Here is a 55,945-nt window from a genome sequence, read left to right as displayed (position 1 = left end):
ACTACGCGCTGCCGGCTCAGGGCCGGGCGTGGATCCTCATCCTTCATCGCCATTGTGGACATTGGCACTCCCCTGTTCTGTCGACAGTCAAAGATACCTTTGACCCAACCTGTGTACATTGTACGCGGTAACAGATACGTTGTACGCATGGCGTGGCGACGTCCGCGTTCACCACTCGAAAGGAACGTCATGAAATCTCCAAACGGAATATTTTTCGAGCAGCCCCCGGAGGTCGCGCCCGCCTCACCCCAGCGGTTGGCAAGGGTCGCGGCATCTTCTACCTCGTCGTGGGTATCACAGGAGGCTTCTCTGAGGGCTTTGTCGATCCCTCCCTGTATGTCGCCGGTGACGCGGCCGCCACATCCGCGAACGTCGTGGCCAACGAGGGGCTCATGCGCTTTGGCGTCATCGCCCACCTCACGGATGCTGTGTTCTTCCTGCTCACCGCCGTGACGCTCTACCTGCTGCTCAAGCACGTTGGCAAGCACGCGGCCCGCCTCATGGTGGTGCCGGTGTTTATCGCCGCCGGCATCATCTCCATCAGCGCCGTCTTCACGTTCGTGGCGATGCAGGTCGCGACGGACAGCTCCTACGAAACCGCGTTCGGGCCCTTAGGGTCCAGTGCGCTCGTGCTGCTCCTGCTGGAAATCCAGCACTTCACCGTTCTCGCCGCCCAGGTCTTCTTCGGACTGTGGCTGGCCCCGTTGGGGTATCTCGCGTCCAAGTCCCGGCTGTTTCCCAAGGCACTCGGCATCATGCTGATACTGGCCACGGTCAGCTACCTGGTTGACGTCGTCGCGGCGTTCCTGCTCCCTGGGCTCGCTGAGCAGATCCACGTCTACCTGGGCATCGTTCCGGCCATCGCAGAAATCTGGATGGTCCTGTACCTGCTCATCGTGGGCGTACGCTCTCCGCGCCCGACAGATCGGACGCCTGCCGTGGAAGCGGCGCCGGTCCCCGTCTCGAGTCAAAGCGCCATGACCTGGCAGTCGACTGCACTGTAGTTCCCGCTGACGATCGACAGGACATGTCCTGTCCGTCGATCCAGGTCCCCGAGTCGTTCCGGCACCTTCGCCCGGGAATCGACCGCCACACACCCCAAGACCCAGGAGAACAGCATGCAGGCAATCACCAGCCGCACCTACGGCGATCCATCGGTCATCCGCATCGAAGAACTCCCGGCCCCCGTACCGGAAAGCCAGGACCTACTGATCCGCAACCATGCAACGGTCGTCTCGGGGGCGGAATCCACCGCACGCAGCGGCGAGGACTTCTTCGCACGGCTCTACTTCGGCCTGATGCGGCCGCGCTTTCCCATCCTGGGGACCAGCTTCGCCGGTGAAGTCCAGGCGGTGGGCAGCGCCGTGACCAAGTACCGTGTGGGCGATCAGGTCATGGGATCAGTTGGACCCACCCTCGGCGCCCATGCCGAGTACGTCACGACATCAGGCGACGGCGTCGTCTCGTTGAAGCCCGCCGGCCTGTTGTGGACGGACGCCGTCGCAATCCTTGATGGTTCCCTCACAGCGCTGCCCTTCCTCAGAGATGCCGCCGACCTGAAGGCCGGACAGTCCATTCTGATCAACGGCGCCTCCGGCGCGGTCGGTACGGCGGCCGTCCAGCTCGCCAGGCATTTCGGGGCGGTTGTCACCGCCGTCTGCAGCACCGCAAACGTTGAACTGGTGAAATCCCTTGGTGCCGACCACGTCATCGACCACACAGCGGAGGACTTCACACAGACCGGTCTGGATTACGACGTGATCTTTGATGCGGTCGGGAAGAGTTCCTACACACGCTGCCGGAAGATCCTGAGGGCCGGCGGCATCTACATGTCCACGGTGCCCTCCCTACCGATCCTGACTTGGATGCTGTGGACTGCCGTATTCGGTAAGACAAGGGCAGGAATCATGTTCACCGGGCTTCGGAAGCCCGCCTCCATGGCCGCTGATGTGAAGTTCATGGGCAACCTGACGACAGCGGGACACTATCGCCCGGTCATCGACAAAACCTACAGCCTGACCGAAGCCCCATCCGCGCACGCCCACGTCGAAACGGGGCACAAAAAGGGCAGCGTCGTCATCTCAATGCCGAACGCATCATCTGGACGGCAGGGACCATAGCGCGCATGATGACACTCTGGCGGGCGGGCGGCCGGCTGGATTCATCAATCGTCAGTCCAGAATCCTCAACATCCGTATCGCACCACGCCTGGCCCACCGAGATTTGCTGAACGCCAGTATCCAGCGACATGAAAGAGGAAGACCCGATGACTCCGCCCAACGAAAAACCGAAGCACACCGGCAGCTGGGAGGAATGTCGTCCTCCTCGGCGCAACCGGATTCATTGGACGCTGGACAACCAAGAACTGCTGGACCAAGGCGCAGTCGTTACGGCTGGGCTGCGGAACGCCACCGTGGCCGGCGAACTCATCGGCTGGCTCCGGAACCGGGGAACCAGTACCCATAACTTCAGGTTCGCGCCGGTTGACTTCCAGACCCGCGGGCTGGGAATCCGCAGCAGCTCCCTTGCCGCCATTCGGGAAAATGACACCAATGACGTCATTAACGTTGCCGGGGCATATGCCTTCGGGATGAGCACCGCCGAAGCGGTTCGAGCAAATGTGGAGTCAGCTCAAGCGGTCGCGGAGTTCGCCGCCACTTTGCCTAACCTGAGGAGACTCGTCCATCTTTCCGGTTACCGGGTCGGTGGCCAGGAACCGGCAACCGAACCCTGGTCGCAGTCGAAGCGCCGCAATCTCTACAAAAGGCTGGGGGCCTTGTCGACTACCTGGCCCGGTTCCTGGCCCTCGTGCCAACGGACAACAGCACGCAGGGAAAGTCCTATTGGGTCCTGGACGACAACACACCGACACTGACAAACCTGCTGACGTTGATTGGAAACCACTATCAAGTCCCTGTTCCCCGGCTGCGGGTTCCGGTAGGAACAGTGAAAATGCTGCCCCCGGCCTAAGCGGCGTTGAACCGGAGACACTGAGCTTTCTTGCCACGGACCGATACCCAACCCACGCCGCCCAAGCACTCGCCCAGCAACACGGGCTTATCCTTCCGGACGCCATCTCCGCACTGAAACGGTGGGCGGATTACCTCGCCCGGCACCACTTCGGCAGCGGCACGAGAACTAGATCCAATGGAAGTCGCGAAAAGGTTCGTGCTCGCCGGCGAGGGTCTTCCGACGATCTACATCAGCGGCGACAACTCCTCCCGGGAGCTCGTCGAAGAGATCACGGCAAAAGTCCTAACCCTCACCAACGAGGCCGTCCTCCATGCACCAGCTCCGCGAGGCGTTCAAGGCGGCAGACATCGGCCACAGACTTGTGGCATCGAACCCGGCGCCTCAGCAGAGCTGAATTTTCTGGCCAACGGCGCAGGTCACGTCACGTCACGAACTGACGTCTCCGTCTCTGTGCCGGGCCGCCGTGGCGGCGGTCAGCGGATGCGCCTCGAAATGGTTTTCAACACCCTGATCCCCTTGGGCGCCGGACCGTTCGAAACTCTGTCCACGACAGCATTGAACAGGTCATCGGCGTCTTCGACGCGCCCCGGATATACGACCACCGAGGCCGGGGCGACCGGCTCCCGCAACAGTCTCGGTCGCTCCATCAGGCTGAGCCCGGATTCGGGTTCCGTGGCTATGCCCTCGTGCCCTGCCGTCTTCGTCGCATCCGATGCACTGCTGAAGGGCTCCGGTGAGAGGATCCACACCTTCGCCTGGGCGTCGTAGCTTTCGCGATTCGTCACCGTGAACGCGGTGAGCGTCCGGATGAACGTGACTTCGTCATCCTGCTGTGCCATCGATGTGTGGTTTTCCGGAGAAGAGACGACTGCGTCATCGAACCAAACCTCGACGACACCGTCGATGGACGCGGCCGGGTCACCGTTCGTCCAGAAAGAGTGAACGGGATTTTGCACATACTCTTTCAATCCGGGAAGGGTTGAAATGATCTCGGCGTGCCCTGTGGCCCAGTGCTGGTCGAAATGCTGGAACGGCACATCGGACCGGCGTTGAAGGAGTGCGATGCGCTTTCTCAGCATGATGTTTGTCCTTCCTTGGCGGCAGCCACAACCAGTCGTTGTGCCGTGTTGGCGCGTGCCTGAGTAACGAACCGGGCCGCAGTGCTGCCGGCGATGGTACCGGTAATGTGGGCGGGAGCGAGCCCGCCCGCGTAGCCGTAATTGGAGAACCCGCCGACGTCTGCACCCACGGCGTAAACCCCTTCGATCCTCTCGCCGACGGTACTCAGCACCGCTGTGCTGTCGTCAATGGCGATTCCCCCGAGCGTGAACGTAATGGCAGGCTGAACCTCCAGAGCGTAGAACGGTTGCTTTCGCAACTTTTCCAGTTGCCGTGCGCTCGGCGGTTCACTGCGCGAGACGCGACGTGCCAGTGACGACACCTCGACGTCGCCGGAGAGCGTCTTCGTGAGCTGCGCCGCGTCGACGCCGAGTTCACCTAGCTGTTGCACGAGTTCCTCGAGGGTCTCCGCCTGGGCGTGCCGGGCCCCGCCCTTCACCGCGAATGCGAACCGGTCGACTCGCCCGAAGTTGGCGAACGGTTCAGACACCCCAAATGTTGACCGCACTTCCTCGTCGAAGATGAGGAACGCGGTCATCCCGTCGACTTCGGCGAGGTCCTGGTTGAGGATCTCGTCCCCGCGGGATTCCTCGCAGATCCGACGGCCGTCGGCGGCAACGAGGATGCCGTGGTTGGAGTAGTACTGGGAGAAAAGCATGAAGCGGTCCGGAGTGAAGCCGGCGACCGGGTGGGGCACAAGATGACCGTAGAAGGTAGCTAGGTCACCGGCAAGGGCCGCACCCAGGGACACCGCGAGGTTCAGCCCGTCGCCTTCGCTGCCTTCGTTCGCCCGGAGCAGGAGGTCAGCCCCAGCCTCCGGCATGTGGGCAGCCCGATGTTCAGGTGATGCTTGAAATCCGCCGGTGGCGAGGATGATGGCGTCGGTGTGGATCTCGTGGCGGCCGTCTGCCGATTCGGTCTCCAGACAGAATCGGCGAGTGCCCGATGGTGTAACCGAGCGGATTCGAACGCTGGTATGTACCTCCCCATGCGACTGAAGCAGCCGGTTTTCGAGAACCCGCAAATAAGACTTGACGTCGAACGAATATCCCCGCCCAAACCCCATGACGCCCAGCGTTGCCTCGGCGTCGACGTAAACACCGCTCGCGCGAATAGCGGCCAGATCGGCCTCATACCCCGCGAGTATACGGGTGGCCAGAACCTGGTCACCGTGTGGAATCCGCTGGCGGTACGAAGCCAGGTCCGGCGCGGTCCAGTACATGCCAGCGGACAGCGCCGACGACCCGCCGATTTGATCCTGTTTCTCCAGAAGTGTGACACTGGCGCCTTGTACGGCCGCCTCGGACGCAGCCCGCAGACCCGACAGCCCTCCGCCGAGAACGACAATGTCCCTGGACCAGCTTCTTATCATGCGGACTTCTCACTCCTTCTTATCTGGCTTCCGGACCAAAATGCTCCGCCTCGTCACAGCGACGCTAGACGATCAGCTAAACGTCTCGCACACCGTTTTCCAGATAACAGAACTTCACCTCTTTGGACTTGGTCCTGCTTCCGCTTAGAACACACGGACACGCCTGATAGGCGCCGCTGAGAACTGCATCCTTTTCCACATGACAGAAATAGTGTTGGCGATGCTTGGAACTGTGACTAGGTTCATACCGGTCCCAAAGACGTGACGTGCGGGGGCTAGTACCTGCCCACGAAGTGAAAGGCTTGAAAATATGACCCGGGAAACCCTATCCCCCACCATTCCTCCCCTCGGCGGTAATTCGACCGCCACGTCCGCCCAGCGCTCACAAAAGCGGAAGGCGGTCACGAGTGGTGCACTCGGCTCAGCCCTCGAGTGGTTCGACTTCGCGGTCTACGGCGCGCTGTCGGCCACTATTTTCCCGGTGCTCTTTTTCTCCGGTCTCGGTGAGGCGGGCGCCCTGATCGCGTCCTTCGCCACGTTCGGAGTCGGGTTCCTCGCGCGGCCGTTCGGGGCGGTCATCTGCGGTCATCTTGGAGACAAGTACGGCCGCCGGCCCGTGCTGCTCGCCACGTTCATCCTCATGGGCGTGAGCTCTCTGGCCATAGGCCTCCTCCCGGCAAACCAAGGGGTCTCGATCGCCGTCGTTCTGGTTTCGCTGCGGTTCCTTCAGGGCTTCTCACTCGGCGGCGAGGCGACCGGCGCTCAACTCATGACCCTCGAGCATGCGAACGCCAACCAGCGAGGATTCCTGGGCGCGTTTATCAACATCGGGTCCCCGCTAAGCCAGGTCCTGGCCAATGTCACTCTGGTCATTCTGAGTACCTCTCTGAGCGAAGCCGCCTTCCAGAGCTGGGGCTGGCGTGTGCCATTCTTCATGAGCATTCTGCTGGTCATCGTGGGCATCTACATCCGCCTGCGTCTGGAAGAAACCCCCGTCTTCCGCGAACAGAAGGCCAGCGGGGCCGAATCCGTCAACGGCCTTCAGGTGCTCAAGACCCAGCCGTGGACGATCATCAAGCTCATGCTGGTGCGCGCCGGCTCGAACGTAACCTTCTACACTATTTCGGTCTTTGGCCTGAATTACCTCACTGTCAAGGCCGGCTTCAGCCAGGGAACCGCTTTCACTATGATCCTCGTGGCCAACGGCATCTCCGTCGGCATCGGCCTGCTGGGCGGATTCGTTAGCGACCGGATAGGCCGCAAGCCCGTCCTCGTCATCGCCATCGTCGCCCAGCTCATCGCTGTGGCCTCGTTCTTCCCCGCCGCAGAATCGGGCAACATCTTCCTGGTCGTCCTCGCCGTGACGGTTGCGATCAGCGGCGTACAGTTCGAATTCGGCGCGCAGCCGGCACTCTACGCGGAGCAGTTCCCCACCAACATGCGCTTCTCGGGATCGGCACTGTCACTCTCCTTCTCCCAGGTGCTCTTTTCCGCGCCCGCCCCGATAGTGGCTGCCGCCCTCGCCAGCACCGGCAACGTCTGGGCCATCGCCGCCATCAATGTCGGTGTACTTCTCATGTCGCTGCTGTTCGTCCGGTGGTTGCACGAGAACCACAAGGCCGAGCTGGGCGAAATCCGCTAGCTACCCCGCCAGTATGAATGGGGCGTTCGTGACGTACCTGATGGGCTCCGAAGGCCCCATTCATGGATTCGATGCAGCACCACCTGGATGCAGTGGGCACATCAGCGGAAAAGACAAAAGTCAACCCGGGCGAATCCGTCCATCAAGAAAGTTGTATTGTCTATGTCCATAATGGGCAATCAAAAGGATGTATATCAGCGGCCCCGCTACGCCCTGAGTTCGGTTGATAACGCGCTGCGTTTGATTCAGATTCTGCGTGACACCGGCGGCGCCCGGCTCTCCGACGTCGCCCGTGAACTGGACATCTCGCCGTCGGCGGCTCACCGGCTATTGACGATGCTCGTTTACCGAGACTTCGCTGCTCAGGACGAAACCCGCGCCTACGTTCCAGGACCGTCGATGGGCGCCCCTCCATCGCCCACCCCTTGGACCCGCAAACTAAAGAACCTCCTCCATTCGCACCTGGAACTTCTGGCAGGACGGCTCGACGAGAGCGTCAGCCTGATGTTCCGCACCGGCGCGCGGACCCGAGTTATCACGACTCTCGAGGGCGGGCAGCTCCTGCGGGTGGGGGACCGTACGGGACTGGTCCAGGACGCCCGGCTGGCCGCCGGCGGAAAAGCCATCCTCGCCAGGCACGATCAGGCGTTTCTCGAGCGGCTCTACAGAAGTCACTCCGCGAAACTTGCGGGCAGCTATTTGAGCGAGGCCGAGTTCGGGCGACTGACGCGCACCCTGGAGGAGACCAGGCGGCTCGGATACGCGCTCAACCAGGAGGAGACAGAGTCGGGGCTGCACGCGCTGGGCATGGCCCTCCATGGCGCCGGAGGCGGCGTACTCGCGTCCTTCTCCGTCCTCGTGCCCTCCTCGCGCGCCGACGTGCTCCGGCGCCCCACAACCCGCGCCCTGATGACAGAGGCCCAAACGGAAATGGACCTTGAGATCCAGACGGCGCGGCTCAGCCTCCAGGCCTGACGGGGATAAGCATGCCGACGAACACGACGAAGACCCGGAGTCCTTCCGCCGGCATCGGTCGAACGAGCTGCGGCTACTGTCACGCCGGTCACGGCAGTTCCATTTTCTCCGCATTTCATGTCGGCGGCCCGCGATTTCCCGAAGGGGCCGCCCAGTTATGAAGTCGGGGAAGCCGGCGACCTTGACGAGGTCCGCGCTGCGCGAGTAGCGCCGCATCGTATTTTGGTCCGGACCACGGGAATACCAGCGGGCTGGCTGAGAACTCAGACGCATCTGCTCTGTTTCACGCTCCATACGGCTGTCCGTAAGTCAACGAAAAAACCCCGCCGTTCCCATATAAACACTGGGAACTGCGGGGTTCTAGCTGGTGGCTCCGACCGGCGTCGATCCGGTGACCTTTCGATTTTCAGTCGAACGCTCTACCAACTGAGCTACAGAGCCTAGGTGACATGTCACCATGAGAGCCGGAATTTCTTCCGGCAATCAGAGCGACCCTGACGGGACTTGAACCCGCGACCTCCGCCGTGACAGGGCGGCGCGCTAACCAACTGCGCTACAGGGCCTTGCTAATTTCTTGCTTTTCTGCAGTATCGCTACCGCAATTTTTCAAGGCCTTTAGCCTACCAGACTTTCACACCCGGTTTGACCAGTTCCTTGCGTACCCCCAACGGGATTCGAACCCGTGCCGCCGCCGTGAAAGGGCGGTGTCCTAGGCCGCTAGACGATGGGGGCCAGAACGCCATCCGGCTAAACCCACTGAAACAAGGACAAAAATTAAGGGCCGAAGCCGTTCTTTTTTGTCCTTTCGGGTTCCTCCGAACTGGACTATAAAACTATAAGGGCAGACCCCCGGATTATCCAAAATCGGCGGTCGCCAGCCGTCGGGGCGCTCAGGACCGCCGGACCGGGTCCTGCTGCGCCCGTTCGACGTCGTCAGCCGAATCCAGCTCGCCTTTGCCGCGCAAACCCGCGATGACGCCATCAATGTCGGCGTCCGGCCGGTTCTGGCTGAGCTTCCGTTTCGCTTCCACCCTCGTGATGAGAAGTTCGACGCCGACAATCGCCCGGAGCTGTCCGGCGATGAATCGCGCGGGTGCATGATCCACGGTCCAGGGCTGTTCTGACGTTGCTTCGTGCAGCGTGGTCAGCCGCCTGACCAGGTCTTCAACCCATGCCGGGTCGTCATGGATGACGAGCCTGCCATAGACGTGCGCGGTGGTGTAGTTCCAGGTGGGGACAACCCGGCCGTGTTCAGCTTTGGAGGGGTACCAGGAAGGGGAAATGTACGCGTCGGACCGCTGGATAATAACGAGGGATTCGCCCAGGGCCGGCAGCAGCCACTGCTCGTTGTTGCGGGCCACGTGGCCCAGCAGCGCCCCGTGGTCGCCCGCCTCCGGGTCATAGACGAACGGCAGCAGCGTAGCGAGCAGGCCGCGCTCCGTCGATGTCACCAGGTTGGCCGCTCCATGGTTCGACAGCAGCTCCGTGACGGCGTCCTGGTCTGCGGCGAAATGCGAGGGGACATACATGGTCGGTTCCTTTTCGGGCAGTGGCGGGGTGAACGGCTACATGATCAGGCTACGAGCATGACGGCCAGCGTGACCATAACCACGGCGATGCCGCCGTCGAGCACGCGCCAGCTGCCCGGCCGGGCGAAGAGCGGCGCAAGGTACCGGGCCCCGGCGCCGAGTGCGGCGAACCACATGACGCTGCCGAGCCCGGCGCCGGCAGCAAACCACCACCGTCCCTCTTCCCCGTGGGTGCCGGCGAGGGACCCCAGCAACAGGACGGTGTCCAGGTAGACGTGCGGATTGAGCCAGGTCAGCGCCAGGCAGGTGCCCAGGGCGGCCGCCCAGGTCCCCTGCTGCCCGGCTGCCGGCTGGGCCAGCTGCGCTCCGCGGATGGCCCGCAAGGCAGCCTTGCCGCCGTACGCCAGCAGGAAGGCAGCCCCCGCCCAGCGCACAAGCTCGAGCACCGCCGGCGCCTGCTCAATGATGACGCCGATCCCGGCAACGCCCAGCACAATCAGCACCAGGTCGGAAACGGCGCACACCGCAACTACCAGCGCCACGTGCGCACGCTGAACACCCTGCCGGAGCACGAAGGCGTTCTGGGCGCCGATGGCCACGATAAGGGAAAGCCCGCTTGTCAGGCCCGAGACGAGAGAGAGGATCACAACATCCACGCTAGGGGGCATCACTGCATGAATCCAGTTAACAATTCTGAATCAACATAAGATGGGCTAATGATCGACGTGACTCCGGAGCAGGCCCGGACCCTGGCTGCCATCGTTGCGACCGGAAGTTTCGAGGCCGCCGCTACCCACCTCCTGGTCACGGCGTCGGCGGTGAGCCAGCGCGTCCGCGCCCTCGAGGTGGCCGTCGGCCGGCCCGTGCTGACACGCACCCGCCCGCTGGAACTCACCGCGTCGGGCCAGGCGGTGGTGCGCTTCGCCCGGCTGCTCGAGATGCTCTCCGCCGACCTGGCCGAAGAACTGCAGCCGGACGCGCGGCCCGGCGGCGTCCGGCTGACCCTGGTCATCAACAGCGATTCGCTGCACACCTGGGCGCTGCCCGGCCTGGCGGCAGTGGCGGACAAGGTCCAATTGGAGATCCTGCGCGAGGATCAGGACTACTCGCTGGAGCTTCTCCGCAGCGGCGCCGCAGCGGCCGCCATCACTACCACGGCAAAGGCCGCCCCGGGCTGCTCCTCCCGGCGTCTGGGTGTTATGCGCTATCTGCCGGTCTGCACCCCGGACTTCGCCGCCCGGTGGTTTCCCCAACGGGCGTCGGCGGAAACGCTCGCGGCCGCACCCGTCATCACCTTCGACCGCAAGGACGACCTGCAGGACCGCTACCTCCGGGGCGTCAGCCGCAAGGATCTCCAGCCGCCGCGGCATTACGTGCCGGCCGCCCACGAGTTCGGCGAGGCCATCCGCTGGGGAATGGGCTGGGGGCTGCTCCCGGAAATCGAAGTCTCGGATGAACTGCGGCGCCACACACTGCTCGTACTGGACCCGGCAGCGCACGTTGATGTGCCGCTCCACTGGCAGCAATGGCGGCACGGATCGGCCGCGCTCAATGAGGTCGCAGCGGCAATCCAGGCCGCCGCCCGCCCGCTCCGGTGACCCCGCCGGGGCGGGCGCGGTGACTTTGGCAGGAACTCGACTAGAGGTGACCGATTTCCGCCAGTCCTGGGGACGCGGCACGGACTAGATTGGCAGAATGGCTACAACCGCACCGACAGGCTCCCCCCAACCGGACAGCAAGCATCCGGGCAGCCCGTGTCCGGACGGCACCCACGAAGTGCCGCCGCACACCCCCGCCGGCCGGCCCGCCAAACAGTCCCTGCAGCCGGGCCAGATCAGCAGGCTCGGGATCGCCGCGGTCGTGGTCACCGTCGTGCTGTGGGCCTCCGCCTTTGTGGGCATCCGGGCCGTTGGGCCCAGCTTCTCCCCCGGCTCCCTGACCCTGGGCCGGCTGGCGATTGCCGCCGTCGTACTGGGCGTGGTGGTGCTGCCCAGGCTCCTCAGGAGCGGCAATCTCCCCCGGGGCCGCGAGTGGTGGCCGATTGTGGCGTACGGTGTCATGTGGTTCGGCGGCTACAACGTCGCGCTGAACGCCGCCGAACATCTTCTCGACGCCGGCACGGCCGCCCTGCTGATCAACGTCAACCCGATCCTGGTCGCGATCATGGCCGGCGTGCTCCTCAAGGAGGGCTTCCCGCGCTGGCTGATCATCGGCAGCCTCGTCGCATTCAGCGGCGTCGCGGTGATCGCGCTCGGTTCCGGGCAGCGCTCGACGGCGGACGTCGCGGGGGTGCTGCTGTGCCTGCTGGCGGCGGCCCTCGCCGCGGTCAGTGTCATTGTCCAGAAACCGGTGCTGCGGAAGTTCCCAGCTGCCCAGGCCACCTGGTTCGGCATCATGGTCGGAACTGTCTGCTGCCTGCCCTTCAGCGGCCAGCTGGTCAGCGAACTGCAGGCGGCCCCGCTGCCGGCCACCCTGGGGCTGGCGTACCTCGGCGTCTTCCCCACCGCGATCGCGTTCACCACCTGGGCCTATGCGCTCTCGCTGATCGACGCCGGCCGGCTCGCCGCCACCACCTATCTGGTGCCGGGCACCACGATCCTGATCTCGTGGCTGGTGCTTGGCGAAATGCCCACCGTTTGGGGCCTGGTCGGCGGCGTCATCTGCCTCGTGGGCGTAGGACTGACCCGGCGCCGGTCCCGCTGATTCGACGCTAGAGTTTCAGCTATGCCCGCCACCCTGCCGCCAGGCCTGCCCATCATTCCGGACGGACCCGACGACGGCGGGAACGGCCACGACCACGCGCCGTTCCCGATGTCCGAAGACGACTTCGAAGCCGCCGTGAACGATGCCCTGGACCGGATCCCGCCGGAACTCGCCAAGACCATGAACAACGTGGCCATCTTCATCGAAGACGACTACACGCCGCAGCCTGGCGAGGACCCGGACACCGTGCTGCTCGGCCTCTACGAGGGCGTGCCGCTGACCGAGCGGGACTCCTGGTGGGACGCTGGCTCACTGCCGGACCGCATCACCATCTACCGCCAGCCGATCCTGGACATCTGCGAATCCCGCGAGGACGTGATCGAGGAAGTGACGGTCACCGTGGTCCACGAGATCGCGCACCACTTCGGCATCAGCGACGACCGCCTGCACGAGCTCGGCTGGGGCTAGCCTTGTAGGCATGGGACACGACCACAGCCACTCACACGGCATCACGGCCACGGGCACTGCCAAGCACCGCAAGCGCCTGGTCGCCGTGCTGGCCATCACCCTCGCCGTCGTCCTGATCCAGATCATCGGCGCAATGGTTTCCGGGTCGCTGGCACTGCTGGCCGACGCCGGCCACATGCTTTCCGACGCGGCCGGGGTGTTCATCGCCCTGCTTGCCGCCTGGATCGCCTCCCGGCCGGCCAGCGACCAGCGAACCTATGGTTACCAGCGCGCGGAGGTCCTGGCCGCCCTGGCCAATGCCCTGGTGCTGATCGTGATCTCGGTGGTCATCTTTACGGAGGCCATCCGCCGCTTGGGCTCCGCCCCCGAAGTGCAGACCGACGTCATGCTGTACGCGGCCGTCCTCGGCGCCCTCGCCAACCTCGTGTCCCTGCTGATCCTCCGCGGCGCCCAGAAGGAAAGCCTGAACGTCCGCGGCGCCTACCTCGAGGTTTTGGGCGACCTGCTCGGCTCCTTCGCCGTGATCGCCGCCGCGGTGGTCATCATGGTCACCGGCTACCAGGCGGCCGACACGCTCGCCTCGATCGTGATTGCGCTGATGATCCTGCCGCGGGCCTGGCACCTGCTGCGCGATGTCGTGGATGTGCTGCTCGAGGCGACCCCCAAGGGCGTGGAAGTGCAGCTGATCCGCGAGCACATCCTGGCTGTGGAGGGTGTGGTGTCCGTGCACGACATCCACATCTGGACCATCACCTCCGGCGTGCCCGTGTTTTCAGCCCACGTCGTGGTCGAGGATGCGGCCCTGGGCGCCCGCGGCGCCGACCAGGTCCTGGACAAACTGGTCAGCTGCCTGGGCTCGCACTTCGACACCGAGCACTGCACCTTCCAGCTGGAACCTGTCTCGCATGCGGAGCACGAATCACACCAGCATGCCTGACCGGCGCGCTAGGAGAGCACGTCCTTGGTGATGAACCGGCCGTAGGCGAGCGCACCGAAAACGGCGACGTAGCCGCCCTGCAGCAGCGAGTTCGTGAGGAAGGAATCCCAGGCCACCGGCTGGCGGAGCAGGTCCGCGAAGTCCAGCCAGTAGTGGCTGAACAGCCAGGGGTGCAGCCACTCCAGTTGCGGCAGCGCGTCGAGGACCTGGGCGACCACCGAGAGTACGACCGTGGATGCCATCGCGCCCACGGGCACGTCCGTGAGCGTCGACATAAAGAGTCCGATCGCCGACAGGCCCATCAGTGAGACGGCAAGGTACGCGGCAATCAGCAGCAGCCGCAGCAGTGCCTCGGCTGCTCCGATCGAATCACCGGAGAGCAGCGTGACCGGCCCCACCGGGAAGAGCGCCGCACCGATCCCGGCCCCGACCAGCGCCACCAGCAGCGGCGCCGCGACCGCGAAGACCACCGCCCCGGCGAATTTTACGAGCAGCAGCCGGACCCGGCCCGCCGGCGCCACCAGCAGGTACCGCAGGGTTCCCAGCCCGGCCTCGCCGGCCACAGTGTCCCCCGCCACCACCCCCACGGTCAGCGGCAGGAACAGCGGGACGGACACCAGCATGGCCGTCACGCCGACGAACAAACCGTTCTGGGAAATCCGGTCCAGAAATGCCGGACCCCGGCCGGCCGGCACCGCGGAGGACAGCCGGACGGCCACGGCAATCAGGATGGGAATGGCAGCCAGCGCACACAGCATGGCCCAGGTCCTGCGGCGGCGGAAAAGCACGCCAAGTTCGGACGCAAGCAGGCCGCGCCCCCGCTGGCCCTGCCGGAAGGCCGCTGCCGCGGAGCCGCCGGGTCCGGAGACGGAGCTTTCAGCGGCAACGGGCCCGTCCGTTGTGCCGGTTTTGCTACTGGACAATGTCGAAGCCCTCCCCCGTCAGTGCCACGAAGCGCTCTTCCAGGCTGACCTGTTCCGTCGCGAAGCCCCGGACCCTGACACCGGCCGCCACCAGGGCGGCCACGACCGCCTCCGGCGCCACGGCTTCCCCGCCCGCTGCCGCGGGAAGCGGCGCGTAGAGCACTTCACCGTCGGAATCTGCGCTGCCGGAGTTTGGGTTGCCGGCCATTGCCCCGCCGGGCGCCCCGGCGGCGGCCGGGCCGTCCACGGCCGCGCTCAGTCCCAGCCGGGCCAGCACCTGGGTCGCTGTCCCGGCGTCGGGCGTCAGCACCCGGATCCTTGCCTGCCCTGCCTTCCGCAGCTCCGCAAGGGTCCCCTGCGCCACCAGCCGGCCCGCACTCATGATGGCCGCGTGCGTACAGATCTGTTCCACTTCGGCCAGCAGATGGCTGGAGACAAATACCGTGGCGCCGTCGGCCGCGAGCGAGCGCACCAGGTTGCGGACCTCCCGGGTGCCCTGCGGATCGAGTCCGTTGGTCGGTTCGTCCAGGACCAGGAGTTCGCGGGGCGCCAGCAGGGCGTTGGCGATGCCCAGCCGCTGTTTCATGCCCAGCGAATAGGCCCTGACTTTCTTGTCCGCGGCATGCGAGAGCCCCACCTGTTCCAGCGCCGACTGCACCCGGGCTTTCCGGGTCGCGGCGGGAACATGCTGGTCGGCGGCGTCGAAGCGGTGCAGGTTGGCCGCGCCGGAGAGGAAAGGGTAGAACGCCGGCCCCTCCACCAGGGCACCCACGCGGGGCAGCACACCGTGCAGCTGCCGGGGCATCTCCTGGCCAAGGAGCCGGACGGATCCGCTCGTGGCCGCGGCGAGGCCAAGCAGAAGCCGGATGGTGGTGGTTTTGCCTGAGCCGTTGGGGCCAAGGAAGCCGAAGACCGCGCCTTTCGGCACGGCCAGATCGACGCCGTCGACGGCCAGCTGCTGGCCGAAACGCTTGCTGAGACCGGAGGTCTCGATGCTGAGTTCCGTCGCCGGCCCGACGGCGGTCACGCGGCAGTCACCGGGCGGTTCACCGCGGCGTGGCGGCGGCCTGCAGCCGCTCCAACGGCACGGAACCGGCGAGGACACGACCGTCGTCGAGAATCAGCACGTTCACCAGCGACGTGGAGACAAGCCGGCCGCCCGGGACGGCGACGGCGGCCTGCTCCAGCAGCGCGGCGGCGCCGGAACGGCTCCCGCCCTGGTCGGCGGGGCCAGGCCGCAGCGGGTTGGCGGTCGAGGGGTCCGGCGTCTGCGGTGCGGTCGCGCCCGAAAGCGGAACGGTCCCGGCGGGGAATTCCAGCACAGCTTCCCATCCGGTCCCGGTAACCGTGGGCCGCTTCGCGGCATTCCCGGTGGCGGAGTCCGACCGCGGTGTGGCGGCGCCGGACTTGTGCTCCGGCAGCGGGATTTCCTTCACGGTGGCCCCGGGCGGCGGAGTGAAGTTGAAAATGGAGGAATCCGGGGCCTCAAGCGTGAGGCTCGTGAAGGCGACACTGAAGGCCGGCTCGGACTGACCCCGGGCCTTCAGTTCGACGCCGAGCGGCAGTCCGCTTTCGCCGTCGACCGCGATGGCGATCGATTCCAGCAGCGTGACGCCGGACTTCGGGGTGAGCACAAGATTGTAGGCAGCCCGTCCGGCCACCTGGGCATCCGGACCGACCGTCACGTCAGTGCTCGCGTCGAGCTTGGCGAGCAGCTTGTCAGCCAGCTCCTCGGGGGTTGGTGTTCCGGGACGGATCGTGTGGCTGTCAGCAGCACCGGCAGGAAGCTGGGCGTGCGCGGCCGTGTTGTCCTTGGAGTTGTAGAACCAGAGATCGTTGCCGTTCCGGACCGCGTTCCGTTCCGCCATCCGGTCCATGACCTGCACCCGGGCTTTTTCGTGCCCGTCCAGATAAACGCGGGCGGTGTGGGGTCCGGTCAGCAGTTCGAGCCAGGCGGTCTCCGGGGAACCCGCGCCGGCCCCGGACTTGGGCAGGTCCGGCAATCCGATCTCGGAGCGCTGTTCCAGTGTCCCGGACAGTGATTTCTCGCCATGCTGGGCGATCATCAGCAGCACCTGCTGCGGGGTCTTGTCCGGCAGCGGATCTCCGGCGCTGGCCGGAAGGGATCCGGCCAGGACGCCGGCCGCGATCACGGCGGGCACCGCCGCAGCGGGGACCCAACGCAGCCATTTGCGGGTCATTGCGACCGCGCTCCAACCTTGCAGCTCATGATTCAACAGTACGCCCGGCGATGGCCCGTTTCACCCTGCGCCAGCCAATTGGATCACGCCGGCAGCCGCGGCCGCGGCCGGCATTGCGGCTAGGTGAAAACACTGAGCGTCACCTCCACCGCCCCGAGCAGGAGCGCGAGGACCGAGGTCCCGAGACCGGCAACGAGCAACAGCCCCGGATGGGCGAGCCCCACGGCGACCCGCCTGAGCCGGGGCCTCCCGCGCAGGAACTTCCTGGGCAGTCCGCCCGGCGCGGGTACCTGTCTCCAGCCGCGGAGCCGCCGGAGGAACCACGCGCAGCGGATGATGAACGCCAGCCAGAGCACGGACACCACAAGGGGAACCGCGGCCACCAGGAGATTGAATCCCAAGGCCGTGACCTCACGCTCGGAGGCGCCGACGAGGGACTGGATGGTGGTGGAGATCGAGGCGCTCATGACCACTGAGACACCCCACACGAGGAAGGCCGCGGTGAGGGCGAGGAAGCGGATGAAGAAGTGCCCCAGCACGGAGTCTTTCCGCGGCTTGAGATAGCGGCGTGGAGTGGCCTGGAGCACGGCGATAGTCGCCAGCAGGGTCGGGAGGGCGGCCATGCCGACCATCACGTACCAGGACCAGCCGGCGAAATCGAAGAAGTCGTCCGCCACGATCAGCACCGCCCAGAATCCCGCCCAGACCCAGCCGGCAGTGAGGGGCCGGCGGACCAGCCAGTCCGGCAGCCAGGGATCGTCGTCGCCGTGCTCCCCCGCCGGCAGCACCTCCGGCGGGGTTTCCGGCCCGGACTTATCCCTTACCTGCGGCGGGGCTCCCTGCGCGTCGCTCATGTCCACACTGTAGCTACGAGCCCGCGGGACGGGGGCCGGGAACAACGGTGCCGGCGGCGCCGTCGACGGTGATACTGTGCCCGGAGACGATCAGCGAGGTGGCGTCCGGGACGCCGACCACCGCGGGAATCCCGTATTCGCGGGCGACCACGGCTCCGTGCGAATTGGGTCCGCCCATCTCCATCACCAATCCGCCGGCGGTCAGGAACAGCGGCGTCCAGCCCGGGTCGGTGGATGGTGCCACGAGGATTTCACCCGGTTCCAGCCGCGCACCCTGCGGTTCCAGGATGACGCGGGCCGTGGCGGTCACCGTGCCGGCCGATGCCGGGGTGCCCGTCAGCATCCCCGCGGTTCCGGGATCCGCCCCGGCAACAGCCGTCTGCAACGCCTCCGGTTCCGTTCCGTCCGAGAGCAGCACGCGCGGGATGTGCCGGCGGCCCACCTCCCGGGCGTAGGCGTCGCGCCGCAGCGCCACCACGTTGTGCAGCGGCGTCCCGGCGAGGCCCTCGCGGGTCTCGACCAGGTCCAGGAAGAAGACGTCGTCCGCCGCATCGATGCGGCCGGACGCGGCCAGCTCCTGCCCGATGGCCTGCAACTGCGCGCGCACCACGGCCAGCGCTTCGATGATGTGGTACTTCGGCAGTTCGCGCAGCCCGGCAAACATTCGGGTGCGTTTCAGTGCCGCCCGCACCAGGGCTGCCCGCAGCCTGCTGCGCTCCCCCGCGGCGGCGGCCAGCCGTTCTATCTGCACCTCCGCGTCGCGCGCGGCCCTGCTGAACTGCCGGTCCGGGGCCTGGTCGGGGTCATCGAGCCGCAGGTAGTTGGCCAGGACTCCGAGGATATGGGCCGGGTCGTCGGACCAGCGGGGCATCCCCACGTCGATTTCCGCGACCGCCCGGTGCCCGTAGCGGCCCAGGAAGCCGGCGAGCCCCGACTGCATGACGGCTGGAAGTTCGCGGGCGCGGTAGCGGCGGACCAGCTCCGGCACTGCCACGCCGTCGAACACCGCAGCGGATCCGGCGTCGGCCCGGATGACGGAAGCGAGCTGCCAGAGTGCCAGGTCCATTTCGGTGGTCACGTTGTTGGGCAGCCCCCGTAGGACCTGCTGCAGCGCACCGGGACCGGCGTCCTGCCCCAGCAGCCTTCCGGCGGCTGCCAGCAGGCCGAAGCCCAGGGCCGGCAGCGGCAGGATGTTGGGGACCACCGGGAAGAGCTCCTGTCCCAGGATGCGCTCGGCGTGGTCCAGCCGCTGCACCGGGGAGGCCCCGGCCGGCACAACGAGGGCGGTACGGAACCGTTCACCGAATCGTTCCGCCCGGCGCAGCGCGGCCTCGGGCCGGAACAGGGCGCGGAGCAGCGACTCCGGGACCCGGGCGTGCACCGCCACGGGGCCGACGTGCCGCAGCACCCGCCACGGGGATCTGCTGGTGACGGAAAAGCGGGGGTCCGCGAAAAGCCGGCGCAACACTGTCGCGGAGCGGGCCTCCATCACGTCGAACACCCGCGGGACAATCGCCCGCCCAACGGAGCTCCGCAACACCGGCGTCAGGTCGAAGAAGATGCGCTGACCGGCCTGGACGTACGGTGGCGGCCCGTCGTGCGGGACGGGGACGTCAAACCGCGCCGCGCGCGCCACGGAGGAAGCAATCAGCCGGAAGCCTGCCAGCCCCATCGGGGTCAGCGGGCGGGTCAGTCCCTGGGCCAGGCTGAAGCACAGGTAGACGCGGGTTCCGTCCCGGACGCGCCGCTGCTCCGGCAACGGGTAGAGGGTGGTGATCGGCCGTGACTGCGTCAGCCACACCACTGCTCCGCTGTCGATGGCCCATTCGAGGTCCTGCGGTGCACCGAAGTGCACTTCCGCGCGGCGGCCCAGGCGCTCCAGCGCCGCGAGCTGGGCATCGTGCACGCAGGGCTGCGACCCGGCGCCGGACAGCTCGATCCGTTCGGTCCCCCCGCCCGGCAGTGCCCGGATCACCACCTGTTTGCTGCCGATCCGGCGCTCGAGAATCTCTTGCGTGGCACTGTCGAGAACGAAGTGGTCCGGGTTGACGGCCCCGGACACCACCGCCTCACCGAGCCCGGGGCTGGCATCAATGACTGCCTCGTGCCGTCGCCCGGTCACCGGATTTGCGGTGAACAGGACCCCGGCCACCGCTGCGTCCACCATCTCCTGGACCACCACGGCCAGTGCCACCGTCGAGGGGTTGATGCCGTGGGTGGCCCGATAGCTCACGGCGCGGTCCGTCCAGAGCGAAGCCCAGCACTGCCGGACGGCAGCCAGCACGGCGTCCAGGCCCACAACGTTCAGGAACGTGTCCTGCTGGCCGGCGAAACTGGCGAACGGCAGGTCCTCGGCGGTCGCGGAGGACCGCACGGCCACCGGCGTGTCCGTTCCAAGCGCGGCGTAGGCGTCCCGGACGGCCTCGGCAATGTCCGGCGGAACGTCCGCGGCCAGGACCAGGCGCCGGGCGGCGGCGGCCAGCCCGGCGAGCCGTGGAAGGTCATCCGGGGCGGTCGCGGCCAGGTCAGCGTGGACCCCGTCCAGGCCGGCCGGCGAGGTGGCACGCCGGTAGGCCTGTGTGGTCAGGCAGAAACCGGCCGGCACCGGCAGCCCGGCCCGCATCAGTTCGCCCAGGTTGGCCGCCTTGCCCCCGACGTCCGGAAGCAGCTCAGCACCGACCAGCTCCAGTGCGGGCACCAGTTTCTGCCGCGGTTCCTGCCCCAGCGTATCGGTGCCTGGGAGTTGCTCCACCCGCCGGTCCTCCCTTCAACGCGCTTTCGGGTCGCTCGGGGCTACGAATCCCCGAGAATGGGTCCGAAGTTCACCCGGTCCGCCAGCCTGGGATCGTCCCGGTCCGGGACCACCATGACGGGGCCCTTGGCGTGGTGCAGGATGCCGTCCGAGGTGGACCCAAGCAGCATCCCGGCGAAGCCGCCGCGGCCGCGGGTGCCGACGACCACCAGTTCCACGTGCCGGCTGGCCTCGACGAGGATCTCCACAGGCGAGCCATCCACCAGCTGCGTCTCCACCGTGAGGCGGGGAAAGTGACTGCTGATCCAGGCCTTCCCGGCGTCGAGCTGGGTCCTGATGTCGGCGAAGAGCGCGTCCCGGTCCATCGGTGCCGGAACCCAGGCGAGCGACCCGCTGTACTGCGGCACCGCGCACACCACCCGCAGCGGCGCCGAAAACCGCTCGGCCTGGGCCGCCGCCTCCAGCACTGCCACCCGGGCCTGTTCGGAGCCGTCAACCCCCACCACCACAACGTTTCCGACCGGGACACGCCCGGACCTGGCCCGCTCGGCAAGGACATGCTTGTCGTCAGTGGTTTCACCCAGCCGGTCCGCGCAGATCAGGGGCACGGTGACCGTGGGGCATTTGGCATGCGCGGGGAGGGCACTGCTGACAGAGCCGAGCAGCCGCCCGACGAAGCCGCCCCGGCCCCGGGTGCCGAAGACCAGCAGCTCGGCGGTTTCGGACATTTCCAGCAGCACGCCGGAGGCGTCGCCGTTCTCGACGGCGGCGTCGAGGTCGATGCTGTACCCGGCGACCTTGTTCACGGCCTGCTGCAGGATGGCCTCCGCGCCCTCGCGGATCACCGAATCGTCGACCGTGGCGTAGCCCCCGTCGAGTCCCGACGCGGCGAAAATCGGAACGGAATAGGCGGTCACAATGTGCAACGGACGACGGCGGCGCTCAGCCTCGCGCGCGGCCCACACCAGGGCGCACTTGCTGTGGTCTGAACCGTCAACGCCGACTACGATCCCCCGGGGAGCCGCGGACCTACCGGGGGCATCCCCGGCCGGATCCGGATGCACCTGTTCTCGGCCCATGGGGTCTGCCTCCTTGCGATTCCTGCCTGATGTTGCGGCTATTCTGCCAGACGTGTCCGCGTGCAGCGTCCACCGGCGACGCGCGCGAAGAATCCGCGGGCAAGAACCCCTGGTTTTCCCCACTATTCTCGGTTTGCCGGGAACAAGCAAGCAGGCGGCAGGGCGGCATGAGCGGCAAAAGTCACCCAAGTTTTACCCAGTGTTTACACGGCCTCCGGTGACCCCGGATGACGGCGGGTTGGGTCCTCCGCACCGCCCGCAGAGCCCGGACGGCTGCGGAACAGCCAATGTTTCAACGGCTCTATCCAAGGGTGCAAATGTTAGGTATTCTTCGAGGCGTTGCTGAACCGAGACTCGTGTTTCAGAACACAGTTCCTGAGTGCGCTGGGTTTGAGCGGGCAACGCGTCCGGGGCATCAGCCCCGCAACTGGCACCATTCGAGGAAGGACCTGCAGTGTCGAGCATGCCTATGTCCGGGGGTATCGAACGGACCGCCGCCGTCGTAATCGGCACCGGTCTGTCCGGGCTGGCGGTCGCCAGCGAGCTGCAACGCCGGGGCGTGGACGCCATCATCGTGGACGGCCTGGATCTGCTCGGCGCCGGGAATCCGGCCAACACGTCCTCCCTGCAACGCTGCGACGCGGCAGACGCCGGCAGCCTGCGGGAGCGCAATGAGATCCTCCGGCATCTGAGGAACTACGCCGCCAGCCACAAGCTAGACGTGCGCAACAACATCCGGGCCCTGCAGCTGGACCGCCTCGATCCCGGCGCCACCGGCGCCAGCCGGCAGTGGGCCGTCCGCACGCCTGGTGGCGTGCTGCTGGCGGACCATCTCGTCCTGACCCGCTGCGCCCACAGCCAGCTGCGCCGGATGCTTTCGGAACTCGGCATGGCAGCGGGCCAAAACCTAATGGCGGCCATGCACGCCCTGGGAATGTACCTCGTGGGCGTGGGCGAACTCATCACGCCCACCCCGAAGGAAGTGCTGCGCCAGGCCAAAGTGGTGGGCCAGGCGATCTCCGCCAAGGTCTACCCCGACGGCTTTCCCGCCGCGCTGCCCGAGGGTTATGCCCTCGCCGCGCTGGCCTAGCCGGAACCCGCCGCCCCGGACGGGCCGTATCCGACCCCGCGTTGCTTCTTGTTCAGCTTTTGGTGTCGCTGCCGGAGTCCGATTTGAGCCGGCTCTTCGCCATCAGGCCCAGGACGACCAGGATGCCGATCGCGGTCCCGACGAAGATCACGATGCTCCACGGGAACGGCTCCGCTGAGCTGGCCGGCTGTTCCGGGGACGGCGTGATGCCCGGCTGCGCGGTTCCCATCGTGGGAACCGCCGCAGCCGCCGTCGAGCCGGTGGCTCCGGCGGTCGCGGCGGCGGTCGCGGCGGCGGTCGCAGTGAACGTAAAGCTGCCCTCGATTGGGTGACCGTCCGAGCTGGCCACCCGCCACGCGACAGTGAAAAGCCCGGCGGGGGCGCCCGGCCTGAGCCGCTCGGAGGCGACGTTATCCACAATTTCCACCGGGCCGTCGGCCCAGTTTGCCCCCGCAGCGTCAGTCACCGCGATCTGCGCGCCGATCGCCAGCGGGTTCTTGTTGAAGGTGATGGAAACGGTCTCCGGCGGCGTCGCCACCACGGCGCCGGAGACCGGGCTGGTGGACTCGGCGGCATCGTGGGCCGAGGCCGGAGCCGCCGCACCCAGCAGGGCGGCGGAGAGAAGGGCGGCGCCCAGCAGGGCACCGCGAAGCTGTCGGATGAGGCGCATGGGGAAAAGCTGCTCCTAGTGTTGGCTTCCTTACAGACTAGGCGAAAACGCGGGGTCGGCCAGTGGGCGCCAAATAGGATTTAGGCAACACACATCACACCCGGAGGACTAATGCAAGATCTCATGCTCAAGCAAGGCTCCGCACTCGACCGGTATTTCAAGATATCCGAGCGGGGGTCGAACGTCTCCCGCGAGATCCGCGGAGGCTTCGCCACGTTCTTCGCGATGAGCTACATCGTGGTGCTGAACCCGCTGATCCTCTCCGGGCCGGACTCCACCGGCGCAACGCTCGGCTTCCCCGCCGTCGCCGCCACCACCGCCTTCGTGGCCGGCATCCTGACGATCCTGATGGGCGCGTGGGCCAGGCACCCCTTCGCACTGGCAACGGGCCTCGGCGTCAATGCCTTCGTCGCCGTTACGGTGGCCACCAACCCCGGCCTGACCTGGCCGGACATGATGGGCCTTGTGGTGCTCTCGGGCGTCACCATGCTGATCCTGGTCCTCACCGGTTTCCGCACCGCCGTGTTCAAGGCGGTCCCGGAAGGGCTGAAAACCGCGATTGTAGTGGGCATCGGCCTGTTCATCGCCCTGATCGGCCTGGTCAACGCGGGCTTCGTGCGCCGCATCCCGGATATCGCCGGCACCACCGTTCCGGTCGGTCTGGGCTTCGACGGCAAGCTTGTGGGCTGGCCCACCCTGGTCTTTGTCCTTGGCCTGATCCTGACCATTGCCCTCGTGGTCCGGAACGTCAAGGGTGCCATCCTGATCGGCATTGTCGCCTCGACAATCCTGTCCGTGATCCTGGAATTCACCCTGAATATCGGCCCCAGCTTCGACGGCACGACCTACAATCCGCAGGGCTGGTCCCTCGTGGCCCCGGCGTTCTCCGAATGGGCGGCCCCGGACCTGTCGCTGATCGGCCAGGCCAACCCGTTCGGCGCCTTCGAACACCTGGGCTTTGTCGCCGCATCCCTGCTGGCGTTTGTGATCCTGCTGAGCATCTTCTTTGATGCCATGGGCACCATGGTGGGCCTGGCCACCGAGGCGGGCAGCATCGACAAGGAGGGCAACATCCCCAACGTTGACCGCGTGCTCCAGATTGACGCGCTCGGCGCGATCGTGGGCGGCGGCGCGTCGGTTTCCTCCAACCAGATCTTCGTCGAGTCCGGCGCCGGCATCGGCGAAGGCGCACGGACCGGCCTGGCCTCGATCGTCACGGGCCTGCTGTTCCTCGTGGCCATGTTCTTCACGCCGCTGATCAACCTCGTGCCGTTCGAGGCCGTGGCGCCGGCGCTCGTCGTCGTCGGCTTCATGATGGTCTCCCAGGTCGGCAAGATCGACTGGCAGGACCTGGGCATCGCGATCCCGGCCTTCCTGACCTTCACGCTGATGCCGTTCACCTACTCGATCGCCAATGGCCTGGGTGTGGGCTTCATCACCTTCGTCCTGATCCGCACCTTCCAGGGCCGCGCGCGCGAGGTCCACCCGCTGATGTGGGCCGTGGCCGCGGCCTTCCTGCTGTTCTTCGCGATCGGCCCGATCGAAGCGGCTCTGGGGATGCACTAGGGTTTCCGCCTCCCTCGGCCCACCCCGCCGTCCCGCCCGCCGAGATGGCACTTCGCGGCAGTGTTTCCCGAAAATATTGCCGCGAAGTGCGCACTCGGCGGTGTTTAAACGGGGATTCCGGGATTTCGGACGGTCCGACGGCGGCACGGCTGGTTTTCCGGCCCGGGCTGGGGTGAGCTAGGGGCATGGTTTCTTCCGCGCCCGCCGTCGATGTCCCGCCGCAGCCCTGGACCGGACGGTTCGACGGCGACGGCGCCGAGCACCGCCGCTGGTGGCAGTCCGTCACCCCGTACGCCCCGCGCCGCGCCCAACCCGGGCACCCGTCCGCCCGGCCCGCAGTCATTCTCGGTTTCGGCAGCGACGCCGGAGTGCGCCGCAACCAGGGCCGCGCCGGTGCCGCCACCGCCCCCGCCGCGATCCGGTCGGCCCTCGGTCCGCTCGCTTTCCACCTCGGCCGGGAAGTGCACGACGCCGGCGACGTGACCGTGGCCGGGGATGCCCTGGAAGCCGGGCAGGTCCGGGCCGGACTGGCCATCACCAGCCTGCTCGACGCCGGGCAGCTTCCCGTGGTGCTGGGCGGCGGACACGAGACCGCGTTCGCGAGCTACCTGGGCGTGGCCGGGTCCGAGGCAGTGCTCGCCGGCAAACGCCTGGGGGTGCTGAACCTTGACGCCCACTTCGACCTGCGCGACGAGCCCGTGCCCAGTTCCGGCACCCCGTTCCTGCAGATGGCCCGCGCGGAAGCCGCCGCCGGCCGCGAACTGAGATACGCCGTCGTCGGCATCTCCGAGCCGAACAACACGCGCGCACTCTTCGACACCGCCGCCCGGTTGGGCGTGAAGTACCTGCTGGACGAGGACTGCTCGGCCGCTGCCGTGGCGGAATTCATTGCCGCCTTCCTGGCGGACATCGACGTGCTGTACCTGACGATCGACCTCGACGTGCTCCCGGCGGCCGTGGCCCCGGGCGTGAGTGCCCCCGCCGCCTACGGTGTGCCGCTGCCGGTCATCAGCGGGGTGTGCCGCCAAGTGGCAGCGAGCGGGAAGCTCCTGCACCTGGACGTTGCCGAGCTGAACCCGGAGTTCGACATCGACTCGCGCACCGCCAAGGTGGCCGCCCGGCTCGTCACCACAGTGCTGGCCTAGGGCGCGCGCAGTGTCCGGGGCGCCGCTCCGGCGTCGCCGAGGGCCACCCGGGGCAGCGATGCTCAATGCGGGGCAACCCGGCGAAAAGGATGGACTGGCCGACCCGCGACAGCCATGATGAAAGCAGGCGCGAGGTTTCGGCGACCGCAGCAACACGGCTTCTCCTTGCGCGATGGAGGCGAGGCGCATTGTCCCCAACATCCGGCCCTGCAGATCATGTCCTGGCGGACGCTTCCGCCGACGCCCCGGACACGTTCCTGACGGACTACTACGAGCATGTGGCCGACGACGACATCCGGAACTACACTGCCGAATCGCTCCGGAACCGTGCGGCATACCATCGTTCGCTGGCGGCAACCCGCGGCCCGGGCCAGGCCGTCATCGGTGTGCTGAATGAGACGGACACCAGCATAGTGGCAATCGTGGCTGAGGACATGCCGTATTTACTTCCCTCCATCACGGCGGCACTCGCGCGTGACAATGCCGCCATAAGCTTGCTGGTCCACCCCACCTTCACCGTTGGCAGGAACCCTGTGACGAACAAGCTGGTGGACATCCAGCCGATACCACTGCGCACTGCTTTGCCGGTGGGCAACGAACCTCCCGGGATGCCGTCGCCGCTTGAATCCAATGGAAATGTGACCTGCACTGAGGCTTGGATTGCCGTCGAAACCGCCAGGCTTCCGGATCAGGCCAGCGCCGATCGGCTCATTCGTGATCTCCAGGCGGTGCTGGCCGATGTTCGGGCGGCCGCCGAGGATTCCGCAGCAATCCATCGGCACGTGGCCGCGGAAGTTGCCAGCCTGGAGGCCAAAGCCTCCGCAACCACGGATGCAACCGTGAGGGCGGCCAGGGACTTGCTGCCCTGGCTGGACGACGGCAACTTCGTGTTTCTCGGGTACCGCGCATATGACGTAGCCGCCGCTGACGGACTGCCGGTCCTCGCGGCAGGGCCGGGGCCCGGGCTCGGGCTCCTCCGGCACCGCGAGCAGAGCCGGCCGCTGCAACGTTCCGCCCTGCCGGAGTCCCGGGGTCCGGCACCGGTCCTGACGCTGGCCCTCACGAAATCAGGCATCCGTTCCACGGTCCTGCGGGACGCTTACCTGGACGAAGTCAGCCTCCTGAGGTTTGACATGGCCGGCAACCCCACCGGGGAAGTGTGCTTTGTTGGACTTTTCGCCCCCGGCGCTGCAAGCCGGTCCGTGCAACAGATCCCGGTCATCCGGGACAAGGTGGCCTCGGTACTGGACCGCTTCGGATTCCCGCCTAAGTCCCATTCCGGCAAGGAACTGCTGGCGGCCATCGAGGCCTATCCGCGTGACGAGCTCTTCCACATCGACGCAGACGATCTGGCCAGCCATGCACGGGAAATCCTGCGCCTCCAGGAACGCCACAGCACCCGGCTGTTCCTCAGGCCAGATTCCTATGGACGCTTCATGTCCGCCTTGGTTTTCCTTCCCCGCCGCCGCTACAGCACGGCGGTGAGGCTTAACATCGAGCGGGAACTGCGGGAGACTTTCAACTCGCAAGCCGTCGAGTTCGAACTTCGTCTCAGCGAGTCGGCCATGGCCCGCGTGTTTTTCCGGATCCTGCTACCGGGAGGAGGACGGTCCGCCGTCGATGCCTCGGCACTCGAGCTGCGCATCATTGCTGCCACGAGGTCATGGGCCGAGGGCTTGGACGAGGCGCTCCAGCAACGATTCCCCGCGGGCGACGCAGCCCGGCTGTCCGTACAGTGGGCGCAGGCGTTTCCGGCCAGCTACAAGGCTGACTACGAGTCGGAGGATGCCGTCGAGGACATTATCAAGTTCGAAAGCCTTGACGGGCCGGACGGCAGGAACCGCGGTGACCCGCTGCTTTCTGTCTACACACGGCCGGGGACTCCGGTGCTGGCCGAGGACGCCCGGATCCGGCTCTATCTGACACGGCCCCAGAGCCTGACACAGATTCTGCCGTTCTTCCACAATCTGGGGCTCGAGGTGCTCGACCAACGGCCCTTCGACGTCCGGCGCGCCGATGGCCACACCTTCTTCCTGTACGACCTGGGGCTGAAGTACCCCGCCGGCGTTGACCCCCTGGGCACCAGCGAACTTCTTGCCGACTCGTTTTGCGCCGCCATGAGAGGAGACATCGAGTCCGACACCTTTGATGCACTGGTCATCAGGGAAGGAATCGGATGGCGGCAGACAACCATCCTGCGCGGCTACGCGAAATACCTGCAGCAGCTTGGAACCACCAACTCCTACGGGTTCATGGCGGACACGCTGCGGGCGAATGTCCGGGCCACGCGCGCACTCCTGGCACTGTTCGAGGCAAAGTTTGACCCGGACCTCGACCAGCCAACCCGCCTCAGTGACATGGACTCCGCCCGGACTGAGCTGACGGCCGCCATCGACGCCGTCCCGGTCCTGGACGCCGACCGTCTGCTGCGTTCCTTCGCGAGTCTTGTCGAGGCGACCCTGCGCACCAATTACTTCCTGAACAAGCCCTACCTCAGCTTCAAGCTCGACCTGTCCGGCGTCCCCGCCGTACCTGCGCCCCGGCCAAAATACGAAATCTGGGTCTATTCGCCCCGGGTTGAAGGGGTGCATCTGCGCTTTGGCGCCCTTGCCCGCGGCGGGCTTCGCTGGTCCGACCGCCGGGAGGACTTCCGGACGGAGATCCTGGGACTCGTCAAAGCGCAGACCGTCAAGAACGCCGTGATCGTGCCAACAGGTGCCAAGGGGGGTTTCTATCCGAAGCGGCTGCCCGACCCCGCCACAGACCGGACGGCCTGGTTGGCGGAGGGTCAGGAGAGCTACCGGACCTTCATCCGCGGCATGCTGGACGTCACCGACAATCTGCTCACATCCCTGGACGGCGGCCACGGGTCCACCGAGCTGGTTGTGCCGCCCGAGCGGGTGGTCCGGCACGATGGCGATGACTACTACCTGGTCGTTGCCGCCGACAAGGGCACGGCCGCTTTCTCGGACATCGCCAATGCCTTGGCCCTCGACTACGGATTCTGGCTCGGCGATGCCTTCGCCTCGGGCGGCTCGGTGGGCTATGACCACAAACAGATGGGCATCACGGCACGCGGGGCGTGGGAGTCGGTCCGGCACCATTTCCGCGAGCTGCTCATCGACTCCACGGCCGAGGACTTCACGGTAGTGGGCATTGGCGACATGAGCGGTGACGTGTTCGGCAATGGAATGCTGCTGTCCCGCCACATCCTGCTGGTGGCGGCGTTCGACCACCGGCACATCTTCCTCGATCCAACCCCCGATCCGGCCGCCTCCTATGCGGAGCGGCAGCGGCTGTTCGGGCTTCCCCGTTCCTCCTGGGCCGACTACGACGTCTCGAAAATCAGCACGGGCGGCGGCGTCTTCTCCCGGCTGGAGAAGTCGATCGAGATCACCGAAGCGGTGCGCCTGGCACTGGGACTGGAGCCGGGAACGACGGCGATGAGCCCACCGGAGCTGCTCAAGGCCGTCCTTCTGGCACCTGTGGACCTGCTCTACAACGGCGGCATCGGCACGTACATCAAGGCCACCACCGAGACCCACGCGGACGTGGGAGACAAGGCCAACGATCCCATCCGCGTCAACGCCAATCAGCTGAGGACGAGGATCATCGCCGAGGGCGGCAACCTGGGCATCACCCAGCGAGGCCGGGTCGAGGCGGCGCTGGGCGGGGTCCTGCTGAACACCGATGCGATCGACAACTCCGCGGGCGTGGACTGCTCGGACCATGAAGTGAACATCAAGATCTTCCTCGACCGGATGATCGCCGCGGGAAGGATGTCCCCGGAGGAAAGGACAGGCTTCCTGCACTCCCTGCAGGAGGAAGTCGGACGCCTGGTCTTGAAAACCAATGTGGACCAGAACGAGCTCCTCCTCAACGACCGCCAGCTGGTCCGTCGATGGAGCCCGAGCTTTGAGCGGACCATGGACTGGCTGGAGGCCGTGACGGACCTGGACAGGGACCTTGAATGCCTGCCCAGCACAAAGCAGCTGCACGCCCGCCTGCAGACCGGCGCAGGCCTGACGTCTCCGGAGCTTTCCGTACTGGCGGCGTATGCCAAGATCGAGCTGGCAAGGGAACTCACACTCAGCGGGCTCGCCGATGACCCTTGGTTCTCCCGGACGGTGCGCGGCTACTTTCCTGGCCAGCTATCGGAGCGGTTCGGGGAGGAGCTGTCCACGCATCCGCTGCGGCGGCAGATCGTGGCCACTGTTATTGCCAACGACATGATCAATCTGGGGGGCGTTGCCTTCGCCTTCAGGGCAATGGAGGAGACCACGGTATCGGCGGCCGCCGTGGCCCGCGGGTTCGTGGTCATGCGCAAGATCTGGGACTTTGACTCAATCACCCAAGTCCTCGCCCAGCTGCCGGCACGCATCCCCAGCGAGCACGCGTGTGCGGTGGCACTCGACATGCGCCGCCTGCTGGACCGCTCGACACGGTGGTATGTCACCCACGATTTCCGGGACAAGCCAATCGCCGATGCATTGGCCCGGCTCGAGCCCCCCATGTCGCTTCTGCGCCCAAAGTTCGGCAGCTTCCTTCACGGCGTGAATCTGCAGCATGCGCTGATCCGACTGGCCCACACCGACGCCGTCGGCCTGCCCCATGAATTGGGCGTGCGTGCCTCCGAGATCCTGGTCAGCTACGGTCTTCTGGACATCTCCGCCATATCGGAAGAGCTCCAGGAGCCCGTGGACGCCGTGGCTGAAGTGTACTTTGCCGTCTTCGAGCGGATCTCGGCGGTCCCCATTCTTGAACACATCACGGCGTTGCCGCGGGAAACGCATTGGGAGGCCCTCGCGCGGGCGGCCCTTCGGGACGACATGTATTTGGTCCTTGCCGGCATGACGAAGGCTGTTGTGCGGAGTACTCCACGCCCCTCCACACCCGGAGGCGATCCGGTCGAGCGCATCGTCGACTGGGAACGCGAAAACATCGAACAACTCGGCAGGATCCAGGAAACCATCAAGGAGGCCATCAAGCCGGGCCCGGTGGACATCGCAGCATTGTCCGTCGCGGTCAAGCTGTTGCGGGCCGTGGTCAGCCGCTAGGCACAGGATGCCCTGACAACGATCCGGCAAGCGGGCCATGGGTTGCTGGCCGCGCCAGGACGTCGCTGACGAAACGCAGGATCTCCTCGCCGGCCATCACTCCGGAAGCCGACGTCACCGTCAGGTTCGGCCTGCTGAACGAGTCATTGTGGAGTTCGCCGTGCGATGGACGGATGGCGATGTCCGCCAGTTCAAGGATGCCCGCGTCCAGGCGTGAGTCGCCCGCGGCAACCAGGAGACCCGAACCGCTCCGCCGCCGGACCTCCTCCACAGCGGCTTCCTTGGTGATCGGGGCCGGCACGCAGTAGAGCTTTCGCCCCTGCAGCGACGTCGTCCAGCCGCGGGCGCCGCACCAGTCGTTGAGCTCGTCCAGGTACACGTCGGGCAGCGCCTGCCGGTCAACGATCGAGTACACGAAGTAGTCTTCGGCGGTCCGGACCCGCAGGACCGCGGGGTCCGCCGCGCTGCCGGTGAGGTGGCCGAGCACGTCGTCCAGCGGCGCACATTCCGACCCCAGGGACCGCCGGATGTGCCGCGACCAGTCGCGGTCCGGCTCGCCCTCATGCAGGAGCACGGCGCCGTTCGTGGTCACGGCGTACCCTCGGCCGGAGCCCGGCAGCCGCACCCGGGAGAACTGGGCCTGGGTGCGGGTGGTGACAGGCACGAAGACGCTTCGCTCCACGATCCCTTCCAGCAGCTCCTCCGCTGCCCGGGTCATAAAGGACAGCGGCGCTGCGTCATAGACTTCAGCGACCACCATCCGGGGCGCCAGATGGTCGCTTCCCACGAGCGCCATGGAGTTCGCCGAGTAGATCAGGGTACGGTCCAGGTCGCTGGCCACCATGACCGGGGCGCCGCCTGAATCAAGGTTCATACGTCGATCACAGCCTTGCCATCGGCGCCGGTTGCGCCCGGAGTGTGGAGCGGATGGATCAGTCCGACGCAGCTGTAGGCCAGGTCCGGAACTTCCAGCACCTCGACGCCGCGCTGTTCGGCCAGGTGCAGCACGTGGGCGAGCTCCGGCACTGCCTCGGGGCGCACCAGAACTTTCCACGGCACGCGCCGCAGGAGGACCCGGGTGGTTTCGCCGACGCCGGGCTTAACCAGGTTCACGTTGTTGATGCCGAAGCTGCGGCTGATCTCCTCGACGGCGGCCCATCCGGACCAGTCTGCGTCCGGGAGTCCGGCGATATCTGAAGGGGCGTGGGCTGCTGCTCGCAGGACCTCGTCCCGGACGCCGGGGAACTGGGCCGTGACGGCCACCAGGAAGTCGCGGGAGACGTCGCTGCCGGCGAGTTCGGAGTAGAACTTGGCTCCGTGGAAATCGCCGGGGCCGATCAGCGCCTTGTTGAAGACGGTGCGTGAGACGAGGCCGGAGACCGTCGAGTTCAGGCAGGCCGAGGGGACGAGATAGTCCTCCCGGGTGCCGAAGATCCGGACGCTGCGCCCGGGATCCGCGAGCACCGCGAGGTCGGGCCGGAACACCGGCCCGTCGGTCTGTCGGAAGAGTTCGACGGCGGCGGCGAGTTCGCGGGCGATGGCTCCCTTCCCGGTCCAGCCGTCGACGAACATTACGTCCTCCGGGCGGTGCCGGGAGGCGAGATAGCCCAGGGCGGACTGGTCGATGCCGAGCCCGCGGACGATGCTCACGGCATAGTGCGGCAGCTTCAGCCCGTGGACTTCCCAGGCCCAACGCTTCATCAGGATGCCCACGGGGGTTCCGGCGCGGGCAAGGGAAACGAGCACGGGCGCGTTGCCGCGCAGTTTCAGGACCTGTTCGGTGAGCGTTCCGACCGCGTGTGCGATCCGGACCGCCGAGCTCTCCAGCGCGGCCTGGAACAAAGCGCCGTACTCGGGCGAGGGTTCGAACTCCTCCGGCAACGATTCGGCGTAACTGGCCCGGCCGGACTGGATCGCGGCTTCACGTTCCTCCCTGGGTGCTTCCAGTTGCGCCGAGCTCAGGTCCTTCAGCAACCACTCCACGTCCTCCGGCTGATATGAGCCGAAGGCGGGGCCGGTCAGCGGCGTCGGGAACGGCGGCTGGACCGGCAGCACCACGAGCCGGACATCGTCGGCGCTGCCGGCGACGGCCTCGGCGATCCTGCCGGGGGCCAGGAGTCCGGAAGGCGCGGTACCCGGTTCGGCCATGACCAGCACCGTATCGAAGCGCCCCTCGGGGTGCATAAAGTTGTAGGCAAAGCGCGGCCCGGGCCCGTCCGGGGCGTCACCGTCACTGCCGAAGGCAATCCCGGAACGGATCGCGTAGCCCGGTTTATCCAACGCCGCGATGGGTGAGCGGGTACTGGTGGAATAGCGGATGTCGGCGTCAGGGCACTGATCCTGCAGCCGGGCCGCGACCGCCAGGGGCAGGGCCATGAATTCCTCCGTGGCGAGGACCAGCACCCGGGCTCCCGCCCCGGCGCGGCTGCCAAGGGCGGCGGCGAGGGCGTCCGCGATGCGCGCCGCCTGGTCCGGATCGGGACGCCCGGCAACGCCGAAGCGTGCGCTGCGGACCGGCGGCACGATTCCGTGCAAGTCCAGCGTCTGGATCCGGCCCGGGCCGGGGACCGCTGCGCACGGGAGCGGGAGGCTGCTGATCAGCTCCGCCGCGTCCGCAGCCAGTGTTTCCGGCAGCCGGATGCTTCCCTGCGCCAGTGCCACGGCGCTGATGCCAGTGCCGAGTTCGCGTGCCAGTTCCTCAAGGCGGTCCCGGTCCGCCGGGGAGCGCAGGTCCACCAGGGAGGCGACGATGTACCGGCGGTGCGGGGCGGTGCGGTGCAGTTCGCGGATGGTGTTGATGATCGTGGCGCCGGTGCTCAGCTCGTCATCCACCAGGACCACGGTTTCGGCCTGATTTAGGGCGGCGCGGCTGGTTGGCAGCAGCTGATGGGAGGTTGCGTGCGAATGCATTTCCTCGAATGCGCCGTACGGCTCGACCCCGCTGCTGCTGTGCCGGGTGGAGTGGATGTAGTAGGTCCCCAGTTGCCCGGCCACCAACTGGCCCAGCCCGGTGGCGGTTTCCGCGTAACCGATAGTCACGACGCCGGGAAGGTCCGTGTGCTGCCGGGCGAGCAGTTCGCACAGGCCTGCCACGGCCGCCAGCCTGGTGCATCGTTCGGCGTTCGGGGTGGTCCCGCCGTCGGGGCATGACTCCCCGTCCAGCAGGCGCCCCAGCCGCTCCGCGGCCTCGTCAATGACGGCGGTCAGCGCTCCGGCGGCGGCATCCGGGTCCCCGGCGACGAAGTCCTGGAGTTCCCTGCGGACCAGGAGCCCCAGGAGCTGGCCCGCCGACGTCGCGATCCCGGGTTCGGTGGGAACGTGCTTGGCGAGTACCAGGGAGACCAGCAGGTGGGCCCGTTTGGGATTGCGCCGCAGCGCCAGACCGACCAGGGACTTCACGGGCAGCACGCTGCGACCGGGGTCTGAGGCCACGTCGACGCCGAGGGCATCGCGCACGTAGCCACCGCTCCACGGAGCGTCCGTCGAGAGTTGCTTCACCGCATGCTCGCTTCCAGTAGTTCGACAAAATTGACTCCGGGCCTCGCGACGCCGAAGGCCCTGGCACGCAACAGGGTTCGCTCCGCCCAGGCACGATGCGGCTTCAGCTCATTCATCTTGTTGCCATACGAGGATGCCTGCACGCCTCCCCCTGCGCTTCCGGCGATGTCCAGGGCATCGAGGTACTCCTCGTGGCTCACGACGCACATGGCGTGCACCACGGGCACATGGCTGGGATGGATGACGGTCTTGCCCAGCAGGCCGTTGGCGAGATCCAGTTCGATCTCGCGGATCAGGCCGTCCAGGTTGTCCATCAGGATGCGCTTCCGGAGCCCGGCTTCGTTGGCGGCTTCAAACGGCGTGGACCGCAATTGAGGCCGCAGGACCCGCTCGGTATTGACGAAGTGTTCCCAGACCGGGCCGGAGATGACCCAGCCGTCATCCGGGCGGCCGAAGATGTTCACGACGTCGCCGATGATGTTCGCGACGACTTTGACGTTGTAGATGGTCAGATCGCGGGAACGCCGCAGGCCAAAGGCACTGGACATGTCCGTGGCACCAATCCGGACGCACAGCACGAGCTCACGGAACTCTTCGACCAGGGCCAGGTTGTCCGTCAGCACCCGGACGCGTGACTCCAGATGGGTGGTCGACAGGTCCTCGATGATCGGCATCGCCCGCAGGGCCTGTTCCGCTGAGGCACCGGTGCGTCCGGCTTCTTCGTTCAACAGCTGCAGTGCCGCCAGGAAGGCCCGCCCGCGCCCTGTTTCGTTCTCGAACTTGGGCAGGACGAAGCCGTAGACGACCCTGAGCGCGTCACCTGCCCGGCGTCCGACGTCGAGCAGCTGCTCGGGCGTACGGCAGCGGATGAAGATCAGCGGAAGCTCGCCCGGATCGTCCTGGGACAGTTCGGCCAGAGCGGCGAGCAGGTTCTCCTCCGCGGCGGGCACTTCCTCGTCGGGGACGGCGTCTTCGAGGCAGACAACGGTGCTGAGGCATCCCGCCCCGGCTTGTTTCCGGATTCCCTGTGCCAGCGAGCTTCTGGTGGCGGGCGAGTACAGGGTGGCACCCAGCGCGACGGCCAGCAGGCCTGGGTCCGAGGCACGGTGGAGGTGTTCAGGGCGCAGGTGGAATAGCCGTTCCTTGACGGATTCGGCCAAGGCTTTGAAGTGCTGCATTGTCCCCTAGTGGTTGGCAGTAGCGCGCTGCCGGATCAGCGCAGGAGGACCCGTTGGTCCAGTGGAGTGGTCATGGTGAAACCGAAAATAGCCCAGATGGCTGCGTCGGAGGCGTCTGCCGGGACGAACTCGGCGCGAAGCTCAAGGACTGCGCCGACCCGCACGACATACAGAACGCTCCGCAAGCCGGCATCGTTCCGGGCGGCAACCGCGGCGGCCGCGCCGTCGAAGACTCCGACCGTCAGCGGGCTTTCCCCCGCGACGAACAGGGCGCGGCGCAGCAGCCGGACGTGGCGCAGGGACACGATGCCGGCCCCGTCCTGGACGCCGGCCAGGGGCCGGTTTCCGGGAGTGACGACGGGGGTGCCCGCCTTGTGCCCCTCCGAGTGTTGGGCGCCCGTGGTGAACTGCTGGTCCTCCCAGGCCACCGAGCGAACCCCGGCCACCAGGAGCGAGCCCACCGCGGACTGCCTTGCGTTGAGGCGCACCACGGGGTTCGCCTCCCCCAACTCACGGACGCTGCCGAAGTCCGGAGCCGGAAACAGCCGCTCCGACGCCGCCGGAGCGGGCCGGGGGGCCGGCCTTGACGCCGCTGTGGCTTTCGTGGACGGTGTGAACGTCGGGCTGGCCCCGAGCGTGAGTCCGGCGGAACCCGCCCGGCTGGCCCCTGGGCCAAGGGGCGGGGCGGGGTCCAGGGGCGGGGCCATAGTGTGCGACGGCGGCCGTGCGGGCTCGGGCTGCGGCACCGGCTTCCGGCGCCGGCTGAGGTATCCGATGTCCGTCCGCACCGCGGTTCGGTTCAAAGCCATGCTCAGAGCTTCAACTTGAAGTCGGCGGCAACGGCTGCGAGTCCGGCCTCGTAACCTTGGCCAAGAGCGCGGAACTTCCAGCCCCCCGCGTGCCGGTACAGCTCGCCGAGAATCATGGCGTTGATCTTGTCGAGGTTGCCCCTCGGCACCGTGAACCGCAGGAGCTCGCGGTTTTGTTCGGTGGCGACCCGCAGGTAGGCGTCCTTGACGGCGCCGAAGGTCCCGGGACCCCGCACCTCCGGATCCACATAAAGCAGGACTGCGATCTTGTGGACCGTCTCGGGCACCCGGTTGAGGTCGACGTCGATCTGCTCCTGGTCCTCCTCCCCGGCGAAGGAAATGCTGCCGTCGGGGCTGGCGATCTGGTTAAAGAAGACCAGGTGGTCATCCGAAATGGCTCGGCCGTCCGACCCGCACATGATCGCCATGGGAACCAGCTCGGCCTGCGGACCCCGGCTCGGGACCAGGTCCCAGCCGATTCCCAGCAGCACCTTCTCCAGTCCAGGGTTCTCTGCAGTGAGGGCGGCGTTGCTGCCCGCGACCATCGAAGCCACTAGCGTCCTTCCAGATGAAGACCATCAATATCAAACTTGTCCCTGAGGAACTGGCCGTGGACTGCCAGTTCCGTAATGGCCCCCGTGCGGACCTGGTTGTCCAGGTTCCCGACGGTCGAGTAAAGCGTGTCGAACTGTTCCAGCAATACCGCCGTGTCGGCCGAATCGTCCGTGCGCGAGGCAGCTGCCAGCTTCAAATATGCCCGCAGTGGGGACGGCAGATAGTCGGTGATGACGGCATTTAGCAGGACCTGCTGCTCCGTCGACGCCCCCGACCGGCCGATGTACCGGATGAGGGCACCCAGGACGTCGGCCAGCTGCAGCACCTGTGACACCACGACGGTGGGCAGTTCTGCGCCATTGCCCAGGACCGTCCGCCGCAGCTCCTCGAGCGCGGCGCCGGTGACTGTCAGCTCGTCCGCAGCCGGATCGGCAGGGGCTGGAGATTCGGCACCGGCGGCCGCGGCGGAGCGGGATACCGCCCCGCCGCCGAACAGGGAGCCTAAGAATTTTGCGACCATAGCCCGTAAGCCTATTGCTCAGGGCTGATGACCACTAATTCCCCTCCTGCTGCCGCACCCTGTCCAGGTAGGGGCGGGCCCGTTCCAGTCCGGTTTCGAGGGCCTGAACAGTGCCTTCCATGCTCTTGTTGGCCTGGGAGCGGAAGGTGTCGATGGCGTCCATGGTCTGGAACACGTTGTCGAACGCCTTCTGCAGCGTTTCCACGCTGACGCCGGAACTCGCGGCCTGCTGGTGGATCCGCGCGGTCTGGTCCTTGAGCATCTCGGAAGTCTTGAGGATCATGTTGTTCGTCGTCGTGTTGATGGCGTCGATCTGATCCAGCACCATCTTCTGGTTCGCCAGGGCCTGGGCCACAATGACGGCGGTCCGCAGCGCGGAGATCGTCGTCGTGCGGGCCCGTTCAACGCCCTTGATCAGTTCGGTGTTGTTCTTGCGGATCATGTCGATGGCCAGATAGCCCTGAACCGAGACGGCCAACTGGGTCAGGATGTCCTGGTGGCGCTGGCGGATCGGGTACAGCACGTCGGAGTCGAGTTTGCCCGCCTCTTCGATCTGGCCCTGCAACTTCATCTCATCGATCCTGCTGGCCGTTGCAGTATCCAGGGCCTTGGCGAACACTGCATATTCGCTCAGTCCCTGCATGGTCTCCCACAGCTGGGTCTTTTCCTGTGCGAGGGAGGCGTTGTCCTTGAGCAGCTCGTCCTGGCCAGCCATCAGCGACTTGATGATCTTGTCCAGCTGGGTCTGCGCACTCTCGTATTTCTGGAAATACTTCGCAAGCTTGTTGCCGCCCGGGATGATCCCCAGGATCTTCCGGCCGACGCTCAGGTCGGAGTTGTTCGGCGTCAGGTCCTCCACGGTGGAACGAAGCTCACCGAGCGTTGAGGCAACCTGCACCTGGGCGTTGCTGCCGGACTTCTTTGCGCCGGCCAGCGACGTGGACGACCGCTCCAGCAGCCGGCTTGAGGTGCTGGCGGAGGCCACGAGCTGCTGGCCGGCGAGCCGGTTGATGCCATCGATCTTGCTGGAGTACTCCGGGCTGAACGGGCTCATCGCGGACACCTCGCTGATGAAGGCACGCGCCTGGGCGTTGATCTCCTGCTGGCGTTCAGCTGGGACCGGAACCATGCCGGGAGCGTCGTCCACCTTGACGATGTCAATGCTTTCCGGCGCGTTCAGTACCAGCGGCGTCGCTGCCGCGGCCTCGGGCGGGGTGAGTTGCATGCTCATTGGTCCGTCTCTCTTTCTGTGGTCGCTAGTGCTTAGCCGAGCTGGACGCCGAAGTCCGCGGCAATCCCGGCGAGGCCGGTGGCGTATCCCTGCCCGACGGCCTTGAACTTCCACTCGCCGTTGTGCCGGTAGAGCTCCGAGAAGATCATGCAGGTCTCCGGCGCAGCGTCCTCGCTCAGGTCGTAGCGGACAACTTCCGCGTCGCTTTCCTGGTTGACAACACGGCAGTACGCGGAGCGCACCTGGCCGAAGTTCTGCCGGCGGGTGTCCGCCTGGTCGATCGAAACCACGAAGAGGATCCGCTCAACATCCGCGCCGACGGCCGAGAGTTCGACGGCGACCACTTCGTCGTCGCCCTCGCCGTCACCGGAACGGTTGTCCCCCTTGTGCACTACCGAACCGTCGGCGGCGGCCGGCTGGTTGTAGAAGATGAAGTCCGCGGAGCTGCGGACCTTGCCGTCCGCGCCGAGCAGCAGCGCCGACGCATCCAGGTCGAAGGCGTCGCCGGTGGTCGTGCGGGGATCCCAACCCAGCCCGACGAGGACTTTATTGAGCCCCGGATCGGTCTTGGTGAGCGAGAGGTTGCTGCCTTTGGTGAGGGTCAGTCCAGCCATTGGTTGTTCTCCTTGTTCAGTCTGGGTGGAGTGGTGACTGCGTGGCCCGGGTTTCCCGGACCAGCCGTCGTCTAGTCCAGCGCGATGCCGAAGTCCGTGGCAACGCCACGGAGGCCTGAGGCGTAGCCCTGGCCGACCGCGCGGAATTTCCACTCGCCGTTATGGCGGTAGATTTCAGCGAATATCATGCAGGTTTCGGCGGCTGCGTCCTCGGTAAGGTCGTAGCGCACCACCTCGTTGTCCGTCTCCTGGTTCACGACGCGGCAGAACGCGTCGCGGACCTGGCCGAAGTTCTGGCGGCGGGCCTCGGCCTGGTCAATCGACACCACGATGACGATCTTCTCGATGTCCAGCGCCACGGCGTCAAGGTCGATCAGGACCTGCTCGTCGTCGCCATCGCCTTCACCTGTGCGGTTGTCGCCCTGGTGAACGACCGATCCGTCCGGCGAGGACAGCTGATTGTAGAAGATGAAATCGGCGTTGGAGCGCACCTTACCGTCCGCGCGGACCAGCAGAGCCGAGGCGTCGAGGTCGAACTGCTCGCCGGCGGTGGTCCGCGGATCCCAGCCAAGACCGATCATCGCTTTGCGAAGTCCCGGGTCGGCTTTCGTCAGCGACAGGTTGCTGCCCTTGCTCAAAGTCAGGCTGGACACGAGGTTCTCCTTCAGTTTGGTGGGTGCGTTCGAAGGGCCCCAGGAGCCCCGGGGTCCCGTCGGACTACAGGGCGGAGGCTGCGGCGCCGAGGACATCCCCGGCCGTGCGGCCGTTGGCCGGAGTGCCGATCGCCTGGAAGGTCCAGGCGTTGCCGTTCCGTGAAAGCTTTGACATGACCATGGCCGTGTTCCGGCCGGACTCGGTCAGGGAGTAACGGGCAACTTCCGGGCTGCCCGCGGCCGAGTCGTCGATGACCCGGCAGAACGCGTTCTGGACCATGTCGAAGGTCTGCTGGCTGTAGCTGGTGATGACGAACACGATGTGCTGGACCGCCGGTGAGACGGCGGGCAGGTTGACCATCATGGTCTCGTCGTCGCCGTCGCCGGCGCCGGTGAGATTGTCCCCGGCGTGGCGGACGGCTCCGTCCTTGCTGGTGAGCTGGTTGAAGAAGACCGTGTCCAGGTGCTTGCCGTCGGCGTCGAACATGATGGCCGAGGCATCCAGGTCGATCTCAACGGTCTTCGTTCCGCCGAAAAACCCCTTCTTGGCCGGGACAGCGGAGTCCCACCCCAGACCCAGCCGGACGTTCGTCAGGGACTCGCCGTTCTGCTTGGTGAGCGACAGCGACTGTCCTTTTTGCAAACTCAAACCCATTGAATTACTCGCTTTCCTAGTCGTGGCTACTGCTTGGTACGTGCTGCCGGCGAGCTGGCCCTACGCGTTCGCCGGCTCGAGTGTTTCGTCCTGCTTGGCGGCGCTGGCGCGGCGGTTGCGCAGGATCGATCCGGTAAAGGCGGCGCCGATGAAGACCACGCCGATGAGGCCGGTGATGATTTCGTTGATCGGGGTCACGATGGTGATCAGCAGGATGACCGCCAGGGCGCCGATGGCCCAGTGCGCGCCGTGGTCCAGGTATTCGTATTCGTCCAGCGTTCCCTCCCGGACCAGGAAAACGGTCAGCGAGCGGACGAACATGGCGCCGATGAAGCCCAGTCCCAGAGCAATGATGATGGGGTCCGAGGTGATGGCGAAGGCGCCGATCACGCCGTCGAACGAGAAGGACGCGTCGATGACCTCGAGATAGAGGAAGAGCATGAAGGCGGCCTTGCCGGCCAGTTTGGCGGAACCGGAGGGACCGGAGTGAACCACGCGGTCCGCGTCCGCCGCGTCGACGTCGCCGTCGGCATCGACGTCGAAGAGGTTGCCGAGGCCGTTCACCAGGAAGTACGTGATCATGCCCAGCAGGCCCGAGAGGAGCACGATGCCCTGCTTCTCGCCCGAGACGGCGCCGGCGATGGCCAGCGCTGCCATGCCTGCGATCAGGGATGCGCCCTCGAGTTTGCCCAGCCTGGCCAGCGGGATTTCAAGGAACTTGATCCACTTGATGTCACGGTGCGCGAGGATGAAGTCCAGGAACAGCATCAGCAGGAACATTCCGCCGAAGGCCGCGATCTGCGGGTGCGCCTCGTGCAGCAGGTACCCGTAGCTGCCGGGGGTATGCGGGTCACCCTTTTCCATCGCCAGGGTGACGGCTTCCACGGGGTTCAGGCCCGCTGTGACGCCGACGATCAGGAGCGGGAACAGGATGCGCATGCCGAACACGGCAATGATGATGCCGACGCTGAGGAACATCTTCTGCCAGAACGCGTTCATCCGCTCGAGAATTCGGGCGTTGACGACCGCGTTGTCGAAACTCAGGCTGACTTCAAGAATGCCCAGGATGATGCAGAGGATGAGCGCCTCGGGCCCGCCATAAAAAAATGCGACCACTAACGCAATGATGGTGACCGCGAACGACCATCCGAATGTCTTGAGGATCAAGCTGGAACAACTCCTGGAACGACGGGTCCTGTCCGGTCAACGACGGCAGGACGGCGAAAAAACATCCCGGAAGTTATCCCCCAAGACTTCGTGGCACCATCCTATCCGCAGGCTGCGACGCTTTGTCCTGGGATGCCCGGATTATCGCTAACGACGAACGGCGGCCTGCGCCTGACCCTTGTCGGAACGCAGAAAGCCCCCGCCGATTAGGGCAGGGACTTTCTGATGGGACCGGTGCGGCTAGCTTCGCCGGACTTCCACGCCGTCGGACTTCAGGAACAACTCTGTTTCGGAAGGTACCAGAGGGACCAGCCAGAGGACATTGCCGCTCAGTGAGACTTCTTCGACCTCCCCGGCTGCCAAAATCTGGGCGTGCTTGAGGATTTCGACCCGGTCGCCGGGCGACAGGCTCCGCCAGTCGGAAACTGTGGTGGCCGACGCCTGGCGTCCGGACATAACCGTCCCGCGTGCTTTCATGAACTTCTACCCCTTTGTATATGTTCTTTGTCACAACTTCGTTGGTGTGAGTTTTCATTTCTACTACAGTTCCCGGGTCTCCGCTGGCCGTGTTGCCCACTATTTCGCAGTTTGTGGGAATTATTCACACAAACTGCATTTTGTTTTCCTTTAAGCGAGATTTCCGACGGCGGATTCGGCTGCCGCCCGGACCTCGCCTGAAGCCACGAGGAGATCCGCGGCTTCAAGTTCCGGCGCGAGGAACCTGTCGGTGCCCGGACCGTCGACGACCCCGCGCAGTGCGGCGATCACGGCGGTGCCCGCGGGTCCCGGGGTGAGCTCCCCGCCGGAGAGCTGGGACCGGATGTCCAGCGCCCGCGCCGAGGTCACGAGTTCGATCGCCAGGACACGGCGCAGGTTCTCGACCGCGCGGCGGAGTTTGCGGGCCGCGTGCCAGCCCATCGAGACATGGTCCTCCTGCATTGCGGAGCTTGGAATCGAGTCCACCGACGCCGGCACAGCCAGCCGCTTGTTGTCCGAGACAAGCCCGGCCTGGGTGTACTGGGCGATCATCAGGCCGGAGTCGACGCCGGGGTCCGCTGCGAGGAAGGCCGGCAGCCCGTGCGAGCGGGCCGGATCCAGCATGCGGTCGGTCCGGCGCTCGGCGATGGAGCTGAGGTCCGCGACGGCGATGGCCAGGAAGTCCAGCACGTAGGCCACCGGGGCGCCATGGAAGTTCCCGTTCGAGCTGACCCGGCCGTCGGGCAGGACCACCGGGTTGTCGATCGCGGCGGCGAGTTCGCGGGAGGCGACCAGGGCTGCGTAGTCAACGGTGTCGCGGACGGCGCCCGCCACCTGGGGGGCGCAGCGCAGTGAGTAGGCGTCCTGGACCTTGGTGTCGTTGATCCGGTGCGAGGCCACGATCGGGGAGTTGGACAGGACCCGGAGCATGTTGTCCGCGGAGGCGGCCTGGCCCGGGTGCGGGCGCAGCGCGGCGTGCAGCTCGGGCAGGAACACCTGGTCGGTGCCGAGCAGCGCCTCGACGCTGAGGGCGGCGGTGATGTCCGCCGTCGTGAGCAGTTGGCGGATGTCCGCGATGGCCATCAGCAGCATGCCCAGCATGCCTTCGGTGCCGTTGACCAGGGCGAGGCCCTCCTTTTCGGCGAGGGTGACGGGTTCGATCCCGTGTTCGGCGAGGAGTTCCGCGACGGGGCGGCCGCCCTTGCCGCCGTACAGTTCGCCGTCGGGGCCCATCGCTTCGCCTTCGCCCATGAGGACGAGGGCGCAGTGCGACAGCGGCGCGAGGTCACCCGAGCAGCCGAGCGAGCCGAATTCGCGGACCACCGGGGTGATGCCGGCGTTGAGTACGTCCACCATGGTCTGCAGCACCACGGGGCGGACGCCGGTGCGGCCGGAGGCGAGGGTCTTCGCGCGCAGGAACATGATGCCGCGGACTACTTCGCGTTCCACGGCCGGGCCCATGCCGGCCGCATGGCTGCGGATCAGCGACTTTTGCAGTTGGGTGCGCAGCTCGTTGGGGATGTGCCGGTTGGCCAGGGCCCCGAAGCCGGTGGAGATGCCGTAGGCCGGGACCTCGCTGAGGGCCAGGTCGTCGATGTGGGCACGGACTTTGGCGACGCCGTCGAGGGCTTCGGAGGCGATGGTTACCTGCGCGTTGTGGCGGGCAACTGCGACGACGTCCTCGGGCGTGACGCCGCTCGAGCCGAGGGTGACGGTGAGCGGTTCGTGGGTGGTGATGGTCACTTGGTGGTTCCTTCGTTCATGGGGATGCGGACGCCGCGTTCCTTGGCGACCTCGACGGCGCGGTCGTAGCCGGCGTCGACGTGGCGGATGACACCCATGCCGGGGTCGTTGGTGAGCAGGCGTTCGAGTTTCTGCGCGGCAAGGTCGGTGCCGTCCGCGACCGAGACTTGGCCGGCGTGGATGGAGCGGCCGATGCCGACGCCGCCGCCGTGGTGGATGGAGACCCAGGTGGCGCCGGAGGCGGTGTTGAGCAGGGCGTTGAGCAGCGGCCAGTCGGCAACGGCGTCCGATCCGTCCGCCATGGCCTCTGTTTCGCGGTACGGGGAGGCGACGGAACCGGAGTCCAGGTGGTCGCGGCCGATCACGATCGGCGCCTTGACCTTGCCTTCCTTGACGAGCTGGTTGAAGAGCAGCCCGGCCTTGGCGCGCTCGCCGTAGCCGAGCCAGCAGATGCGCGCGGGCAGCCCTTCGAACTCGACCCGCTCGGCGGCGGCGTCGATCCAGCGGTGCAGGTGCTTGTTCTCGGGGAACAGTTCCTTGATTGCTTCATCGGTGACGCGGATATCTTCGGGGTCGCCGGAGAGCGCCACCCAGCGGAACGGGCCGAGTCCCTCGCAAAACAGCGGCCGGATGTAGGCCGGGACGAAGCCGGGGAACTCGAAGGCGCGGTTGTAGCCGCCCTTGCGGGCCTCGTCGCGGATCGAGTTGCCGTAGTCGAAGACCTCGGCGCCGGCGTCCTGGAACTCGACCATGGCCTGGACGTGCTTGGCCATGGAGGCCTGGGCCTTCTTGGTGAAGCCCTCCGGATCGGCGGCGGCCTCGCGGTGCCATTCCTCCACCGAGATGCCTTCGGGGAGGTAGCTCAGCGGATCATGGGCGGAGGTCTGGTCCGTGACGATATCGACCGTAAGCTCGCCGGAATTGTGGCGGCGCAGAATCTCCGGGAAAACGGTGGCCGCGTTGCCGACGTAGCCCACGGACCAGCCGCGGCACTCCTGCTTCGCCGTGAGGACCTTGGCGATCGCGGCGTCGAGGTCCGTTTCGACTTCGTCGAGGTAGCGCTTGCCGAGGCGGCGGCGCAGGTGGCTTTCGTCGACGTCGACGATCAGGCAGGCGCCGTCGTTCAGGGTGACAGCGAGCGGCTGGGCGCCGCCCATGCCGCCGCAGCCGCCGGTCAGGGTCAGGGTGCCGGCGAGGGTGCCGTTTTCGTCGCCGGTGAGTTTGCGGGCGATCGCGGCGAAGGTCTCGAAGGTGCCCTGCAGGATGCCCTGGGTGCCGATGTAGATCCAGGACCCGGCGGTCATCTGGCCGTACATCATCAGGCCCTCGGCCTCGAGCCGGCGGAACTCGGGCCAGTTCGCCCAGTCGCCGACGAGGTTGGAGTTGGCCAGCAGCACCCGCGGGGCCCATTCGTTGGTGCGGAAGACACCGACCGGTTTGCCGGACTGGACCAGCAGGGTCTCGTCCTTTTCCATGGTTTCCAGGGTGCGGGTGATCGCGTCGAACGCGGCCCAGGAGCGGACGGCGCGGCCGGTTCCGCCGTAGACCACCAGGTCATCGGGGCGTTCGGCGACCTCGGGGTCCAGGTTGTTCATGAGCATGCGCAGCGGGGCTTCGGTCTGCCAGCTCTTGGCGGTGAGCTCGGTGCCGCGGGCTGCTTTGACCGGGCGGGCACCGGTGGTGAAATCGGCGGATGCCATGAGGACTCCTTCTTTGTTTCCCAGGTGGTTCGGCGAAATGAGGTTCTGTATCAACTAAAGCCTGTCCGGAACCGCGGAAACAGGGCCTGCGGGCCGGTGCTGTCCGGGATTCCAGACCCGCCCGCGGCCTCCCCTTGCCGCACGTTGCGCTATCACTTCCGGTCCCCAAAATGCCCGGATGAGCGCTCAAAGTGATAGCGCAACGGGAGGTTGGAGGGTTGACAACGGGGGGTGTGGTGGGTGGGTCAGGTGGGCTGCGGGCGGCCGTGGATCCGGACTGAGAGCTCGTCGGCGACCTTCTGCACCCGGGCGGCCAGGACCGGCCATTGCTCCGGGGGCAGCTTCTCCTCAAGGAAGGTCACGGCGACGGCGGCGGTCGGCCACCCCACGTGGTCCGTGACGGCGGCGGCGATCGAGCCGAACCCGGGCGTCACCTCCCCGTGTTCGGTCGCATAGCCGCGCTGCCGAACCTGGTCCAGATGCGAGGAGAGCGCCGAGTACTTCATGATCGGCGATTCGGTCTCGTGCCGGGCGCTGAAGGCGGCGGCGTTGGGGTACAGCGCCCGAACCTGCGACTTCGGCAGCGCGGCCAGGATGGCGCGGCCGCTGGCGGTCAGGTGGCTCGGCAGCCGGACCCCTACGTCGGTCACGAGGGACGGGCGGTTCTTGGCCCGCTCCTCGACGATGTAGAGCACGTCGCGGCCGTGCAGCACGGCGAGATGGGCGCTTTCGCCGATCACGTCCACGAGCGAGGCGAGCATCGGCCGGCCCAACCGGGACAGCGGCTCCTGCCGCGAATAGGCCGAGCTGAGCTCGAAGGCACTGATACCGAGGCCGTAGCGCTGTTCCTCATGCAAGTGCAGCACAAATCCGTTTGCCTCCATCACGCCGAGCAGGTGGTAGACGCTGGAGCGCGGGAGGTCCAGCGCGGTGGCAATGTTCGACGCCGCCATCGGCCCCCGTTTCGAGGCCAGCAGTTTGAGGATGCGGAGCGTGTTTTCGGCCGCCGGAACCTTGGAGGCCGCCCTGGCCGGGGCGGCTCTGGGCGCGGCTGAGGCGGGCGTGGTGGTGCTCGTGGCGGGCATTGATCCTCTTCAGTTGCTGCGGCGTCCGGTACCCCGTACTTAAGCATGCGCCGGACCTCGCTCCGGGAACAGCCCGGCCCGCGGGGAAGTGTCTGTAATCCCGGACAATGCTGGGCCAGCCGGGAACTGCGGCGGCGGGCGGCCGGGGCTTCCGCCCCTGTCCGCTCGCCGGGCGGAGCTGCTTCGATGGGCATGTTGGCCGCACAGGCAGGGAGGATCCGCGATGCGTGGAAGGAAACCGGCGCTGTCGGGCAAGGTGGCGCTAGTGGCCGGGGCGACGCGCGGCGCCGGCCGCGGCACCGCCGTCGCGCTTGGCGAGGCCGGAGCCGTGGTGTATTGCACCGGGCGCTCAGCGCGGGGGCGGCGGTCCGAGTACGACCGGCCGGAGACGATCGAGGAGACCGCGGAACTGGTGACAGCCGCCGGCGGAAAGGGCGTCGCCGTCGCCGTCGACCATCTCCAGCCGGCCGAAGTGGAAGCGCTCGTGTGGCAGATCGACGCCGACGAGGGCCGGCTGGACATCCTGGTGAACGACATCTGGGGCGGCGAGCGCCGGATGGAATGGAACACACCGGTCTGGGCGCACAATCTGGACTCCGGGCTGCGGATGCTGCACACGGGTGTCGACACGCACCTGATCACAAGCCACTTCGCCCTGCCGCTGCTGGTTCGCCGCCCCGGCGGCCTCGTGGTGGAGATGACTGACGGGACGCGCGAATACAACGCGGGGCATTACCGGGTCTCGGTGTTCTACGACCTCGTCAAGGCCGCCGTCCTCCGGCTCGCCTACAGCCAGGCGGAGGAGCTGCGGCCCCATGGTTGCGCGGCGGTGGCCCTCACCCCCGGCTGGATGCGTTCCGAGATGATGCTTGAGGCGTTCGGCGTCACGGAGGCGAACTGGCGGGATGCCGCCGCCGCCCAGCCGCACTTTGCCGCGATCTCCGAAAGCCCGCACTTCGTCGGGCGTGCCGTGGCCGCGCTGGCCGCCGACCCCGGCGTGCTCAGCCGCAGCGGTGGTTCCTATTCCTCGGGCGGCCTGGCCGGCGACTACGGCTTCACTGACCTCGATGGCTCACGGCCCGACTGCTGGCGGTATCTCGTGGAGGTCCAGGAGGCGGGCCTGCCGGCGGACGCGACGGGATACCGTTAGGCTGCCCGCCCCGCGCGGCGGTCGGGTCCGCACTGCGGACTTGGTGCTCAGACGGTCACAACCACTTTGCCGCGGGCGGAGCCGGCGTGCATGTACCGGATCGCTTCCGGAGCCTCGCCCAGCGGATAGCTCTTGTCGATGACCGGCGTGACGGAGCCGGCGTCGATGAGCTGGGCGAGGAAGCGGAGGTCCGCCTGACGCTCCCTTGCCATCAGGCCCGTGAGTTTCTGGCTGACAAAGAGGGAAAGCAGAGCCGCCCGGAGGGAGCGCTCGAATCCCCCGGTCCAGCGGTTTCCTCCTTCGCCTCCGACGATCACGAGGGTCCCCCGGGGTTTGAGCGCGCGCCGCAGCACGGAAAGCGGGCGGTTGCCGGCCGTATCCAGAATGAGGTCGAACTGCCTCGCGCCGTCCGCGAAGTCGTCGCGCCGGTAGTCAATAACGTGATCGGCACCGATCGACCGGACCAGTTCCACCTTCGCGGTGCTGCACACGCCGGTCACGCGTGCTCCGAGCGCCTTGGCGAGCTGCACGGCAAAGGAGCCCACTCCTCCGCCGGCTCCGATGACCAGGACGTCCTGCCCGGGCCGGAGCCGGCCGCTGTCACGGAGGCCCTGCAGCGCCGTCGTGCCCGATATGGGCACGACGGCAGCCTGCTCGAAGCCGGCTTTCACCGGCTTCAGGGCGATCTTGTCCGGCTTGGCGCAGACAAATTCGGCAAACGATCCCTCAGCCGTGCCGAACACCTCGTCCCCTGGACGGAACCCGTCGACATTCCGCCCCGCCGCCTCCACCCGCCCGGCGACTTCCCTGCCGCGGATCGGGGTCTTGGGCGCCCTGAGCCCAAAGAAGGCCCGCGTCAAATACGGCAGTCCGGACATCAGGTGCCAGACCCCCTGCTCGACGCCGGCGGCCTGCACCCGGATCAGCACGTCGTCGTCGCCGGGAACCGGAGTGTCGACGTCGCGCAGCTCCAGGGTGTCCGCGGAGCCGTACACGTCCTGGACGATGGCTTTCATGGCGCCTTTCATTACGCTGTCCGATGGAGTTGAGACCCGGGTCGGTTCTACCACGGCCGGCACCCCTCCGGTAGGCCGCGGCCAAGTCCGGAACTGACCGAGACTCGCCTGCAGGATTAAAATCAGACATGGTCCCCACCACGAACCTCGTGGCCTTTTCCTTCGCGGCTCTTGTCCTGATCGCCGTGCCGGGACCCAGCGTGCTGTTCGTGATCGGGCGGACGCTGGCCCTGGGCCGCAGGGGCGGCCTCCTGAGCGTGCTGGGCAACGCCGCCGGGGAGCTGCTGCAGATCGCCGCCGTTGCGCTGGGGGTGGGAGCCTTGCTGGCCCAGTCCGTGTTCCTCTTCGGGGTGGTCAAGTTCGCCGGAGCGGCCTATCTCATCTACCTCGGAATCCAGGCCATCCGGCACGGGGGCGGAGGCCCGACGGCGGCGCCCGAACCGCGTCCGGCGTCGACGTTCCGGATCATTCGCGAGGGGTTCATCGTGGGTGCCACCAATCCCAAATCGATTGTCTTTTTCGTCGCCGTGCTGCCGCAGTTCGTGGACTACTCGGCCGGCGCCATTCCACTGCAGCTGGTGACGCTGGGAGGCCTCTTCCTCGCGATTGCGCTGGCCTCCGACAGCGGCTGGGCGCTGATCGCCGGTACGGCCCGCCGCTGGTTCGCCAGCTCACCACGACGGATCGCGGCCCTGGCAACCACCGGCGGCGTGATGATGGTTGGACTGGGCGGGACGCTCGTCCTGGTCGCGAACGCGGCGGAGCCCCCGTCCGGCAAGTAGTCGACGCGGCAGCCTAAGTGGTGCCCCGTCGATCAGGGGTAGAAGTTACTCGTGTGACGAAAGGGGCTGGCGGCTACAGTTGCTTCACGGCTGGACCGGACCGCCCGGGACGCTGGCTGGGGAGCACTCCCAAAGCTGGTCCGGAACCCGCCGAGAGTCACACTGCGCTTTCCGAAGGAGTGGTTCCGATGGGGTCCCAAGCATCTCCGCAGAGACAACACCAGCGACGCGGCATGGCACGCCTGCTGTCGAACACGATCAGCCGCGCCAGAACCCAGCGAATCCCGTTCCGGGTGGGCCAGGTGGTGATCGGGGATGATCCGTTCAACGGCCGGCACCTGGGCACTGTGGCCGTGATCGAAACCCCCTATGTTGGCCTCCGGACCTCCGGCAACCCGCAGGGGCATGTCGTCTTTTACGATTACCGGCAACTCCGGTACCCCGAATAGTGGACGGGCACGAAGATATGAGCGCAGCGAACGTTTCCTCCCATTTCCTGACCATCGCGGAGGTCGCTGCGGCGATGCGCGTGTCCAAGATGACCGTCTACCGGCTGGTGAAGGCACACGCCATAGCAGCCGTGCGGGTGGGACGCTCGTTCCGCGTACCCGAGGAAGCGGTCAACGACTACATCCGACGCTCCACCGAACCCGCCACCACCCAGGATCAGGTCGGTGACGACACCACTGAATGACCAACAGCCGGTCAGCGCGCTGACCAGCCGCCGTCCATCGTGTAGCTCGCCCCGGTGACCATGCCGGCGTCATCGGACGCCAGCCAGGCCACCAGGGAAGCGACCTCCTCCGGCTCGACGAGGCGCTTCACGGCGGCCTCGGTCAGCATGATTTTGGTGAGCACTTCCGACTCCGGGATCCCGTGCACCTTGGCCTGGTCCGCGATCTGCGACTCGACCAGCGGCGTGCGGACATAGCCGGGGTTAATGCAGTTGGAGGTGACGCCGTGCGCGCCACCTTCCAGCGCCGTGACCTTGCTAAGGCCTTCCAGGCCGTGCTTCGCCGAAACGTAGGCGCTCTTGAACGGCGAGGCACGAAGCCCGTGCACGGATGACAGGTTGATGATCCGGCCGAAGTTGTTCGCATACATGTGCGGCAGCGCGGCGCGGATCAGCAGGAACGGCGCTTCCAGCATCAGCGTGATGATCTTGCGGAAGTCCGCCGGATCGAAGTCCTCGATCGGGCTGATCCGCTGGATGCCGGCGTTGTTGACGAGGATGTCGCAGTCCAGGCTGACGGCCTCGAGTGATTCGACGTCGAGCAGGTTGACAGCCCACGCGGTGCCGCCCACCTCGTCGGCGAGGGCAGTGGCCGCGGCCTCATCGACATCAGCGATCACCACCTTGGCACCGCGCGCGGCGAGGGCACGGACGCTGGCGGCGCCGATTCCGCCGGCTCCGCCGGTCACCAGGGCCTTGCGCCCGTTCAAGCTGCTCTCCATGTCTGCACTCCTCTAGTTTGCGGTCCTAAACAGCCCAGAGGAGGTGCGATGCACAGCACTGAGCAGCTTCACTGAGTATTGCCGCACAAAGTTGGCGATTCAATGGTCAAACAGGCACGAGGTATGTGCAGAATTGCAGATATGAACCCCAACCCGGATGACCTGCTTGTGCTCCTGGCCGTCTCCCGCTCCGCGAAGTTCACCACGGCGGCGCAATCGCTGGGACTGAACCACACCACCGTGTCGCGCCGGATTGCGGCGCTGGAGAAAGCCCTGGGCGGCCGGGTGCTGTCCCGCGCGTCGGGCGGCTGGGAGCTCACGGAACTGGGCGCCGAAGCGGTGCAGGTGGCGGAACGCGTGGAAGCGGCGGTCCGGACCCTCGACGAGCCCGGGCGGGTCCCGGACCCGATTACCGGCGTCGTCCGGATGACCGCAACGGACGGCTTCAGCGCCTACATCGCGGCCCCCGCGGTGGCAAGGATCCGGCGGAATCACCCCGGTCTCAGCGTGGAAATCATCACCGTGACGCGGCGGGCGCTCCAGCAGCGTTCCGGGCTGGACATCGAAGTTGTGGTCGGCGAACCACAGGTGCACCGGGCCGCAGCGGCCCGGCTCGGTGAGTACATGCTCGGCATGTATGCCTCCCGCGACTATCTGGCCGAGTACGGCACGCCCACCACAATCGAGGAGCTGACCACCCATTCGCTGGTCTACTTCGTGGATTCCATGCTTCAGGTGGACGATCTGGATGCCCCGCGCCGTCTGGTGCCGGCGATGCGGGACGGGCTGAGCTCCACCAATGTCTTCGTCCACATCGAGGCAACCCGCGCCGGCGCCGGCATAGGGTTCCTGCCGTGTTTCGCTGCGGACCTGCATCCGGACCTGGTCCGGCTGCTGCCGGAGGAGTTCGCCGAACTATTGCCCTACTGGATGGTGCTGCGGCCCGACTCCATGCGCCGCCCCGCCGTCGCGGCGGTTGTGCAGGCCCTGCGCGAAGAGACGAGGGCCCACCGTGAGGCGCTCATGGGGCGGGGAGGGAACGCATCGGCTGCTCCGTAGGTGCCGTTTTCGGGCCGCAAAAGGGCCGTTACGGAGCAGTCGACGGCGGGGGCGGGTCCACGGTCGGCGGGTCCACGGCCGGCGGGTCGTGGCGGACCGGGGCGCCGGCGGCAAAGGCCCGGACCTTGGCATCGTTCCAGATGTGTGCGGGCACCGCGCCGCCCAGCAGGCGCCGCGCCAGTCCGTGGTCGTCGTCGAACGGGATGTCGCTGCCGGCCATGATCATGTTCCCGTACCGCCGGCCTTTGAGCATGGCCGGGTCCGCGATGATCACGGTGTGCTTGAAGGTCTCGGCGATGGTCGCGGCGTCCTCGCGGGCGCTTCTCAGGTCCGGCGCGTCACCGGAATTCACCACGTACATCCCCCCGGGGGCCAGAACACGCAGTGCCTGCTCGTTGAACTCTTTGGTGGTGAGCGGTCGCGGCGTCAGCGAGCCGGCAAAAACATCACGAATGATCACGTCCCGGGTCTGCGGCGTGAGGCTTTCGGTCACCTCACGCGCCTCCCCCACGCGCAGGCGCATCAGTGGCGCCTTCGGCAGGTCGAACCAGCCCCGGACATACTCCGCCAGCTTGCCGTCGAGCTCCACGACCACCTGCCGGGCCTCGGGGTAGGCGGAGTGAAAGTAGCGCGCCAATGAGCATGCTCCGCCGCCAAGGTGCAGGGCCCGCAGCTTCGGCCGGGACTCCCGCGGCCAGCGCGATTCCACCAGGGCCGAGATCCAGCGCATGTACTCGAAGTCGAGGAACAACGGATCCGCCAGGTCGATATGCGAACTCATCACGCCGTTGATCCGCAGCAACCAGCCGCTGGAGTTGTCCTGGTCTGCGATCAGCTCACAGTCACCCGTGTCGATGTAGTAGACGCCCTCCACGGGCCCCTGGGGACGACTGCCCTGTGGCACCTCCACCACTCCAGCCGTCTTTTCGGTGCTGCTTCGGCCGGCGGCCCTGCCCCGCTTCGCCATCAGCCATCCACCGTTCTGCTCATATTTCAAGCCTAGTTCACGGCCGGGGCGGCCCGGTCCGCGGGACGAGCCGTGGCCCGCCAGGGGCGGACCGCGCGGGACGGGCAGATCAGGGCGGAGCAGGGTCGCCCATCCACCGTGATCTGCCCGCGCAGCAAGACCCCCCGCCGCAAAAACAAAGAAAGGGTGCTTACTATTTATTAGTAATTATGCTTACTATTGAGTCTCCAGTTATTGCTGGTTTGTGATCAGCAGCCGATCTTGAAAAGAGAGCGAAGATGACAGAGAACAACTGGCCCCAGGACGGTAGCTACCGCACGCCTACGGCCACCCAGCAGACGACTCCCCTCCGGCCCGAAACCACTTTCCCGCCGACCACCGACGCCGACCCCTACGGAACGTCCACCGGGGTCGGGGCCTCAAAAACCGACGCAGCCAGGGATGAGGCAGCCGGCGTAAAGCGCCAGGCCGCGGATTCCGCCCAGCACGTGGCCGAGACGGCCAAGACCGAAGCCGCCAATGTAGCCGCCGAGGTGAAGACAAACGCCATGGACCTGTTGCACCAGGCGAAATCGGACCTGACCGACCAGGCCGGCACGCAGCAGCAGAAAGTCGCAGAAGGTTTGCGCTCCATTTCCACCGAGCTGCACACCATGTCCAGCGCCTCGGAGCAGCCCGGGGTTGCCAGCGACCTCGTGCGCCAGGTCGCCGATCGGTCGTCCGCCGTCGCTGCCTGGCTTGAAGGCCGGGACCCGGGTTCGCTGCTGACCGAGGTGAAGTCCTTTGCCCGCCAGCGCCCCGGGACGTTCCTGCTGCTCGCCGCCGGAGCCGGTGTGCTGGCCGGACGGCTCAGCCGCAGCCTAAGCGCCGGCGCCCCGGAATCGACCACCGCCGGTACCGGCCGGCCGGTCACCCGGGTTGCGGACACCGGAATGGCGGTTCCGCCGCCGCCCGTGCAGATGCCTGCCCCGGAAACCACGACGGCGGGCTTCGCGGACACGACGTACCCGCCCACCCCCCTCGGGACCGACCCGCTCGGCGACGCCCGAGAGGACCGCTGGGCTTCCGAACCCGTCGTCACCGACCCGCTCCGGCAGGATGGGCTCCGCGACGACCCCTTTGAGGGTGGACGTCGATGACCAGCGAAATGCCCGACACTGCCGCACACGCCAAGGCCGAAACCTCGTCGCTGGGCGATCTTCTGGCCGAAGTCACGCGGGACATGTCCACGCTGATGCGGCAGGAAGTCGAGCTGGCCAAGGTTGAACTCAAGCAGTCCGCGACCCGCGCCGGCAAGGGCAGCGGCATGCTGGCCGGCGCGAGCGTGGCAGGCCACTTCGTCCTTCTGTTCCTGTCCCTGGGGCTCTGGTGGGCGCTCGGGTACGTCATGGGACTGGGCTGGTCTGCCGTCGTCATCGCCGTGATCTGGGGCATCGTCGCCGCCATCCTGGCAACCCTGGGCCGGAAGGAACTCAATGCGATCAAGGGCATGCCCCAGACCGCCCAGACGCTCCAGGAAATCCCGCCCACGCTCAAGCCCACCACCTAAGTACAGCGAGGAAACACGATGAGTGAAAACCCGGATGTCATCCGAGCAGATATTGAAGCAACCCGCGCGCGGCTGGGCACCAATGTCGACGCTGTGGCGGACAAGGTCACCCCGTCCCACATCGTCCAGCGGCAAACTGACAGAGTCAAAGAAAACGTGCGAGACGCCGTCTTCGGAGCGAAGGAGAAAATCATGGGAGCTGCCGACCACACCGCCGGCAATGTCCACTCCGCCACAGAGACCGCCGGGACGCATCTCGGCGACGCCGGCGCAGCAATCGGGGATACTCCCGCGCGGGTGAAGACAAAGACCCAGGGAAATCCACTGGCGGCAGGCCTGATCGCCTTCGGGGCTGGCCTGCTGGTCTCCTCCCTGATTCCCCCCAGCCAGAAGGAACGCGAAGCCGCGGATGCGCTGAAGACTGCGGCCGAACCGCTCACTACGGAACTCACTGAGGCGGCCAAGAACATGGCCGAAGGACTCAGGGAGCCCGCACAGGCTGCTGTGGAGAACGTCAAGGCAACAGCTGCCGACGCCACTGAACACGTCAAGGCCGAGGGCCAGTACGCGGTGGCGGATGTCAAGGATCGGACTGCCGAGGCCAAGGACAACGTCCAGCAGGTCTGACCCCGTTCGAATCGGCCGGCCCTCCTGCGCTCACGCGCCGGACGGCCGGCCGTTGCAATTAACTCTCAAAGGAAGACTTCCCATGGTCAAGAATTCCGCCGCCGCAGACACTGCGGCCGACGCCGAAACCCAGGAGAGCAGCACCGCCAAGGCCCGCACGGCACCCGCTCCGGACGACTCGAGCAAGCCGGACAGCCCCACCGACGTCACCAAGCCGTCATGGAAGTACATCGCCCGGAAAACGCTGCGGGAATTTACGAAGGACCAGTGCCCCGACCTCGCCGCGGCCCTGACCTATTACTCGGTTCTGTCAATCTTCCCGGCGCTGCTGGCGCTGGTGTCCCTGCTGGGCATCTTTGGGGAGGCCGGGAAGACCACGGCCGCCCTCCTGGAGATCGCC

At 66.7% G+C, this 55,945-nt stretch carries 52 protein-coding genes and 3 tRNA genes (2 of these 55 running past the window's edge); 22 read left to right on the top strand and 33 right to left on the bottom strand.

What is annotated here, in order from left to right; translation table 11 throughout:
- Positions 1 to 62 carry the beginning of a TetR/AcrR family transcriptional regulator gene (locus J2X01_RS05550; RefSeq protein ID WP_310051523.1) on the bottom strand. It extends 610 nt beyond the left edge of the window, so only the first 62 of its 672 coding nucleotides appear in the window; it begins with the start codon at positions 60 to 62; the stop codon falls past the left edge of the window.
- Positions 63 to 152: 90 nt separating this feature from the next.
- Between J2X01_RS05550 and J2X01_RS05545 the strand changes: the two genes are divergently transcribed.
- The 3 genes from J2X01_RS05545 (at position 153) to J2X01_RS05535 (ending at position 2,875) form a co-directional block, all read left to right on the top strand.
- Positions 153 to 1,004 carry a DUF4386 domain-containing protein gene (locus J2X01_RS05545; protein WP_310051521.1) on the top strand — a complete coding sequence of 284 codons (852 nt, stop codon included), beginning with the start codon at positions 153 to 155 and terminating at the stop codon, positions 1,002 to 1,004.
- 114 nt (positions 1,005 to 1,118) lie between these two features.
- A complete protein-coding gene (locus tag J2X01_RS05540) occupies positions 1,119 to 2,120 on the top strand; it encodes an NAD(P)-dependent alcohol dehydrogenase (RefSeq protein ID WP_310051517.1) in 1,002 nt (333 codons plus the stop codon).
- A gap of 128 nt (positions 2,121 to 2,248) precedes the next feature.
- Positions 2,249 to 2,875, top strand: a complete 627-nt coding sequence (locus J2X01_RS05535; RefSeq protein WP_310051515.1) for an SDR family oxidoreductase — start codon at positions 2,249 to 2,251, stop codon at positions 2,873 to 2,875.
- A 571-nt stretch (positions 2,876 to 3,446) separates the two neighbouring features.
- Here the strand turns inward: J2X01_RS05535 and J2X01_RS05530 are convergent.
- Entirely contained in the window at positions 3,447 to 4,052 is a 606-nt protein-coding gene (locus J2X01_RS05530; RefSeq protein ID WP_310051512.1) for an EthD family reductase, read from the bottom strand.
- The gene (locus J2X01_RS05525) at positions 4,046 to 5,464 is read right to left on the bottom strand and encodes an FAD-dependent oxidoreductase (protein WP_310051509.1); all 1,419 of its coding nucleotides are present in this window, start codon (positions 5,462 to 5,464) and stop codon (positions 4,046 to 4,048) included. The genes J2X01_RS05530 and J2X01_RS05525 overlap by 7 nt, the downstream gene beginning before the upstream one ends.
- A gap of 310 nt (positions 5,465 to 5,774) precedes the next feature.
- Here J2X01_RS05525 and J2X01_RS05520 point away from each other — a divergent pair, with 310 nt between their 5' ends.
- Positions 5,775 to 7,106 carry an MFS transporter gene (locus J2X01_RS05520; RefSeq protein ID WP_310051507.1) on the top strand — a complete coding sequence of 444 codons (1,332 nt, stop codon included), beginning with the start codon at positions 5,775 to 5,777 and terminating at the stop codon, positions 7,104 to 7,106.
- Between the two features lie 87 nt (positions 7,107 to 7,193).
- Entirely contained in the window at positions 7,194 to 8,081 is an 888-nt protein-coding gene (locus tag J2X01_RS05515; protein ID WP_310051505.1) for an IclR family transcriptional regulator, read from the top strand.
- Positions 8,082 to 8,446: 365 nt separating this feature from the next.
- On the opposite strand, the gene J2X01_RS05510 is transcribed toward J2X01_RS05515, so the two are convergent.
- From J2X01_RS05510 to J2X01_RS05490, 5 genes are all read right to left on the bottom strand, one after another.
- Positions 8,447 to 8,522 (bottom strand) — tRNA-Phe (locus tag J2X01_RS05510).
- A gap of 48 nt (positions 8,523 to 8,570) precedes the next feature.
- Positions 8,571 to 8,644: transfer RNA gene (locus J2X01_RS05505), tRNA-Asp, on the bottom strand.
- A 96-nt stretch (positions 8,645 to 8,740) separates the two neighbouring features.
- Positions 8,741 to 8,813 (bottom strand) — tRNA-Glu (locus tag J2X01_RS05500).
- Positions 8,814 to 8,971: 158 nt separating this feature from the next.
- Positions 8,972 to 9,610, bottom strand: coding sequence for an FMN-binding negative transcriptional regulator (locus J2X01_RS05495; RefSeq protein WP_310051502.1), 639 nt, complete (start codon positions 9,608 to 9,610; stop codon positions 8,972 to 8,974).
- A 44-nt stretch (positions 9,611 to 9,654) separates the two neighbouring features.
- The gene (locus tag J2X01_RS05490; protein ID WP_374724935.1) at positions 9,655 to 10,257 is read right to left on the bottom strand and encodes a LysE/ArgO family amino acid transporter; all 603 of its coding nucleotides are present in this window, start codon (positions 10,255 to 10,257) and stop codon (positions 9,655 to 9,657) included.
- A 69-nt stretch (positions 10,258 to 10,326) separates the two neighbouring features.
- Here J2X01_RS05490 and J2X01_RS05485 point away from each other — a divergent pair, with 69 nt between their 5' ends.
- From J2X01_RS05485 to J2X01_RS05470, 4 genes are all read left to right on the top strand, one after another.
- Positions 10,327 to 11,208: an ArgP/LysG family DNA-binding transcriptional regulator gene (locus tag J2X01_RS05485; protein WP_310051500.1), complete on the top strand. Its 882-nt coding sequence runs from the start codon at positions 10,327 to 10,329 to the stop codon at positions 11,206 to 11,208.
- A gap of 97 nt (positions 11,209 to 11,305) precedes the next feature.
- Positions 11,306 to 12,313 carry a DMT family transporter gene (locus tag J2X01_RS05480; RefSeq protein ID WP_310051498.1) on the top strand — a complete coding sequence of 336 codons (1,008 nt, stop codon included), beginning with the start codon at positions 11,306 to 11,308 and terminating at the stop codon, positions 12,311 to 12,313.
- 21 nt (positions 12,314 to 12,334) lie between these two features.
- Positions 12,335 to 12,781 carry a metallopeptidase family protein gene (locus J2X01_RS05475; protein ID WP_310051495.1) on the top strand — a complete coding sequence of 149 codons (447 nt, stop codon included), beginning with the start codon at positions 12,335 to 12,337 and terminating at the stop codon, positions 12,779 to 12,781.
- Between the two features lie 10 nt (positions 12,782 to 12,791).
- Positions 12,792 to 13,718, top strand: coding sequence for a cation diffusion facilitator family transporter (locus J2X01_RS05470; protein WP_310051492.1), 927 nt, complete (start codon positions 12,792 to 12,794; stop codon positions 13,716 to 13,718).
- An 8-nt stretch (positions 13,719 to 13,726) separates the two neighbouring features.
- Here the strand turns inward: J2X01_RS05470 and J2X01_RS05465 are convergent, their stop codons facing one another.
- From J2X01_RS05465 to J2X01_RS05440, 6 genes are all read right to left on the bottom strand, one after another.
- Entirely contained in the window at positions 13,727 to 14,527 is an 801-nt protein-coding gene (locus tag J2X01_RS05465; protein ID WP_310051691.1) for an ABC transporter permease, read from the bottom strand.
- A gap of 103 nt (positions 14,528 to 14,630) precedes the next feature.
- Positions 14,631 to 15,668: an ABC transporter ATP-binding protein gene (locus J2X01_RS05460; protein ID WP_310051489.1), complete on the bottom strand. Its 1,038-nt coding sequence runs from the start codon at positions 15,666 to 15,668 to the stop codon at positions 14,631 to 14,633.
- Positions 15,669 to 15,687: 19 nt separating this feature from the next.
- Entirely contained in the window at positions 15,688 to 16,842 is a 1,155-nt protein-coding gene (locus tag J2X01_RS05455; RefSeq protein WP_310051486.1) for a LolA family protein, read from the bottom strand.
- Between the two features lie 119 nt (positions 16,843 to 16,961).
- The gene (locus J2X01_RS05450) at positions 16,962 to 17,696 is read right to left on the bottom strand and encodes a hypothetical protein (protein WP_310051484.1); all 735 of its coding nucleotides are present in this window, start codon (positions 17,694 to 17,696) and stop codon (positions 16,962 to 16,964) included.
- Positions 17,697 to 17,709: 13 nt separating this feature from the next.
- The gene (locus J2X01_RS05445) at positions 17,710 to 20,448 is read right to left on the bottom strand and encodes a PEP/pyruvate-binding domain-containing protein (RefSeq protein ID WP_374724934.1); all 2,739 of its coding nucleotides are present in this window, start codon (positions 20,446 to 20,448) and stop codon (positions 17,710 to 17,712) included.
- Positions 20,449 to 20,489: 41 nt separating this feature from the next.
- Positions 20,490 to 21,527, bottom strand: a complete 1,038-nt coding sequence (locus J2X01_RS05440; RefSeq protein ID WP_310051482.1) for a universal stress protein — start codon at positions 21,525 to 21,527, stop codon at positions 20,490 to 20,492.
- 463 nt (positions 21,528 to 21,990) lie between these two features.
- Here J2X01_RS05440 and J2X01_RS05435 point away from each other — a divergent pair, with 463 nt between their 5' ends.
- Entirely contained in the window at positions 21,991 to 22,617 is a 627-nt protein-coding gene (locus J2X01_RS05435) for an NAD(P)/FAD-dependent oxidoreductase (RefSeq protein ID WP_310051686.1), read from the top strand.
- Between the two features lie 52 nt (positions 22,618 to 22,669).
- On the opposite strand, the gene J2X01_RS05430 is transcribed toward J2X01_RS05435, so the two are convergent.
- Positions 22,670 to 23,287 (bottom strand): copper resistance CopC family protein, encoded by a 618-nt coding sequence (locus J2X01_RS05430; RefSeq protein WP_310051480.1) that lies wholly within the window; start codon positions 23,285 to 23,287, stop codon positions 22,670 to 22,672.
- A gap of 123 nt (positions 23,288 to 23,410) precedes the next feature.
- Between J2X01_RS05430 and J2X01_RS05425 the strand changes: the two genes are divergently transcribed.
- The 3 genes from J2X01_RS05425 (at position 23,411) to J2X01_RS05415 (ending at position 31,055) form a co-directional block, all read left to right on the top strand.
- The gene (locus tag J2X01_RS05425) at positions 23,411 to 24,853 is read left to right on the top strand and encodes an NCS2 family permease (protein ID WP_310051683.1); all 1,443 of its coding nucleotides are present in this window, start codon (positions 23,411 to 23,413) and stop codon (positions 24,851 to 24,853) included.
- A 185-nt stretch (positions 24,854 to 25,038) separates the two neighbouring features.
- Positions 25,039 to 25,998: a formimidoylglutamase gene (gene hutG / locus J2X01_RS05420; RefSeq protein ID WP_310051478.1), complete on the top strand. Its 960-nt coding sequence runs from the start codon at positions 25,039 to 25,041 to the stop codon at positions 25,996 to 25,998.
- A gap of 188 nt (positions 25,999 to 26,186) precedes the next feature.
- Positions 26,187 to 31,055, top strand: a complete 4,869-nt coding sequence (locus J2X01_RS05415) for an NAD-glutamate dehydrogenase (protein ID WP_310051476.1) — start codon at positions 26,187 to 26,189, stop codon at positions 31,053 to 31,055.
- Here J2X01_RS05415 and J2X01_RS05410 read toward each other — a convergent pair.
- The 15 genes from J2X01_RS05410 to J2X01_RS05340 form a co-directional block, all read right to left on the bottom strand.
- Complete coding sequence (locus J2X01_RS05410) at positions 31,045 to 31,929, bottom strand: HAD family hydrolase (RefSeq protein WP_310051473.1); 885 nt, start codon at positions 31,927 to 31,929, stop codon at positions 31,045 to 31,047. The genes J2X01_RS05415 and J2X01_RS05410 overlap by 11 nt on opposite strands.
- Positions 31,926 to 34,553, bottom strand: coding sequence for a phosphoribosyltransferase domain-containing protein (locus J2X01_RS05405; protein ID WP_310051471.1), 2,628 nt, complete (start codon positions 34,551 to 34,553; stop codon positions 31,926 to 31,928). Before J2X01_RS05405 ends, J2X01_RS05410 begins: the two co-directional genes overlap by 4 nt.
- The gene (locus J2X01_RS05400; protein WP_310051468.1) at positions 34,550 to 35,731 is read right to left on the bottom strand and encodes an HpcH/HpaI aldolase/citrate lyase family protein; all 1,182 of its coding nucleotides are present in this window, start codon (positions 35,729 to 35,731) and stop codon (positions 34,550 to 34,552) included. Before J2X01_RS05400 ends, J2X01_RS05405 begins: the two co-directional genes overlap by 4 nt.
- Before the next feature lie 35 nt (positions 35,732 to 35,766).
- The gene (locus tag J2X01_RS05395) at positions 35,767 to 36,540 is read right to left on the bottom strand and encodes a hypothetical protein (RefSeq protein WP_310051465.1); all 774 of its coding nucleotides are present in this window, start codon (positions 36,538 to 36,540) and stop codon (positions 35,767 to 35,769) included.
- Positions 36,541 to 36,542: 2 nt separating this feature from the next.
- Positions 36,543 to 37,085 (bottom strand): TerD family protein, encoded by a 543-nt coding sequence (locus tag J2X01_RS05390; RefSeq protein WP_310051679.1) that lies wholly within the window; start codon positions 37,083 to 37,085, stop codon positions 36,543 to 36,545.
- A gap of 8 nt (positions 37,086 to 37,093) precedes the next feature.
- Entirely contained in the window at positions 37,094 to 37,615 is a 522-nt protein-coding gene (locus tag J2X01_RS05385) for a hypothetical protein (RefSeq protein WP_310051463.1), read from the bottom strand.
- Positions 37,616 to 37,649: 34 nt separating this feature from the next.
- The gene (locus J2X01_RS05380; protein WP_310051461.1) at positions 37,650 to 38,846 is read right to left on the bottom strand and encodes a toxic anion resistance protein; all 1,197 of its coding nucleotides are present in this window, start codon (positions 38,844 to 38,846) and stop codon (positions 37,650 to 37,652) included.
- Positions 38,847 to 38,878: 32 nt separating this feature from the next.
- The gene (locus J2X01_RS05375; protein ID WP_310051459.1) at positions 38,879 to 39,460 is read right to left on the bottom strand and encodes a TerD family protein; all 582 of its coding nucleotides are present in this window, start codon (positions 39,458 to 39,460) and stop codon (positions 38,879 to 38,881) included.
- A 71-nt stretch (positions 39,461 to 39,531) separates the two neighbouring features.
- Positions 39,532 to 40,113, bottom strand: coding sequence for a TerD family protein (locus J2X01_RS05370; protein ID WP_310051458.1), 582 nt, complete (start codon positions 40,111 to 40,113; stop codon positions 39,532 to 39,534).
- Positions 40,114 to 40,177: 64 nt separating this feature from the next.
- Positions 40,178 to 40,768, bottom strand: coding sequence for a TerD family protein (locus J2X01_RS05365; RefSeq protein WP_310051456.1), 591 nt, complete (start codon positions 40,766 to 40,768; stop codon positions 40,178 to 40,180).
- A gap of 60 nt (positions 40,769 to 40,828) precedes the next feature.
- Positions 40,829 to 41,935 (bottom strand): DUF475 domain-containing protein, encoded by a 1,107-nt coding sequence (locus tag J2X01_RS05360; protein ID WP_310051454.1) that lies wholly within the window; start codon positions 41,933 to 41,935, stop codon positions 40,829 to 40,831.
- A gap of 240 nt (positions 41,936 to 42,175) precedes the next feature.
- The gene (locus J2X01_RS05355) at positions 42,176 to 42,412 is read right to left on the bottom strand and encodes a hypothetical protein (protein WP_310051450.1); all 237 of its coding nucleotides are present in this window, start codon (positions 42,410 to 42,412) and stop codon (positions 42,176 to 42,178) included.
- Positions 42,413 to 42,562: 150 nt separating this feature from the next.
- On the bottom strand, positions 42,563 to 44,155 hold the full coding sequence (hutH, locus tag J2X01_RS05350; protein ID WP_310051447.1) for a histidine ammonia-lyase: 1,593 nt from the start codon (positions 44,153 to 44,155) through the stop codon (positions 42,563 to 42,565).
- Positions 44,152 to 45,855, bottom strand: coding sequence for a urocanate hydratase (gene hutU, locus J2X01_RS05345; RefSeq protein ID WP_310051443.1), 1,704 nt, complete (start codon positions 45,853 to 45,855; stop codon positions 44,152 to 44,154). Before hutU ends, hutH begins: the two co-directional genes overlap by 4 nt.
- A 245-nt stretch (positions 45,856 to 46,100) precedes the next feature.
- A complete protein-coding gene (locus J2X01_RS05340; RefSeq protein ID WP_310051441.1) occupies positions 46,101 to 46,940 on the bottom strand; it encodes an IclR family transcriptional regulator in 840 nt (279 codons plus the stop codon).
- Positions 46,941 to 47,163: 223 nt separating this feature from the next.
- On the opposite strand from J2X01_RS05340, the gene J2X01_RS05335 reads away from it, so the two are divergent.
- Positions 47,164 to 48,090 (top strand): SDR family oxidoreductase, encoded by a 927-nt coding sequence (locus J2X01_RS05335; protein WP_310051438.1) that lies wholly within the window; start codon positions 47,164 to 47,166, stop codon positions 48,088 to 48,090.
- A gap of 47 nt (positions 48,091 to 48,137) precedes the next feature.
- Here the strand turns inward: J2X01_RS05335 and J2X01_RS05330 are convergent, their stop codons facing one another.
- Entirely contained in the window at positions 48,138 to 49,106 is a 969-nt protein-coding gene (locus tag J2X01_RS05330) for an NAD(P)-dependent alcohol dehydrogenase (RefSeq protein ID WP_310051436.1), read from the bottom strand.
- A 128-nt stretch (positions 49,107 to 49,234) separates the two neighbouring features.
- On the opposite strand from J2X01_RS05330, the gene J2X01_RS05325 reads away from it, so the two are divergent.
- The 3 genes from J2X01_RS05325 to J2X01_RS05315 all read left to right on the top strand — a co-directional run bounded on the left by J2X01_RS05325 (position 49,235) and on the right by J2X01_RS05315 (position 50,582).
- A complete protein-coding gene (locus tag J2X01_RS05325; protein ID WP_310051432.1) occupies positions 49,235 to 49,888 on the top strand; it encodes a LysE family translocator in 654 nt (217 codons plus the stop codon).
- 233 nt (positions 49,889 to 50,121) lie between these two features.
- Complete coding sequence (locus J2X01_RS05320; RefSeq protein ID WP_310051431.1) at positions 50,122 to 50,337, top strand: hypothetical protein; 216 nt, start codon at positions 50,122 to 50,124, stop codon at positions 50,335 to 50,337.
- Positions 50,338 to 50,354: 17 nt separating this feature from the next.
- Positions 50,355 to 50,582, top strand: coding sequence for a helix-turn-helix domain-containing protein (locus J2X01_RS05315; protein WP_310051429.1), 228 nt, complete (start codon positions 50,355 to 50,357; stop codon positions 50,580 to 50,582).
- Between the two features lie 11 nt (positions 50,583 to 50,593).
- Here the strand turns inward: J2X01_RS05315 and J2X01_RS05310 are convergent, their stop codons facing one another.
- Entirely contained in the window at positions 50,594 to 51,343 is a 750-nt protein-coding gene (locus J2X01_RS05310) for a 3-hydroxybutyrate dehydrogenase (protein WP_310051428.1), read from the bottom strand.
- A 141-nt stretch (positions 51,344 to 51,484) separates the two neighbouring features.
- Here J2X01_RS05310 and J2X01_RS05305 point away from each other — a divergent pair, with 141 nt between their 5' ends.
- Positions 51,485 to 52,402, top strand: a complete 918-nt coding sequence (locus tag J2X01_RS05305) for a LysR family transcriptional regulator (RefSeq protein WP_310051425.1) — start codon at positions 51,485 to 51,487, stop codon at positions 52,400 to 52,402.
- Positions 52,403 to 52,430: 28 nt separating this feature from the next.
- Here the strand turns inward: J2X01_RS05305 and J2X01_RS05300 are convergent, their stop codons facing one another.
- Positions 52,431 to 53,369: a spermidine synthase gene (locus tag J2X01_RS05300; RefSeq protein WP_310051422.1), complete on the bottom strand. Its 939-nt coding sequence runs from the start codon at positions 53,367 to 53,369 to the stop codon at positions 52,431 to 52,433.
- 278 nt (positions 53,370 to 53,647) lie between these two features.
- Between J2X01_RS05300 and J2X01_RS05295 the strand changes: the two genes are divergently transcribed.
- The 4 genes from J2X01_RS05295 to J2X01_RS05280 form a co-directional block, all read left to right on the top strand.
- Positions 53,648 to 54,508, top strand: a complete 861-nt coding sequence (locus tag J2X01_RS05295; RefSeq protein ID WP_310051419.1) for a hypothetical protein — start codon at positions 53,648 to 53,650, stop codon at positions 54,506 to 54,508.
- Positions 54,505 to 54,918: a phage holin family protein gene (locus tag J2X01_RS05290; protein ID WP_310051417.1), complete on the top strand. Its 414-nt coding sequence runs from the start codon at positions 54,505 to 54,507 to the stop codon at positions 54,916 to 54,918. The genes J2X01_RS05295 and J2X01_RS05290 overlap by 4 nt, the downstream gene beginning before the upstream one ends.
- Positions 54,919 to 54,936: 18 nt before the next feature.
- Positions 54,937 to 55,545 carry a DUF3618 domain-containing protein gene (locus tag J2X01_RS05285; RefSeq protein WP_310051414.1) on the top strand — a complete coding sequence of 203 codons (609 nt, stop codon included), beginning with the start codon at positions 54,937 to 54,939 and terminating at the stop codon, positions 55,543 to 55,545.
- Positions 55,546 to 55,627: 82 nt separating this feature from the next.
- Positions 55,628 to 55,945, top strand: the 5' portion of a protein-coding gene (locus J2X01_RS05280) for a YihY/virulence factor BrkB family protein (protein WP_310051412.1). Its footprint extends 855 nt past the window's final position; 318 of the gene's 1,173 nt are visible here — the first part of the coding sequence; the start codon lies at positions 55,628 to 55,630; its stop codon lies off the right edge, out of view.

This window comes from Arthrobacter ginsengisoli (genome assembly GCF_031456935.1).
Classification (GTDB): Bacteria; Actinomycetota; Actinomycetes; order Actinomycetales; family Micrococcaceae; genus Arthrobacter; species Arthrobacter ginsengisoli.
The sequence above is the reverse complement of the archived record's forward strand: the minus strand, read 5'-3'. Positions and strand labels throughout refer to the sequence as shown.

What these genes read in the sequence shown, in the direction of transcription:
- J2X01_RS05285 (WP_310051414.1), top strand. Translation starts at nt 54,937, where the DNA reads ATGAGTGAAAACCCGGATGTCATCCGAGCAGATATTGAAGCAACCCGC.
- J2X01_RS05330 (WP_310051436.1), bottom strand. Translation starts at nt 49,106, where the DNA reads ATGAAAGCCATCGTCCAGGACGTGTACGGCTCCGCGGACACCCTGGAG.
- J2X01_RS05380 (WP_310051461.1), bottom strand. Translation starts at nt 38,846, where the DNA reads ATGAGCATGCAACTCACCCCGCCCGAGGCCGCGGCAGCGACGCCGCTG.
- J2X01_RS05520 (WP_310051507.1), top strand. Translation starts at nt 5,775, where the DNA reads ATGACCCGGGAAACCCTATCCCCCACCATTCCTCCCCTCGGCGGTAAT.
- J2X01_RS05450 (WP_310051484.1), bottom strand. Translation starts at nt 17,696, where the DNA reads ATGAGCGACGCGCAGGGAGCCCCGCCGCAGGTAAGGGATAAGTCCGGG.
- hutU (WP_310051443.1), bottom strand. Translation starts at nt 45,855, where the DNA reads ATGGCATCCGCCGATTTCACCACCGGTGCCCGCCCGGTCAAAGCAGCC.
- J2X01_RS05535 (WP_310051515.1), top strand. Translation starts at nt 2,249, where the DNA reads ATGAAAGAGGAAGACCCGATGACTCCGCCCAACGAAAAACCGAAGCAC.
- J2X01_RS05495 (WP_310051502.1), bottom strand. Translation starts at nt 9,610, where the DNA reads ATGTATGTCCCCTCGCATTTCGCCGCAGACCAGGACGCCGTCACGGAG.
- J2X01_RS05340 (WP_310051441.1), bottom strand. Translation starts at nt 46,940, where the DNA reads ATGCCCGCCACGAGCACCACCACGCCCGCCTCAGCCGCGCCCAGAGCC.
- J2X01_RS05530 (WP_310051512.1), bottom strand. Translation starts at nt 4,052, where the DNA reads ATGCTGAGAAAGCGCATCGCACTCCTTCAACGCCGGTCCGATGTGCCG.
- J2X01_RS05485 (WP_310051500.1), top strand. Translation starts at nt 10,327, where the DNA reads ATGATCGACGTGACTCCGGAGCAGGCCCGGACCCTGGCTGCCATCGTT.
- J2X01_RS05455 (WP_310051486.1), bottom strand. Translation starts at nt 16,842, where the DNA reads ATGACCCGCAAATGGCTGCGTTGGGTCCCCGCTGCGGCGGTGCCCGCC.
- J2X01_RS05475 (WP_310051495.1), top strand. Translation starts at nt 12,335, where the DNA reads ATGCCCGCCACCCTGCCGCCAGGCCTGCCCATCATTCCGGACGGACCC.
- J2X01_RS05335 (WP_310051438.1), top strand. Translation starts at nt 47,164, where the DNA reads ATGCGTGGAAGGAAACCGGCGCTGTCGGGCAAGGTGGCGCTAGTGGCC.
- J2X01_RS05325 (WP_310051432.1), top strand. Translation starts at nt 49,235, where the DNA reads ATGGTCCCCACCACGAACCTCGTGGCCTTTTCCTTCGCGGCTCTTGTC.
- J2X01_RS05385 (WP_310051463.1), bottom strand. Translation starts at nt 37,615, where the DNA reads ATGGTCGCAAAATTCTTAGGCTCCCTGTTCGGCGGCGGGGCGGTATCC.
- J2X01_RS05400 (WP_310051468.1), bottom strand. Translation starts at nt 35,731, where the DNA reads ATGCAGCACTTCAAAGCCTTGGCCGAATCCGTCAAGGAACGGCTATTC.
- J2X01_RS05470 (WP_310051492.1), top strand. Translation starts at nt 12,792, where the DNA reads ATGGGACACGACCACAGCCACTCACACGGCATCACGGCCACGGGCACT.
- J2X01_RS05435 (WP_310051686.1), top strand. Translation starts at nt 21,991, where the DNA reads ATGCCTATGTCCGGGGGTATCGAACGGACCGCCGCCGTCGTAATCGGC.
- J2X01_RS05355 (WP_310051450.1), bottom strand. Translation starts at nt 42,412, where the DNA reads ATGAAAGCACGCGGGACGGTTATGTCCGGACGCCAGGCGTCGGCCACC.
- J2X01_RS05425 (WP_310051683.1), top strand. Translation starts at nt 23,411, where the DNA reads ATGCTCAAGCAAGGCTCCGCACTCGACCGGTATTTCAAGATATCCGAG.
- J2X01_RS05390 (WP_310051679.1), bottom strand. Translation starts at nt 37,085, where the DNA reads ATGGTCGCGGGCAGCAACGCCGCCCTCACTGCAGAGAACCCTGGACTG.
- J2X01_RS05305 (WP_310051425.1), top strand. Translation starts at nt 51,485, where the DNA reads ATGAACCCCAACCCGGATGACCTGCTTGTGCTCCTGGCCGTCTCCCGC.
- J2X01_RS05375 (WP_310051459.1), bottom strand. Translation starts at nt 39,460, where the DNA reads ATGGCTGGACTGACCCTCACCAAAGGCAGCAACCTCTCGCTCACCAAG.
- J2X01_RS05320 (WP_310051431.1), top strand. Translation starts at nt 50,122, where the DNA reads ATGGCACGCCTGCTGTCGAACACGATCAGCCGCGCCAGAACCCAGCGA.
- J2X01_RS05540 (WP_310051517.1), top strand. Translation starts at nt 1,119, where the DNA reads ATGCAGGCAATCACCAGCCGCACCTACGGCGATCCATCGGTCATCCGC.
- hutG (WP_310051478.1), top strand. Translation starts at nt 25,039, where the DNA reads ATGGTTTCTTCCGCGCCCGCCGTCGATGTCCCGCCGCAGCCCTGGACC.
- J2X01_RS05440 (WP_310051482.1), bottom strand. Translation starts at nt 21,527, where the DNA reads ATGGGCCGAGAACAGGTGCATCCGGATCCGGCCGGGGATGCCCCCGGT.
- J2X01_RS05410 (WP_310051473.1), bottom strand. Translation starts at nt 31,929, where the DNA reads ATGAACCTTGATTCAGGCGGCGCCCCGGTCATGGTGGCCAGCGACCTG.
- J2X01_RS05515 (WP_310051505.1), top strand. Translation starts at nt 7,194, where the DNA reads ATGCAGTGGGCACATCAGCGGAAAAGACAAAAGTCAACCCGGGCGAAT.
- J2X01_RS05295 (WP_310051419.1), top strand. Translation starts at nt 53,648, where the DNA reads ATGACAGAGAACAACTGGCCCCAGGACGGTAGCTACCGCACGCCTACG.
- J2X01_RS05315 (WP_310051429.1), top strand. Translation starts at nt 50,355, where the DNA reads ATGAGCGCAGCGAACGTTTCCTCCCATTTCCTGACCATCGCGGAGGTC.
- J2X01_RS05525 (WP_310051509.1), bottom strand. Translation starts at nt 5,464, where the DNA reads ATGATAAGAAGCTGGTCCAGGGACATTGTCGTTCTCGGCGGAGGGCTG.
- J2X01_RS05310 (WP_310051428.1), bottom strand. Translation starts at nt 51,343, where the DNA reads ATGGAGAGCAGCTTGAACGGGCGCAAGGCCCTGGTGACCGGCGGAGCC.
- J2X01_RS05290 (WP_310051417.1), top strand. Translation starts at nt 54,505, where the DNA reads ATGACCAGCGAAATGCCCGACACTGCCGCACACGCCAAGGCCGAAACC.
- J2X01_RS05365 (WP_310051456.1), bottom strand. Translation starts at nt 40,768, where the DNA reads ATGGGTTTGAGTTTGCAAAAAGGACAGTCGCTGTCGCTCACCAAGCAG.
- J2X01_RS05430 (WP_310051480.1), bottom strand. Translation starts at nt 23,287, where the DNA reads ATGCGCCTCATCCGACAGCTTCGCGGTGCCCTGCTGGGCGCCGCCCTT.
- J2X01_RS05395 (WP_310051465.1), bottom strand. Translation starts at nt 36,540, where the DNA reads ATGGCTTTGAACCGAACCGCGGTGCGGACGGACATCGGATACCTCAGC.
- J2X01_RS05300 (WP_310051422.1), bottom strand. Translation starts at nt 53,369, where the DNA reads ATGGCGAAGCGGGGCAGGGCCGCCGGCCGAAGCAGCACCGAAAAGACG.
- J2X01_RS05480 (WP_310051498.1), top strand. Translation starts at nt 11,306, where the DNA reads ATGGCTACAACCGCACCGACAGGCTCCCCCCAACCGGACAGCAAGCAT.